The sequence below is a fragment of the Pseudoduganella guangdongensis genome (genome assembly GCF_009857475.1).
GTDB classification, from domain to species: Bacteria; Pseudomonadota; Gammaproteobacteria; order Burkholderiales; family Burkholderiaceae_D; genus Rugamonas; species Rugamonas guangdongensis.
In genome coordinates this window covers 282,881-338,430 of the sequence record NZ_WWCJ01000004.1, presented here as the reverse complement: position 1 = coordinate 338,430, position 55,550 = coordinate 282,881, and the positions used below count along the sequence as shown (strand labels likewise).

Annotated in this window: 52 protein-coding genes (2 of these 52 running past the window's edge); 22 read left to right on the top strand and 30 right to left on the bottom strand. The window is 65.5% G+C overall.

Translation table 11 applies throughout. The features are described from left to right. Positions 1 to 467, bottom strand: partial view of a CTP synthase gene (pyrG, locus tag GTP41_RS07620; protein ID WP_161024959.1) — the 5' end (the start) only. Its footprint begins 1,195 nt before the window's first position; 467 of the gene's 1,662 nt are visible here — the first part of the coding sequence; the start codon lies at positions 465 to 467; its stop codon lies beyond the left edge, outside the window. A 139-nt stretch (positions 468 to 606) separates the two neighbouring features. Between pyrG and GTP41_RS07615 the strand changes: the two genes are divergently transcribed. Beyond that, entirely contained in the window at positions 607 to 1,041 is a 435-nt protein-coding gene (locus GTP41_RS07615) for a PRC-barrel domain-containing protein (protein ID WP_161024958.1), read from the top strand. 7 nt (positions 1,042 to 1,048) lie between these two features. On the opposite strand, the gene GTP41_RS07610 is transcribed toward GTP41_RS07615, so the two are convergent. Genes GTP41_RS07610 through GTP41_RS07595 form a run of 4 tightly spaced genes read right to left on the bottom strand, consistent with a single transcriptional unit; the run spans position 1,049 to position 5,961 of the window. After that, positions 1,049 to 1,519, bottom strand: a complete 471-nt coding sequence (locus GTP41_RS07610; protein ID WP_161024957.1) for a GNAT family N-acetyltransferase — start codon at positions 1,517 to 1,519, stop codon at positions 1,049 to 1,051. Next, positions 1,519 to 2,409, bottom strand: a complete 891-nt coding sequence (locus GTP41_RS07605; RefSeq protein WP_161024956.1) for a hypothetical protein — start codon at positions 2,407 to 2,409, stop codon at positions 1,519 to 1,521. Before GTP41_RS07605 ends, GTP41_RS07610 begins: the two co-directional genes overlap by 1 nt. Beyond that, entirely contained in the window at positions 2,402 to 2,680 is a 279-nt protein-coding gene (locus tag GTP41_RS07600; protein WP_161024955.1) for a hypothetical protein, read from the bottom strand. The genes GTP41_RS07605 and GTP41_RS07600 overlap by 8 nt, the downstream gene beginning before the upstream one ends. Before the next feature lie 41 nt (positions 2,681 to 2,721). Next, positions 2,722 to 5,961 carry an error-prone DNA polymerase gene (locus GTP41_RS07595; RefSeq protein WP_161024954.1) on the bottom strand — a complete coding sequence of 1,080 codons (3,240 nt, stop codon included), beginning with the start codon at positions 5,959 to 5,961 and terminating at the stop codon, positions 2,722 to 2,724. 55 nt (positions 5,962 to 6,016) lie between these two features. Between GTP41_RS07595 and GTP41_RS07590 the strand changes: the two genes are divergently transcribed. From GTP41_RS07590 to GTP41_RS07580, 3 genes are all read left to right on the top strand, one after another. Continuing rightward, positions 6,017 to 6,841 (top strand): PhzF family phenazine biosynthesis protein, encoded by an 825-nt coding sequence (locus GTP41_RS07590; protein WP_161024953.1) that lies wholly within the window; start codon positions 6,017 to 6,019, stop codon positions 6,839 to 6,841. A 114-nt stretch (positions 6,842 to 6,955) separates the two neighbouring features. After that, positions 6,956 to 9,346 carry a TonB-dependent receptor plug domain-containing protein gene (locus GTP41_RS07585; protein WP_161024952.1) on the top strand — a complete coding sequence of 797 codons (2,391 nt, stop codon included), beginning with the start codon at positions 6,956 to 6,958 and terminating at the stop codon, positions 9,344 to 9,346. A gap of 150 nt (positions 9,347 to 9,496) precedes the next feature. Beyond that, positions 9,497 to 9,688 carry a hypothetical protein gene (locus GTP41_RS07580; protein ID WP_161024951.1) on the top strand — a complete coding sequence of 64 codons (192 nt, stop codon included), beginning with the start codon at positions 9,497 to 9,499 and terminating at the stop codon, positions 9,686 to 9,688. Here the strand turns inward: GTP41_RS07580 and coaD are convergent. The 5 genes from coaD to GTP41_RS07555 form a co-directional block, all read right to left on the bottom strand. Further along, positions 9,685 to 10,812, bottom strand: a complete 1,128-nt coding sequence (coaD, locus tag GTP41_RS07575; protein WP_161024950.1) for a pantetheine-phosphate adenylyltransferase — start codon at positions 10,810 to 10,812, stop codon at positions 9,685 to 9,687. The genes GTP41_RS07580 and coaD overlap by 4 nt on opposite strands. A gap of 30 nt (positions 10,813 to 10,842) precedes the next feature. Continuing rightward, positions 10,843 to 12,177: an ATP-binding protein gene (locus GTP41_RS07570; RefSeq protein ID WP_161025010.1), complete on the bottom strand. Its 1,335-nt coding sequence runs from the start codon at positions 12,175 to 12,177 to the stop codon at positions 10,843 to 10,845. Then, the gene (locus tag GTP41_RS07565; RefSeq protein ID WP_161024949.1) at positions 12,177 to 12,836 is read right to left on the bottom strand and encodes a response regulator; all 660 of its coding nucleotides are present in this window, start codon (positions 12,834 to 12,836) and stop codon (positions 12,177 to 12,179) included. Before GTP41_RS07565 ends, GTP41_RS07570 begins: the two co-directional genes overlap by 1 nt. Positions 12,837 to 12,858: 22 nt before the next feature. Further along, positions 12,859 to 14,343, bottom strand: coding sequence for a DegQ family serine endoprotease (locus GTP41_RS07560; RefSeq protein WP_202419655.1), 1,485 nt, complete (start codon positions 14,341 to 14,343; stop codon positions 12,859 to 12,861). A gap of 119 nt (positions 14,344 to 14,462) precedes the next feature. Further along, complete coding sequence (locus GTP41_RS07555; protein WP_161024948.1) at positions 14,463 to 14,918, bottom strand: Hsp20 family protein; 456 nt, start codon at positions 14,916 to 14,918, stop codon at positions 14,463 to 14,465. 235 nt (positions 14,919 to 15,153) lie between these two features. Here GTP41_RS07555 and GTP41_RS07550 point away from each other — a divergent pair, with 235 nt between their 5' ends. Then, entirely contained in the window at positions 15,154 to 17,046 is a 1,893-nt protein-coding gene (locus GTP41_RS07550; RefSeq protein WP_161024947.1) for a M61 family metallopeptidase, read from the top strand. Between the two features lie 21 nt (positions 17,047 to 17,067). On the opposite strand, the gene GTP41_RS07545 is transcribed toward GTP41_RS07550, so the two are convergent. The 4 genes from GTP41_RS07545 to imuA form a co-directional block, all read right to left on the bottom strand. Continuing rightward, on the bottom strand, positions 17,068 to 17,823 hold the full coding sequence (locus GTP41_RS07545) for an alpha/beta hydrolase family protein (RefSeq protein WP_161024946.1): 756 nt from the start codon (positions 17,821 to 17,823) through the stop codon (positions 17,068 to 17,070). 49 nt (positions 17,824 to 17,872) lie between these two features. Beyond that, on the bottom strand, positions 17,873 to 20,317 hold the full coding sequence (locus GTP41_RS07540) for an EAL domain-containing protein (RefSeq protein ID WP_161024945.1): 2,445 nt from the start codon (positions 20,315 to 20,317) through the stop codon (positions 17,873 to 17,875). A gap of 63 nt (positions 20,318 to 20,380) precedes the next feature. Then, complete coding sequence (locus GTP41_RS07535; RefSeq protein WP_161024944.1) at positions 20,381 to 21,847, bottom strand: Y-family DNA polymerase; 1,467 nt, start codon at positions 21,845 to 21,847, stop codon at positions 20,381 to 20,383. Beyond that, on the bottom strand, positions 21,777 to 22,463 hold the full coding sequence (gene imuA / locus GTP41_RS07530) for a translesion DNA synthesis-associated protein ImuA (RefSeq protein ID WP_161024943.1): 687 nt from the start codon (positions 22,461 to 22,463) through the stop codon (positions 21,777 to 21,779). The genes GTP41_RS07535 and imuA overlap by 71 nt, the downstream gene beginning before the upstream one ends. 94 nt (positions 22,464 to 22,557) lie before the next feature. Between imuA and GTP41_RS07525 the strand changes: the two genes are divergently transcribed. From GTP41_RS07525 to GTP41_RS07515, 3 genes are all read left to right on the top strand, one after another. Beyond that, complete coding sequence (locus GTP41_RS07525; protein WP_161024942.1) at positions 22,558 to 22,746, top strand: hypothetical protein; 189 nt, start codon at positions 22,558 to 22,560, stop codon at positions 22,744 to 22,746. Positions 22,747 to 22,978: 232 nt separating this feature from the next. Continuing rightward, positions 22,979 to 24,214: a putative Na+/H+ antiporter gene (locus tag GTP41_RS07520; protein WP_371867301.1), complete on the top strand. Its 1,236-nt coding sequence runs from the start codon at positions 22,979 to 22,981 to the stop codon at positions 24,212 to 24,214. Positions 24,215 to 24,282: 68 nt separating this feature from the next. Beyond that, a complete protein-coding gene (locus tag GTP41_RS07515) occupies positions 24,283 to 24,813 on the top strand; it encodes a PRC-barrel domain-containing protein (protein ID WP_161024941.1) in 531 nt (176 codons plus the stop codon). Positions 24,814 to 24,999: 186 nt separating this feature from the next. On the opposite strand, the gene hrpA is transcribed toward GTP41_RS07515, so the two are convergent. Then, positions 25,000 to 29,160 (bottom strand): ATP-dependent RNA helicase HrpA, encoded by a 4,161-nt coding sequence (gene hrpA / locus GTP41_RS07510; RefSeq protein WP_161024940.1) that lies wholly within the window; start codon positions 29,158 to 29,160, stop codon positions 25,000 to 25,002. A 57-nt stretch (positions 29,161 to 29,217) separates the two neighbouring features. Between hrpA and argA the strand changes: the two genes are divergently transcribed. Beyond that, positions 29,218 to 30,528, top strand: a complete 1,311-nt coding sequence (gene argA, locus GTP41_RS07505; protein ID WP_161024939.1) for an amino-acid N-acetyltransferase — start codon at positions 29,218 to 29,220, stop codon at positions 30,526 to 30,528. A gap of 24 nt (positions 30,529 to 30,552) precedes the next feature. Beyond that, positions 30,553 to 30,825 (top strand): oxidative damage protection protein, encoded by a 273-nt coding sequence (locus GTP41_RS07500; protein WP_161024938.1) that lies wholly within the window; start codon positions 30,553 to 30,555, stop codon positions 30,823 to 30,825. A 22-nt stretch (positions 30,826 to 30,847) separates the two neighbouring features. On the opposite strand, the gene GTP41_RS07495 is transcribed toward GTP41_RS07500, so the two are convergent. Beyond that, positions 30,848 to 31,240, bottom strand: a complete 393-nt coding sequence (locus GTP41_RS07495) for a hypothetical protein (RefSeq protein ID WP_161024937.1) — start codon at positions 31,238 to 31,240, stop codon at positions 30,848 to 30,850. Positions 31,241 to 31,264: 24 nt separating this feature from the next. Then, entirely contained in the window at positions 31,265 to 31,942 is a 678-nt protein-coding gene (gene rpiA / locus GTP41_RS07490) for a ribose-5-phosphate isomerase RpiA (RefSeq protein WP_161024936.1), read from the bottom strand. An 80-nt stretch (positions 31,943 to 32,022) separates the two neighbouring features. On the opposite strand from rpiA, the gene GTP41_RS07485 reads away from it, so the two are divergent. From GTP41_RS07485 to GTP41_RS07470, 4 genes are read left to right on the top strand one after another with little or no spacing between them, the layout of a single operon-like run. Next, positions 32,023 to 32,388 carry a response regulator gene (locus GTP41_RS07485; protein WP_161024935.1) on the top strand — a complete coding sequence of 122 codons (366 nt, stop codon included), beginning with the start codon at positions 32,023 to 32,025 and terminating at the stop codon, positions 32,386 to 32,388. Position 32,389: 1 nt separating this feature from the next. Continuing rightward, the gene (locus GTP41_RS07480) at positions 32,390 to 33,019 is read left to right on the top strand and encodes a chemotaxis protein CheC (protein ID WP_161024934.1); all 630 of its coding nucleotides are present in this window, start codon (positions 32,390 to 32,392) and stop codon (positions 33,017 to 33,019) included. After that, positions 33,016 to 33,972: a GGDEF domain-containing protein gene (locus GTP41_RS07475; RefSeq protein WP_161024933.1), complete on the top strand. Its 957-nt coding sequence runs from the start codon at positions 33,016 to 33,018 to the stop codon at positions 33,970 to 33,972. The genes GTP41_RS07480 and GTP41_RS07475 overlap by 4 nt, the downstream gene beginning before the upstream one ends. Then, positions 33,969 to 34,505 (top strand): dihydrofolate reductase family protein, encoded by a 537-nt coding sequence (locus GTP41_RS07470; protein ID WP_161024932.1) that lies wholly within the window; start codon positions 33,969 to 33,971, stop codon positions 34,503 to 34,505. Before GTP41_RS07475 ends, GTP41_RS07470 begins: the two co-directional genes overlap by 4 nt. On the opposite strand, the gene GTP41_RS07465 is transcribed toward GTP41_RS07470, so the two are convergent. From GTP41_RS07465 to edd, 9 genes are all read right to left on the bottom strand, one after another. Continuing rightward, a complete protein-coding gene (locus GTP41_RS07465; protein ID WP_161024931.1) occupies positions 34,502 to 34,852 on the bottom strand; it encodes a DUF3147 family protein in 351 nt (116 codons plus the stop codon). The two genes, GTP41_RS07470 and GTP41_RS07465, sit on opposite strands and share 4 nt — an antisense overlap. 12 nt (positions 34,853 to 34,864) lie before the next feature. Further along, positions 34,865 to 35,245, bottom strand: coding sequence for a hypothetical protein (locus GTP41_RS07460; RefSeq protein WP_161024930.1), 381 nt, complete (start codon positions 35,243 to 35,245; stop codon positions 34,865 to 34,867). Then, the gene (locus GTP41_RS07455) at positions 35,242 to 36,309 is read right to left on the bottom strand and encodes an acyl-CoA dehydrogenase family protein (protein WP_161024929.1); all 1,068 of its coding nucleotides are present in this window, start codon (positions 36,307 to 36,309) and stop codon (positions 35,242 to 35,244) included. The genes GTP41_RS07460 and GTP41_RS07455 overlap by 4 nt, the downstream gene beginning before the upstream one ends. A gap of 1 nt (position 36,310) precedes the next feature. Beyond that, complete coding sequence (locus GTP41_RS07450; RefSeq protein WP_161024928.1) at positions 36,311 to 37,609, bottom strand: hypothetical protein; 1,299 nt, start codon at positions 37,607 to 37,609, stop codon at positions 36,311 to 36,313. A 132-nt stretch (positions 37,610 to 37,741) separates the two neighbouring features. After that, a complete protein-coding gene (locus tag GTP41_RS07445) occupies positions 37,742 to 38,992 on the bottom strand; it encodes a DUF3667 domain-containing protein (RefSeq protein ID WP_161024927.1) in 1,251 nt (416 codons plus the stop codon). Between the two features lie 57 nt (positions 38,993 to 39,049). Next, entirely contained in the window at positions 39,050 to 39,652 is a 603-nt protein-coding gene (locus GTP41_RS07440) for an RDD family protein (RefSeq protein WP_161024926.1), read from the bottom strand. Between the two features lie 68 nt (positions 39,653 to 39,720). Further along, positions 39,721 to 40,212, bottom strand: coding sequence for a Rhs element Vgr protein (locus GTP41_RS07435; RefSeq protein WP_161024925.1), 492 nt, complete (start codon positions 40,210 to 40,212; stop codon positions 39,721 to 39,723). Further along, positions 40,212 to 40,832 (bottom strand): bifunctional 4-hydroxy-2-oxoglutarate aldolase/2-dehydro-3-deoxy-phosphogluconate aldolase, encoded by a 621-nt coding sequence (gene eda, locus GTP41_RS07430; RefSeq protein WP_202419654.1) that lies wholly within the window; start codon positions 40,830 to 40,832, stop codon positions 40,212 to 40,214. The genes GTP41_RS07435 and eda overlap by 1 nt, the downstream gene beginning before the upstream one ends. Before the next feature lie 2 nt (positions 40,833 to 40,834). Further along, positions 40,835 to 42,757 (bottom strand): phosphogluconate dehydratase, encoded by a 1,923-nt coding sequence (gene edd, locus GTP41_RS07425; RefSeq protein WP_161024924.1) that lies wholly within the window; start codon positions 42,755 to 42,757, stop codon positions 40,835 to 40,837. A 180-nt stretch (positions 42,758 to 42,937) separates the two neighbouring features. Here edd and pgi point away from each other — a divergent pair, with 180 nt between their 5' ends. Together pgi and GTP41_RS07415 are read left to right on the top strand one after the other, a co-directional pair. Next, complete coding sequence (gene pgi, locus GTP41_RS07420) at positions 42,938 to 44,587, top strand: glucose-6-phosphate isomerase (RefSeq protein WP_161024923.1); 1,650 nt, start codon at positions 42,938 to 42,940, stop codon at positions 44,585 to 44,587. After that, positions 44,584 to 45,477, top strand: a complete 894-nt coding sequence (locus GTP41_RS07415) for an SMP-30/gluconolactonase/LRE family protein (RefSeq protein ID WP_161024922.1) — start codon at positions 44,584 to 44,586, stop codon at positions 45,475 to 45,477. The genes pgi and GTP41_RS07415 overlap by 4 nt, the downstream gene beginning before the upstream one ends. On the opposite strand, the gene GTP41_RS27785 is transcribed toward GTP41_RS07415, so the two are convergent. After that, positions 45,474 to 46,904, bottom strand: a complete 1,431-nt coding sequence (locus GTP41_RS27785; protein WP_161024921.1) for a methyl-accepting chemotaxis protein — start codon at positions 46,902 to 46,904, stop codon at positions 45,474 to 45,476. The two genes, GTP41_RS07415 and GTP41_RS27785, sit on opposite strands and share 4 nt — an antisense overlap. Positions 46,905 to 47,193: 289 nt before the next feature. Between GTP41_RS27785 and zwf the strand changes: the two genes are divergently transcribed. Together zwf and GTP41_RS07400 are read left to right on the top strand one after the other, a co-directional pair. After that, entirely contained in the window at positions 47,194 to 48,666 is a 1,473-nt protein-coding gene (gene zwf, locus GTP41_RS07405; protein WP_161024920.1) for a glucose-6-phosphate dehydrogenase, read from the top strand. Next, positions 48,666 to 49,520: an SIS domain-containing protein gene (locus tag GTP41_RS07400; protein WP_161024919.1), complete on the top strand. Its 855-nt coding sequence runs from the start codon at positions 48,666 to 48,668 to the stop codon at positions 49,518 to 49,520. Before zwf ends, GTP41_RS07400 begins: the two co-directional genes overlap by 1 nt. On the opposite strand, the gene GTP41_RS07395 is transcribed toward GTP41_RS07400, so the two are convergent. Further along, positions 49,517 to 49,957 (bottom strand): hypothetical protein, encoded by a 441-nt coding sequence (locus tag GTP41_RS07395; protein ID WP_161024918.1) that lies wholly within the window; start codon positions 49,955 to 49,957, stop codon positions 49,517 to 49,519. The genes GTP41_RS07400 and GTP41_RS07395 overlap by 4 nt on opposite strands. A gap of 81 nt (positions 49,958 to 50,038) precedes the next feature. Between GTP41_RS07395 and GTP41_RS07390 the strand changes: the two genes are divergently transcribed. Further along, a complete protein-coding gene (locus tag GTP41_RS07390; protein WP_229502775.1) occupies positions 50,039 to 50,977 on the top strand; it encodes a GGDEF domain-containing protein in 939 nt (312 codons plus the stop codon). 6 nt (positions 50,978 to 50,983) lie between these two features. Here the strand turns inward: GTP41_RS07390 and GTP41_RS07385 are convergent, their stop codons facing one another. Continuing rightward, complete coding sequence (locus GTP41_RS07385; RefSeq protein ID WP_161024917.1) at positions 50,984 to 52,246, bottom strand: D-amino acid dehydrogenase; 1,263 nt, start codon at positions 52,244 to 52,246, stop codon at positions 50,984 to 50,986. A gap of 4 nt (positions 52,247 to 52,250) precedes the next feature. Then, positions 52,251 to 52,625, bottom strand: coding sequence for a hypothetical protein (locus tag GTP41_RS07380; RefSeq protein WP_161024916.1), 375 nt, complete (start codon positions 52,623 to 52,625; stop codon positions 52,251 to 52,253). Between the two features lie 122 nt (positions 52,626 to 52,747). Here GTP41_RS07380 and tal point away from each other — a divergent pair, with 122 nt between their 5' ends. The 3 genes from tal to GTP41_RS07365 form a co-directional block, all read left to right on the top strand. Then, positions 52,748 to 53,677: a transaldolase gene (gene tal / locus GTP41_RS07375; protein ID WP_161024915.1), complete on the top strand. Its 930-nt coding sequence runs from the start codon at positions 52,748 to 52,750 to the stop codon at positions 53,675 to 53,677. A 119-nt stretch (positions 53,678 to 53,796) separates the two neighbouring features. Next, positions 53,797 to 54,975, top strand: coding sequence for an efflux RND transporter periplasmic adaptor subunit (locus GTP41_RS07370; protein WP_161024914.1), 1,179 nt, complete (start codon positions 53,797 to 53,799; stop codon positions 54,973 to 54,975). 12 nt (positions 54,976 to 54,987) lie between these two features. Then, positions 54,988 to 55,550: the 5' end (the start) of an efflux RND transporter permease subunit gene (locus GTP41_RS07365; RefSeq protein ID WP_161024913.1), read on the top strand. It continues 2,584 nt past the right edge of the window; the window shows 563 of its 3,147 coding nt (coding positions 1-563); the start codon lies at positions 54,988 to 54,990; its stop codon lies off the right edge, out of view.

The following is a 55,550-nucleotide window of genomic DNA, read 5'->3' as shown; positions in this document are numbered from 1 at the left end:
GCGGCTTCCAGGAATGGCAGGGACTCGATGTCGCCCACGGTGCCGCCGATTTCGCACAGGGCGACGTCGTAGCCTTCCGCGCCACGGCGGATGTAATCCTGGATTTCATTGGTGATGTGCGGGATGACCTGGACCGTCTTGCCCAGGTATTCGCCACGGCGTTCTTTACGGATCACGGATTCGTAAATCTGGCCGGTGGTGAAGTTGTTCACCTTGCGCATGCGGGTGGAGATGAAACGCTCGTAGTGACCCAGGTCCAGGTCGGTTTCGGCGCCATCGTCGGTAACGAAGACTTCACCGTGCTGCATGGGGCTCATGGTGCCTGGGTCCACGTTGATATACGGGTCCAGTTTCAGCATGGTGACTTTGAGACCGCGCGATTCGAGGATCGCGGCGAGGGAGGCGGCGGCAATCCCTTTACCGAGGGACGACACAACGCCACCAGTGACGAAGACAAATTTGGTCATTGCGAGATCGGCGCCGGAGAGGCGCGCAGCGGGAAATTGAAATTATAGCTTATTTTGGAGGCGAATGCGTGCGGCACCGAACAGACCCGGCTCCTCGGCCAATACAACAATGCCATTATTTCAACAGGAGGAGGCCACCATGAGTCACGACCGCGACGAATTTGGCAACTATGTGGACACCGGCCACGACGGCCCGGGCCCACGCTTGATGGGTGCGGACACCCTGATCGGCGACCATGTCCACAACCTGCAGAACGAACACCTGGGCACGGTCAAGGAAATCATGCTCGATATGCAGACCGGCCATATCGCCTACGTGGTGATGGCGTCCGGCGGCCTGCTGGGCATCGGCGAGAAATTGTTTGCAGTGCCGTTCGAGGCACTGTCGCTCGATACCGCCAACCACCGCATGACCTTGAATATCGGGAAGGAGCGTATCGAACAGGCGCCCGGCTTTGACAAGGACCATTGGCCGGACATGGCCAACCAGACCTGGGCCACGGAACTGCACAACTACTACGGCACCAGCAGCGCCACCAGCGGCCTGAGCCACCTGGACCAGAGCTCGCGCTGATGCGGCGCTAACGCGGCGCCAGCTCGAGCCGCATCGGGATGAAGCGCAGCCCGTGCATTTCCGCCATCGGGCCGGTCGGCACGAAGCCCAGGTGGCTGTACATGTCCTGCGCGAAGTCGGACGCGTTGACCGTGAAAGCGCCTGGGTTGCCGCGCGCCAGCGCCGCGTCCCGGGCCATGTGCCATAAGCGCTTGCCGAGACCCTGCCCGTGCCAGGGCGCGCCCACGTAAAGGCTGAACAGGTGCGTGTGATCGCGCACCGCCGCCACGCCGGCCAATAGCGCGCCATCGTACGCCACATGGTAGGTGTAATTGTCCGCCTGCAGGTTGCGGCGGATGATGTCCGGCTGCAGCGTGACCAGGAATTCCTCCGCGCCCGCGCCGTCCGGCGCGATGGTCAGGTAAGGCTGCAGCGACAGGATCAGTGCACTGATCGCCGCCGCATCCCCGGCTACTCCTTGCCGCAGTTTCAACGCCATCAAAATCCTCGTACGATATTTTCGCCTTCGACCAGCACATACTTTCGCCCATCGAACTTATAGCGCGCCAGGCCGGAGTGCTCCTTGCGCTCGCGCGCCGCGTCTTCCGGTGCATCGTCCGGCCGGATATCCTCATAGCCGTTGAAGCGCAGCACCAGGTCATCATATCGGGCGCCAGGGCGTTTTTCAAACTGCCATTTGCCTGCAGTCGTCCAGCACATCGCCTTATCTCCGCCGCAGGCGCCTTCATCGCTGGAGAAGACCGCTACGCCACCAGTCAGGTCATGCATGGCGCGGTCGCTCAAATCGAATACCGACAGGTGGCTGATGGTATAGCCCTGCCAGGTACCGCCGTGCTGCACGGTGAAGCCCGGCCGGCCCGCGCCCAGCATCACCCACTCCACCTCGCCGAACTGACCGAAGGAACCCAGCTCGGCGACGTTTTCGTGGCGTGCCTCGACCCGCCACCGGCCATCCGCCTGGCGCAGCAAATAAGCGCTCAGCAGGCCCGGCATGGCGTGCGACGCCATGCCCTCCTCCTTGTCATCGGCCATCTGCGCATTGGCCACCACGGCGACCCGCCCATCCGCCAGTGCATGCATGGCAACCGGCTCCAGGCGATAGATGCCGACCGCGTCGCGCTGGTCCGGGCTGGGCATCTCCACCAGCAAGTAGTTGTCGCGCGCCGCCTCGGCGCCGTACACGGCGCGCAGCAGTTCCATCATGCGCGCCTGCTCTTCCTTGGCCGACATGGCCTTGGGTGCGGCTGCGACCGGTGCCGCCGCCACGGCTGGCGCGGCCGCCAGCGTCGCCACCTGCCCCGCCGGTTCTTTGCCACAGCCCGCCAGCGCGCACGCCGCCAACAGCGCGCCAATCGTCCATTTAGCCATCGACGCCCTCCGCAATATTCTCACCACTCAGCAAACGCAAGCCCTTCTCGTGCAGGGCGTAGCGCACAGTCGCCATGACCTGGCACGGCGCTTGCGCGCTGGCGCGCACGGCCGCGCCGAACACGACGCGCATGACATCGAGTTCCAGTCTTTGTTGGGCATCCAGGCTGGCGGCGGGAGCGGCTGCGGTGGCGGGCGGTGCGGGCGGGGTATCCGGGGTGCGCTGGCAGGCGGCGAGCAGGCCGAGGGCCAGCACGGGGATTAATTTCATTTTCATACTAAAATTTTAACATCGCGACTGGGCGCGCATTCTCAATGAAAATCACGGCTCGGCGTCGGCAGGCGGCCCAGCATATGCGACAGGTCGACCAGGCGCCGCGCCACCAGATGGCGCACGATGCCCTCCGTCTGCCACACGCCGTACACGCCCAGCAGGCGCGCCCCCAGCACCTCGCGCCGGTACTTGTCCACCAGGTCGGGCCACACGATCACGTTGACGTTGCCCGTCTCGTCTTCCAGCGTGACAAACAGCACCCCCTTCGCGGTGCCGGGACGCTGGCGGCCGGCGACAATGCCGGCGCCGCGCGCCAGCTGGCCGTTGCTGAAGGTGTTCAGCACCTCGGCCGGGAAGAAGCGCTTGGCCAGCAAGGCCTGGCGCAGCAGCGCCAGCGGATGCCGGCCCAGGGTCAGTCCCTGCGCGCGGTAGTCGCTGAGGATTTCCTCGCCTTCGCTCGGCGGCACCAGTTGCGGCGCCTCCTCCTCCACCTGGGTGGGCCGCAGCAAGTCCTTGTCCGGCACCGCGCCCGCCGCGTCCCACAAAGCCTGGCGGCGGTTGCCGGCCAGCGCCTGCAAGGCGTTCCCGCCCGCCAGCACCTGCAGGCAATGGCGATCCAGCCCGGCGCGCCGCGCCAGCTCGCCCACGTTGGCGAATGGCCGCACTTGGCGTTCGGCCTCGATCCGCTTCGCCGCCTCCTCGCGCATGCCGCTCAACACCGACATGCCCAGCCGCACCGCCGGCTGGCGGCGCCCGCCCCGCGCGCGCAGCGCGGCAAGGAACTCCCCTGCCGTCACATCGCGCTCAAACCGCGCCGCTTCCTGCGCAGGCGCTGGCGCCTCCTCCAGCTCCTCCAGCGACGATTCCCAGCCGCTGACCGTCACATCCACCGGCCGCACTTCAATCCCGTGGCACTTGGCATCCTGCACCAGTTGCGAGGCGCTATAGAAGCCCATCGGCAGGCTATTCAGCAAAGCGCACAGGAAGGCCGCCGGCTCATGGCATTTGAGCCAGGAGCTGGCATATGTCAGCAAGGCGAAGCTGGCCGCATGCGATTCCGGAAAACCGTACTCGCCAAAACCCTGGATCTGCTGACAGATCTGCAGCGCAAAGGCCTCGTCATAGCCGTTCCTGAGCATGCCGCCGACAATGCGCTCCTGGTATTTCTCCAGCCCGCCCTTGCGCTTCCAGGCCGCCATGGAGCGCCGCAGCTGGTCCGCCTCGCCCGGCGTGAAATCGGCGGCATCGATCACCACCTGCATCACCTGCTCCTGGAAGATCGGCACGCCCAAGGTGCGCGCCAGGGCCTTCTCCAGCCCGCGCGGGATGTGCGGCTTCACCTTGCCCATGCGCCGCTGCAAATACGGGTGCACCATGCCGCCCTGGATCGGCCCCGGACGCACGATCGCCACTTCGATCACCAGGTCGTAGAACACGCGCGGCTGCAGGCGCGGCAGCATGCTCATTTGCGCCCGCGACTCGATCTGAAACACGCCGATGGTATCGGCGCGGCAGATCATGTCGTAGGTCGCCTGGTCCTCCGGCGGCACGCTATTCAGGCCAAACGGCAGCCGGTGGCGCTGCGAGATCAGGTCGAAGGCGCGGCGCATGGCCGTCAGCATGCCCAGCGCCAGCACGTCCACCTTCAGCAAGCCCAGTTCCTCCAGGTCGTCCTTGTCCCATTGGATCACGCTGCGATCCTCCATGGCCGCATTCTCGATGGGCACCAGGCGCGACAGCTTGTCCTGCGAAATGACAAAACCGCCCACGTGCTGCGACAGGTGGCGCGGGAAGCCGAGCAATTGCAGCGCCAGGTAGGCCCACTGGTGCGCCAGCGCCGAATCGGGGTCCATGCCGCATTCGGCAAAGCGCTCCAGCACTTCGCTCTTGCGGTCGAACCAGCGGTGCGACTTGGCCACCTTCTCCACGATCGCCAGGTCCACGCCCAGCGCCTTGCCGCTGTCGCGCAGCGCGCTCTTGGTGCGGTAGCAGATCACGGTGGCCGCCAGTGCCGTGCGGTGGCGGCCGTACTTGTTGTAGATGTACTGGATCACCTCTTCGCGCCGCTGGTGCTCGAAATCGACGTCGATATCGGGCGGCTCGTTGCGCTCGACCGAGATGAAGCGCCCCACCACGCTATTGCCGCGCACCGGATCGACCGAGGTCACGCCAAGGCAGAAGCAGACCGCCGAATTGGCCGCCGAACCGCGCCCCTGGCACAGGATGCCGATCGAACGCGCGTAACGCACGATGTCGTACACGGTGAGGAAAAAATACTCGTAGCGCAGCTGCGCCACCAGGTCCAGCTCCATTTCGATCTGGGCCCGCACGGTCGGCGGAATGCCGTGCGGGTAGCGCCATTCCGCGCCAAGGTAGGTTTCCTGGCGCAGGAAGCTGGCCGGCGTGTAGCCCGGCGGGATCAGCTCGTGCGGGTACTCGTAGCGCAACTCCTCCAGCGAGAAGGTGCACAGCTGCGCAATGCGCAGCGTTTCCTCCAGCGCCGGCGCCGGGTAGACATTGGCCAGGCGCAGGCGCGAACGCAAATGCTGCTCGGCGTTCTGCGCCAGGTCGTAACCGCATTCCGACACCGGCTTGCCAAGGCGCACCGCGCTCAGGGTATCGTGCAGCGGCTTGCGCGAACGGACATGCATGCAGACGTGGCCGGCGGCAGTCACGCGCAGGCCGTGCTGCAGCGCGACTTCCGCGATGGCCGCCTGGTGCGCCTCGTCGAAGGCGCGCCCCAGCAGGGTCAGGCCGACCCAGCTGCGGCCGGCGAAGGTGGACGCCATCCAGGCCGCCTGCCGGTGCAGCCGCTCCACGCTGGCCGGATACTCCGGCAGCAGGACCAGCAGGCAATCGGGCATGCCGCGCAAATGGGCGCGCTCGGGCGGCGGGTCGGCGAAATCGTCCGGGTGCAGCCGGTAACTGCCCTTGTCGGCGCGCATGCGGCCCAGGGTGATCATTTCCGACAGGTTGCCGTAGCCGTTGCGGTTGGTGGCCAGCGCCAGCAGCGAGAGCGCCGCGCTGCCATCGGCATGGGTCAGGTGGAAATGGGCGCCGATCAGCAGCTGCAGGCCGCTCTCCCTGGCCGCCGCATGCGCGCGTACCACCCCGGCCAGCGAGCACTCGTCGGTGATGGCCAGCGCGCTATAGCCGAGCTTGAGCGCGCGCGCCACCAGTTCTTCCGAGTGCGAGGCGCCGTGCAGGAATGAAAAATTCGTCAGGCAGAACAGCTCCGCGTAATCGGGCAAGCCTGGACGAGGTAACTGTATATCCATACAGTATTTTACACCGCCGCCAGCAGCCGGCGCCACCCTCCTGTATCCTGTGCCGATGGATATTTATGAACTGAAATGTTTCGGGATCGACAAGCTGGGCGGCAATCCGGCGCTGGTCATCGTCGACGGCCCGCCGGACGCGCAAGCGCGGCAAGCATTCGCTCAAGACGCCAAGCTAAGCGCCTGCGTCTTCGTCGACCCCGGCAGCGCGGGCGCGGCGTGGACGCTGGACTACTTCTACCCGCATATGCGTTCCCCGCTCTGCCTGCACGCCACCCTGGCGGCCGGCAAAATCCTGCTGGCGGGCGGCAATGGCCCGCTGGCCGTGCGCACCGCCCTGCGCGGCCAGGCCTTGCAACTGACGCGCAGCGGCAACCAGGTCTTCGCCGCCCTCGCGCCGCAGACGGCGCCTGAGGTGGTGCCCGGGCCGGGCGAAGCCGGCCTGGGCGGGCTGGCCCGCCGCCTGCTGGCCCCGCCGGGCCAGGGGCACGGGCCGGCTCTGGCCTCGGCGCCCGCCCTCGCCTCGGTGGGCAGCCCCAAACTGCTGGCCGAGGTGGCGGACAGCGCCACCCTGCAAGCGCTGGCGCCCGACCTGGCCGCCATCCACGACTGGGGTAAAGCGCAGGGGGTGAGCGGCGTGTACGCCTGGTGCCGCCGCCCTGACGGCGCCTTCGAAGGCCGCAACTTCAACCACCTCGACCCGGCCCTGGAAGACAGCGCCACCGGGGTGGCCGCCGGCGCGCTCACGCTCCACCTCGGGCACGGCATCCGGCTGTACCAGGGCGCCAACCGCGGCCAACCCTGCCTGCTGCAGACCGCGCTGGCCGCCGGCCAGGTCCTGGTCGGCGGCAACGCAATGCCGGTGCCGGGCGCGCCCTAGCATTTAGGCCATGTTGCAAAAATAAAACACAGGGGCGTGACGATTCAAGCATCGCATACCGATAGTTGGCGGCGTTCTATAGAATGACCTGCAACTTTTTGTCGGAGAAACCGCATGACCCGTCACTCGATGCTGCACAAAGCCGTCCTGTCCGCGCTGTATGGCGCCGGCGCCCTGTCCACCCTGGCCGCCTTGCCGGCCATTGCACAAACGCAAACCGCCAGCGGCGACATGACCGTCGTCAACGTGGTCGGTTCGCGCCGCGCCACCAGCTCCACCACCGACACGGTGGCGCCGATCGACGTGATCCCGCTGTCGAAAGCCAGCGAGCAAGGCGCCCAGTTCGACCTGGCGCAAACCCTGACCTATATCTCGCCCTCGTTCAACTCGACGCGCCAGACCGGCGCCGACGGCGCCGACCTGGTGGACTCCGCCGCCCTGCGCGGCCTGAGCTCGGACCAGACCCTGGTGCTGGTGAACGGCAAGCGGCGCCACACCACCGCCCTGGTCAATATCTTCGGCGCGCGCAACCGCGGCTCCACCGGCACCGACATGAACGCCATTCCCGTGATGGCGATCAAGGACGTGCAGGTGCTGCGCGACGGCGCCGCCGCGCAATACGGCTCCGACGCGATTGCCGGCGTGATGGATATCGGCCTGAAAAAGAATGTCGGCTGCGAATCGGCGGTCGGCTTCGGCCAGTATGGCGCCGGCGACGGCAAGAACTGGCTGGCCTCGGCCTACTGCGGCTTTGCGGTGGCGGGCGGCACGGTCGGCATCACCGGCGAATACCTCGACCGCGGCCGCTCCAACCGCGCCGAAGAGGGCAACCCACGCACCATCGGCGACTCCAAGACCGAGAACCAGACCGTGTACCTGAATGGTGAACTCCCGGCCGGCCCGGGCCGCGTCTACTTCACCGGCGGCGTGCAGCAGCGCGACGCTTCGAGCGGCGCCTGGGCGCGCGACGGCGTCGACGACGTGCCGACCCGCAACTCCGCCGCCATGTACCCGAACGGCTTCGTGCCTTTCATCAACGGCGACCTGGACGACCGCTACGCCATCGTCGGCTTCAAGCAGAAGTTCGGCGACTGGAATGCCGACCTGTCGCAAACCTACGGCTACAACCGCCTGATGTACAACATCAGCAACACCCTGAACGCCTCGATCGCCAACCTCGACCGCCTGAACGGCGGCAAGGGCGTCAGCAAGAGCGAATTCGACGCCGGCGGCTTCTCCTTCCAGCAGTCGACCACCAACTTCGACATGAACCGCTACTTCCAGGGCCTGGTGGGCGACGGCGTGAACGTGGCCTTCGGCGCCGAATACCGCGCCGAGAAATACAAGATCTTCGCCGGCGAGCCGGGCTCCTACATCGACGCCGACGGCGCGGCGGAAGACAGCGGCCGCGCCGGCAGCCAGGGCTTCCCCGGCTTCCGTCCGAGCGACGAGACCAGCGCCAAACGCCACAGCAGCGCCGCCTACCTCGACCTGGAATTCGACCTGAGCAAGGACGCCAAGCTGCAGGGCGCCCTGCGCTGGGAGAAATTCAGCGACTTCGGCTCCACCGTGACCGGCAAGATTGCCGGCAGCTACCGCCTGGCGGACCCGGTCCTGCTGCGCGGCTCGGCCTCCACCGGCTTCCGCGCGCCATCGCTGCAGCAGGCTTACTTCTCCTCCACCTACACCGACTTCGTGGGCGGCGTGCCGACCGATATTTCGATCACCCCGGCCGTTGGCGCGGTCGGCAAGATCGCCGGCCTCGACCCGCTGAAGGAAGAGAAGTCGCGCAGCTTCACCCTGGGCGCGACCTGGACCCCGAACGACACGCTGTCGGTCACGGCCGACCTGTACCGCATCAACATCAAGGACCGCATCGTGCTGTCCGGCCTGTTCAGCGAAGACAACTACCCGGCCCTGGCCGCCAAGCTGGCGACCCTGGGCGTGGGCGGCGCGCAGTTCTTCGTCAACTCGGTCGACACCAAGACCCAGGGCCTGGACCTGACCGCCTCGCACAAGGGCAGCCTGTTCGGCAACAAACTGACCAGCTTCCTGGCCATGAACTTCAGCAAGACCGAAGTGACCGACATCCACGCCCCGGCCGCGCTGAACGGCTTTGAAGACGTGCTGCTGTCCGAGCGCGAACGCCTGTACCTGGAGCAAGGCGGCCCGCGCCGCAAAGCCACGCTGGGCTTCGACTACGTCACCGGCGCGCTGGAAACCAGCTTCAAGGTGATCCACTTCGGCCCGCAGACACTGGGCACCTGGAGCGGCACGGCAGCCGGCGTGCCGAACCAGAAGTACGAAGCGAAAACCTCGGCCGACCTCGGCTTCACTTACAGCTTCCTGAAGAACGCCAAGTTCAGCTTCGGCGCCGCCAACATCTTTGACGTGCACCCAAGCAAGCAGAACCCGGACGAAACCGACAACGGCTTCAAGTACGAAAGCGTCCAGTTCGGCCTGAACGGCGTCTCCTACTTCGCCCGCCTGCACGTCAAGTTCTAAACCAAAATTCGGGGTCAGGTCTGACAATCGGACAATTTGCTACGCAAATTGTCCGATTGTCAGACCTGACCCCGAATCTTTGATGTAACGCAAAACTTCCCCCGGTTAATTGATGCATCGTGGATTTACTTTCCACTCGGAGGAGGTGCTATGGCTGCAATGACTATCCACCTGGCAGGCGAAGTGATTTCCGCTATCGCGAAATGGGCGCCGCTGGAGCACATGTCGGCGGAGGAGTTCATCCTCTGCGCCGTGTCGGAGAAGTGCGAGAAGGCGCATGCGCTGGAGGAGGTGGAGCGCTTCTGGCAGCAGCTGGCAGCGCCCCTCCCCGGCCGGAATTAAGCCTGCAGCAGCGCCAGCTCGGCGCTCATATTGGCGATCGCCATGGCCGTGTAGTTGTCGGTGAAGAAGGGGTCGGCGAACAGGGTGCCGGCTTCGGCCTTGCCGCGCAGGTGGGCCAGGATGGCGGCGCGCTGGCTGTTGTAGCGCTGTTCCGGCACGTGGGCGTATTCGGCGCGGATGCCGCGCGCGTAGGCCTGGTACACCACGGCTTCCTGGCCGAGGATGGCCAGGTCCACCGACAGCATGGTGTCTTTCAGCGGGTGCACGATGGCGCCGCCCTGGAAGTGGTCGGTGGCGCGGATCAGCGTCGCCACGTCCTCCGCGCGCAAGACGTCCGGCTCCAGGCCGCTGCCCAGCCACAGGCGCGCGCTGGCTTCCTCGTTCGAGACCTCGCCGGCGCCATGGGCGTAGACCGCGTCGTGGAACCAGAAGGCGGCCTTCACCAGCGCCACATCGGCCGGCGCGGCGCCGGTATTGGCGGCCCAGGCGCGGATCTCGGCCAGGCCGTGCACCAAGTGGTCCAGGTTGTGGTAGTGGCGCTCGGCGCCGCCGTAGGCCGCGGCTCCCGTCAGGCGCTCGAACCACTCGGCGCAGTGCGGGCGTTCGCGCCACAGGCTGTCCCACTCCTTGCGCAGCCAGGCCAGGATCCAGGCCTGGTAGGCCGGCGCGGGCACGAATTTCTTCATGGTCCAGTTCCAGCCGACCGGGCCTTCCAGCGCTTTCACGAAGCTGGAGCTGACCGAACCGAGGTCGCGCGGCGGCATCACGAACAGGGTCTTGGCGCCGCCGATCACTTCCACATTGGTTTGCTGGATCAGGTTTTCATAATCGAAATCGGCGGTGCTGCGGATGCCGCGGATCAGGTAGTCGACCCCGTTGCGCTTGGCCACGCGCGCCGTGTATTCGCTTTTCACGATCTGCACCGAGACGTTGCCCCAGCCTAGCTCGGCGCAGCTGGCCAGCACGATGGCCTTGCGCTCCTCGGCGCTGAACTTGGGCGCCTTGCTGGAATTCTCGGACAGGAAGACCACCACTTCCTCGGCGATGGAACGCGCTTCGCCAATGACCCACATATGGCCGTTGGTGATGGGGTCCAAGGTCCCCGAGAAACCGATCTTCTGCATTGCCCTGCTCCGGATGTCGAAAACGCCATTCTAGCGCGGGGCAAACTCCACCGTCACTTTCAATCCGCCCAGGCGTTCCGAGACGTCCAGCGCCAGCGTCGCGCCATGCCGTTCGGCGATGGCGCGGATGATGGCCAGCCCCAGCCCGCTGCCCTGGGCTTCGCTGCCCGGCACGCGGTAAAAGCGGTGGAACACGCGCTCGCGCTCCTCGGGCGCGATGCCGGGGCCGCTGTCCTCGACCACCAGGCGCGCGCCGGCGCCGGCATTGGCGGCCAGCACCGAGACGTCCACCATGCCGCCGGCAGGCGTGTATTTGACAGCGTTGTCGACCAGGTTGCGCAGCAAAATCAGCAGCGCGTCGCCCTGCCCTTCCACCGTGGACTCGTCGGCCTGCTCCAGCCCCAGGTCGATCTCGCGCGCCTGCGCCGCGCCGGCCATATCGCCCACGGCGCGCTTGGCCAGGTCGGTCAGGCTGACCGGCTCCAGCTTGGCGTCGGCCGCTTCGGTGCGCGCCAGCACCAGCAGCTGCTCCACCAGGCGCGAGGCGCGTTCCACGCCGGCCGCCAGGCGGCTGATCGCCAGCTCGCGCGCCTCGCTGCAGTCGGCGCGCGCCAGGCTGAGGATTTGCAGCTTGAGCGCGGCCAGCGGCGTGCGCAGCTCGTGCGCGGCATCGGCCACGAAATTCTGCTGCGCTTCAAACGCGGTACCGACGCGCTTGAACAGCAGGTTCAGTTCCTGCACCAGCGGCCGTACCTCGTCCGGCAGTTCGGCGTCCGACACCTCGGACAGATCATCGGCCTTGCGCGAGGCCAGCTGCCGCTGCACGCGCGCCACCGGGCCTAGCGAGCCGGAGACCACCCACCACACCACCAGCATCAGCACCGGCGCCATCAGGGCAATCGGGCCGACGGTGCGCAGCGCCAGCGTGCCCGCCATGCGCTTGCGCACCGCCAGGTCCTGCGCGATCTGGATGGTCTGGGTTGCGGTCTGCGCCGAGAACACGCGGTAAGTGGTGCCGTTGGCGCGCACATTGGAAAAGCCCAGCACCGCGCGCTGCGGCAGCTCGGCGCGCGACAGCGAGCGGAAGACCTGGATGCCGTCCGGCGTCCACACCTGCACCACCATCTCGTCATTGCCGGGATCATTGGGGTCGGTGTTGCCGGTGGCGGCCATGGGCGCGTTGGAACGCAGCGACATGGCCATCTGCTGCATGTGGTAGTCGAAGATCTGGTCGGCGTCGTTCAGGGCCGAACTGTAGGCGATCATGGCCTGCGCCACGGCGGCCATGGTGATCGCCGCCAGCAAAAACCATAGCAGGCGCCCACGCAGCGAGTGCGTGACGTTGACCTTCGGGACCGCCATCATCATGCTTTAGGCACCATGTAGCCGAGGCCGCGCACGTTCTGGATCAGCTCCGCCCCCAGCTTCTTGCGCAGGCCGTGGATATACACTTCGACCGCGTTGGAATTGACCTCGTCCTTCCAGCTATAGAGTTTTTCCTCAAGCTGGGCGCGCGACAGCACGATGCCGGGGCGCGCGATCAGCGCCTCCAGCACCGCCCATTCGCGCGCCGACAGGTTGACCGGCTGCCCGTTGGCGATCACTTCGCGCGTTTGCGGGTTGATCGACACGCCCTTGTGCTCGAACACCGGTTCGGCGCGGCCGGCGGCGCGCCGCAGCAAGGCGCGGATGCGCGCCAGCAGCTCGTCCAGGTCGTAGGGCTTCAGCACGTAGTCGTCGGCGCCGGCGTCCAGGCCGGCGATGCGCTGCTCCACCGCGTCGCGCGCGGTGGCCACCAGCACCGGGGTCAGCTCCTTGCGCAGGCGCATGGAACGCAGGACTTCCAGCCCGTCCTTCTTGGGCAGGCCCAGGTCCAGCAGCACCAGGTCGTAAGTCTGGGTTTGCAGGGCCGTGTCGGCCATGGCGCCATCCTTGACCCAATCGACCGCGTAGTGCTCGGCCCTGAGCAGGTCGAGCACTACCTCGCCGATCATCGTGTCATCTTCTACCAGCAGGAGGCGCATTACATTCTTTCCTTATTGTTTTTTAACCGAGGCGCACCGGGATAAAGATGCGGTCCTCGCCGCGCTGAATCAGCAGCGCTACCGATTTAGTGGATTTTGCCACGAGGTCGCGCACTTCGTTCACGGAATTGACGGCGCGCCCGTTCACGGACAACAAAACGTCGCCCGGCTGCACCCCGGCGCTGGCGGCGGCGCCGCCGGCATCCTCGATCAGCAGGCCCGAAGCCAGGCCGGCTTCGCGCCGTTCCATCGGATCCAGCTGGCGCAGCGCCAGGCCGAGGCGCAGCTTGCTGGCCGCCTCGTCGTTCTGCACCGCCGCCACATTGCGCTCGGCGGCGTTGCCCAGCTTGCCCTCCAGGGTCACGTTCTTGCCCTGGCGCCAAACCTCGAGCGTGACTTTATCACCCGGCATGGCCTGGCCCACCATGGCCGGCAGGTCGCCCGATGCCACGATCTTCTGGCCGTTCATCTTGCGGATCACGTCGCCCGCCTTCAGGCCGATCTTATCGGCCGGGCCGCCGCGCTCCACGTTCGACACCAGCGCGCCTTCCGGCGACTCCAGGTCGAAGGAATCGGCGAAGCCCTGGTTCACCTCCTGCACCAGCACGCCCAGGCGCGCGTGCACCACCTTGCCGGTGGCGACGATCTGGTCGCGGATGCGGGTCGCCACATCGATCGGGATCGAGAACGACAGGCCCTGGTAGCCGCCGCTCTGGCTGTAGATCTGCGAGTTAATGCCGATCACTTCGCCGCGCGTATTGAACAGCGGGCCGCCCGAGTTGCCGGGGTTGATCGCCACGTCGGTCTGGATGAAGGGCACGTTGGAGTCGTCCGGCAGCGAACGGCCTTTGGCGCTGACCACGCCGGCGGTGACGGTGTTTTCCAGCCCGAACGGGGAGCCGATGGCCAGCACCCACTCGCCCACTTTGACGTCGCCCGAGCGGCCCAGCGGCACCACCGGCAGGTTCTTGGCGTCGATCTTCAGCACGGCGACGTCGGTCTTCGGGTCGGAGCCAAGCACCTTGGCGCGGAATTCGCGGCGGTCGGTCAGCTTGACCGTTACTTCGCTGGCGTCGCGCACCACGTGGGCATTGGTCAGGATGATGCCGTCGGCGCTGACGATAAAGCCGGAACCGACGCCGTGCGAGGGCACCGGCGCGCCGCCGCGGCCACGCTGGCCGGGCGCCTGGAAGCGGCGGAAGAATTCGTAGAACGGGTCATTTTCGGCATCCTGCTCGCCGCGGTACTGGGCCTTGGTGCTGCCGGTGGTGCTGATGTTCACCACGGCCGGGCCGTTGCGCGAAGCAATCACGCTGAAGTCGGGCAGGGAAATCATCGGCGCGGGCACAGGGGCCGGCGCGCCCTGGGCGGCATTGGCGGGGGCGGCGACAGCGACGGTTGCCTGCGGGGCGGCGAAGGCCTGGCTCTGCTGGACAGCGATGGCTGCACCGGCACCGACGACGCCGGCAGTGGCCAGGGCCAGGAACATGGTGGTGGTGTTGCGCATGATGTGAACTCCTGATGAAAACGACTTTCTCAACGGCTCCAATATGCGGGATGAAACTTAGACGCGTCTTAATGCAGAAAAGGCCGGAAATCCGGCCTTTTCAGGGGAGCGCAGCGCGCTTACGCGGCGGCTTTTTCTTCCAGCGCGGTGTGGTTCACAACGCCGTCGATGGCGATCTTGCGCGCTTTGAGCGCTTCAGGGATCTCGCGCACCAGTTCAATGGTGAGCATGCCGTTGTCGAAGGAGGCGCCGGTCACTTTCACGTGGTTGGCCAGCTGGAAGCGCTGCTCGAAGTCGCGGAACGCAATGCCACGGTGCAGGAAGGTCTTTTCCTGGCCGTCTTTCTGCTTGCGGCCGACCACGACGAGGGAGTCGCGCTCGGAAGTAATGTCGATTTCGCTGCGGTCGAAGCCGGCCAACGCCATCACGATACGGTACTGGTCTTCGGAAACCAGTTCGATATTGTACGGAGGGTAGCTGGGCTGGTCGCTGCGGTGCGAGTCGTTCAGCATCTGGGCCAGGCGGTCGAAGCCGATGGCGGAACGATACAGTGGAGTCAGGTCAAAAGTACGCATGGTTATATCCTTTTCAAGTTAAGCGATATGCAGGTCCTGCGGTCCCCGGCTGGGCAACCGCTGATTCGGATATAGGTGCCTCAAGACGGATTTCAAGGGATTTTTTTGGGAACCGCGGGGAACGGCAAACCAGGGGCGGCCCCAGGTTTTCCGGTTTCGCCAGTTTTACGTTTTGAAACAATTCGCTCCACCCTGCGTGCTACACTCGCCCGTCGCACTTTCCACATTGAAATAAATGAAACTGTTTAAGCAAACCGCCCTCGCCCTGTTGCTGGGTACCGCCTTCACCGCCCACGCCGGCCAGCTGATTCCGGCGCCGCAGGACCATGCCTACCCGGGCACGATCCTGATGAAGGTCGATGCCTCGAATACGGCCCAGAACATCTACCGCATCCAGCAGACCATCCCCGCCAAGCCGGGCAAGATGACGCTGCTGTTCCCGCAGTGGGTGACGGCGCAGCACGGCCCGACCGGCGCGTTGAACCAGTTCGCCGGCTTCAAGGCCAGCGCCAACGGCAAGCCCCTGTCCTGGCGCCGCGACAATGTGAACGTGTACGCCTTCCACCTCGAGGTACCGTCCGGCGCCAAGTCGATCGAGGTGGAATACCAGCACCTGGCGCCGACCGAAGCGGCGCAGGGCCGCACTTCGATCACGCCGGACATCCTGGGCATCCAGTGGCAGTCGATGACCATGTACCCGGCCGGCTATGCCACCCGCCGCATCCCGATCCAGACCACCCTGACCCTGCCGGCCGGCTGGCAGTACGGCTCCGCGCTGGAAGAAGCCGAGCGCAAAGGCGACGTGGTGACCTTCAAGACCACCGACGTGGAAACCTTTGTCGACTCGCCGCTGTTCGCCGGCCGCCACTTCAAGCGTTTCGACCTCGACCCGGGCGCCAAGCGTTCGGTGCACCTGAACGTGGTGGCCGATACCGCCGAGGCGCTGGAAGCCAAACCGGAGCACATCGAGCTGCACCGCAACCTGGTCAAGCAAGCCTATAAGCTGTTCGGCTCGCAGCATTTCAAGCACTACAATTTCCTGTTCGCGCTGAGCGATGAATTCGGCCGCGTGGGGCGCGAGCACCACCAGTCGAGCGAGAACGCGCTGAAGACCGACTACTTCACCGACTGGGCCAAGACCGAATCCGACCGCGGCCTGCTGCCGCATGAATTCACCCACTCCTGGAACGGCAAGTTCCGCCGCCCGAAAGGCCAGGATGTGCTGAACTTCAACCAGCCGCTGCAAAACGACCTGCTGTGGGTGTACGAAGGCCAGACCACCTACCACGGCCAGGTGCTGGCCGCGCGCTCGGGCCTGATGAAAGCGTCCAGCATCAAGGACAGCATCGCCGCCGCCGCCGCGCGCTACAGCATCATGAAGGGCCGCGAATGGCGCTCGGTGCAGGACACCACCTACGACCCGATCATCAATGCGCGCCGCGCCATCCCATGGTCGAACTACCAGCGCAGCGAGGACTACTACACCGAAGGCTCGCTGATCTGGCTGGACGTGGACACCAAGATCCGCGAACTGTCGGGCGACAAGCGTTCGCTGGACGACTTCGCGCTCAAGTTCTACGGCGTGGAAGACGGCCGCGTGGACGCGCTGCATTACACCTTCGACGACGTGGTGAAGACGCTCAACGCGGTGCAGGCGCACGACTGGGCCACCTACCTGCGCACCCGCATCGAGGAACTGGGCCCGGCGCCGCTGGACGGCATCACGCGCGCCGGCTACAAGCTGGTGTTCACCGAGAAGCAGACCGACTACCTGAAGGCGGCCGAGGACCGCAACAAGTCGGCCGACTTCACCTACTCGCTCGGCTTCAACGTGGGCAGCGAAGGCAAGATCGAAGGCATCCAGTGGGAAGGCCTGGGCTTCCAAGCCGGCCTGTCGGGCAATACCACCCTGCTGGCCGTGAACGGCCGCGCCTACAAGGCCGAAGCGCTGCGCAAGGCCATCACGGAGGCGAAAACCAGCAAGAAGCCGATCGAGCTGCTGGTGAAACGCGGCCAGCAATACCGCACCATCGCGCTGGAGTACTACGAAGGCCTGAAGTACCCGCGCCTGGAACGCATCGAAGGCACGCCGGACCGCCTGGAAGCGATCCTCGCACCGCGCCAGTAAGCCCCTCCCCGCCCGCGCGCGCTAGAGATAGCGCGCGCTCCATGCGGCGATCAGGTTCGCCGCATACACCGCATCCTCGCGCCGCGCCAGCAAATGGTCCGCCGTATCGAGCGAGACAAAACTCTTCGGATGCTTGGCCGCCGTAAAAATCTCCAGCGCATTATTGATGCCGACCGTGGTATCGCCCGGCGCGTGCATGACCAGCAGCGCCTTGCGCATGCCGGCGATCTTGTTGCGCAGGCTGTGTTCGGCCACGTCCTCCAGGAACTGGCGCTTGATGCGGAACGGCCGCCCGGCCAGCTGCACCATGGCTTCGCCGCGCGCGGTGATCTCGTCGATCTGCTCGCCGAACAGGTGGGCCACGTGCACCGGGTCGCTGGGTGCGGCGATGGTCACCACCGCCTGCGCTTCCGGCACGGTGCCGGCCAGGGCCAGCGTGGCGGCCCCGCCCAGGCTATGCCCGATCAGCAGGCGCGGCGCCTGGAATTCGCGCCGCAGGAAGCCGGCGGCAGCCTGCAGGTCCGTCACATTGGATGAGAAATTGGTGTTGGCGAAATCGCCTTCGCTGGCCCCGAGGCCGGTGAAGTCGAACCGCAACACGGCGATGCCGTGCTCGGTCAGCGCCTGCGCGATGCGGCTGGCCGCAATCACGTCCTTGCCGCAGGTGAAACAGTGCGCGAACAAGGCATAGGCGCGCGCCGTGCCCTCCGGCGCATCAAGGCGCGCTGCCAGCATCTGGCCGTCGGCGCCGGGGAAATCGAGTCGTTGTGCAAACATAGGCCGTCTCCTCTGTTTTGCGCCCCATCATACGCTGCTTTGGCCCGGCCTACCCGCCCTCCACCAAACGGTTCAGCGCCACCTGCAATTGCTCGCCGATGCGCTCCAGGTCGGCGGCCGCGTCGTACAGGGCCGACATTTCGCCATGTTCGAGGTGGCCCAGGATCTGGCGCGCCAGTTCGTGCTGCGCCTCGTGCAGGCGGTAGGCCATCTGCACCAGCTCGCCCGCTTGCGGGCTGTGCACCGCCTCCTCCAGCCACATATCGAGCCGGCACTGCTCATCGATAAAGGATGGCGCGGGCTGCTCGCGGCGCCGGATAAAGTCCAGCAGGGTGCGGATCCAGGCCTGGTGCTCGACCGTCGCCACCAGCAGCTGGGCGCTGTTGCGGCCCAGCACGCGGCACCCGGCCAGGCCTTCCGGCAGGCGCCAGCCGGCGGCCCACGCCAGCACCTGGCTGGCCGGCATGGGCCGCGCAATGCCGTAGCCCTGCCCCATCAGGCACCCCATTTGCACCAGCATGCGCGCATGTTCGATGCTTTCCACGCCTTCCGCGATCACTTCACGCTTGAAGGCGGCCGCCATGCCCAGCACGCCCTCCAGGATCGCCAGGTCGTCCGAGTCGACCAGCATATCGCGCACAAAGCTCTGGTCGATCTTGATGCGCTTGGCCGGCAACTGCTTCAGGTACAGCAAGGAGGAGTAGCCGGTGCCGAAATCGTCCAGCGCGAACGGCACGCCCAGCGTCGCGCACTCGGCGATCGTTTGCGACACGTGGCCGATGTCTTCCAGCGCGCTGGTCTCCAGCACTTCCAGCTTGATGCGGCCGGTGCCCACGCGCGGGTTGGCCTGCAGCTTGGCGCGCAGGCGCTCGACGAAATCGTGCTCCTGCAGCTTGGGGCTGCTCATATTCACGCTGACGGAAATATCCAGGCCCTCGTCCAGCCAGCGCTGGTGCTGGCGCAAGGCTTCGTCCAGCACCCAGTTGTCGAGCGAAGCGGCCACCGGGTGGCCCTCGATCAGCGGCAGGAACTCGGCCGGCGGCAGCAGCCCGCGCGCCGGGTGCTGCCAGCGGATCAGCGCCTCCACCGAATTCAGCTCGCCGCTCTGCAGGTTGACGATGGGCTGGTAGTACAGCACGAATTCATGGTTGGAGATGGCGCGCGCGATTTCATCGACCGGGCCGCTCAGACGGGCTTCGCTCGGCTGCAGGTCCTCGCCGAACAGGGCGTAGCGGTTTTTCCCCAGCGTCTTGGCGCGGTACATGGCCTGGTCGGCCTGGCGCATCAGTTGGTCGGCGTCGATGTCCACCGCTTGCGGGTATACCGCGACCCCGATACTGCCGGTCACGCGCAGCACCTTGCGGTCGACCACCACCGGCGCCGCCACCGCCTCCAGCAGGCGTACCACCATGGGCATAAAGTCGGCCACATTGTGCAGGTCGTCCAGCACCACCACGAACTCGTCGCCGCCCAGGCGGCACACGGTGTCGCATTCGCGCGTGGCGTGCGTCATGCGCGAGCCCAGCGCCACCAGCAGCTGGTCGCCGTACTCGTGCCCCATTTCGTCGTTGATGGCCTTGAAGCCGTCCAGGTCCAGGTAGGCCACCACCAGGCGGCTGCCGCGGCGGCGCGCCTGCGCCATGCCATGCTGCAGGCGGTCCGCCAGCAGGCGCCGGTTGGGCAGGCCGGTCAGCGGGTCGTAATGGGCGATGCGGTCCAGGTGCTGCGCCTGCAAGGTCTGTTTGGTGATGTCGGAAAAAATGCCGACATAGTTGACCGCCTTGCCGCGCGCATTGCGGATGCCGGTGATGGTCAGGCGCTCCACATACAGCTCGCCCGATTTGCGCCGGTTCCAGACTTCGCCCTGCCAGAAATTATCCTTGTGCAGGCGCTCCCACATGCCGTCGTAGAACTCGGCGTTTTGCCGCCCGGAACTGAGCATGCTGGGGTTGCGGCCGACGGCTTCGGCGCGCGTGTAGCCGGTGATCTTCTCGAAGGCGTCGTTGACGTCGATGATGGTGGCGTCGGCCGCCGTGATCATGATGCCCTCGCCCGCGTGCAGGAACACGCTGGCGGCAAAGCGCAGCTTTTCCTCGTTGCGCTTGCGTTCCGTGATATCGCTCAAGGTGCCGGACGCGCCGCTGGCCGCGCCGTCCGGGCCCAGAGTCAGGCGCACGAACACTTCCACCCAGCGAAAGCTGTGGTCGCGGTGCAGGTAGCGGATTTCGTGGCGGCAGTACTCGATTTCGCGCTTGAGCAGGGGCAGGAAACGCTGCTGGTTCAGCTTGCGGTCTTCCGGCCACAGGAAATTGAGGAAGGGCTTGCCCAGGCTGTCCTGCACCGGATGGCCAGTCAACTCTTCCCAGGCGGGATTGAGGAACGTCCAGCGGCCGGCAGCATCGGTCTGGAACACCACCTCTTTGAGGTTGTCCAGCACGGACTCCGCCAGCCTGGCACGCTCACCTGCGGTGGGTAGGGAAAGTTGATTTAGCATCAGGAAATTATAGTTGGAGGCCTTCCTCTAAAAATTGCCCTAGATCAAATTTGGCGCGGATAATCAGGCGAACAGCCCGTGCAAAAACCAGCGTATATCCTCGCTGCCCGGGCTGCGCTCGCGGTACACCCAGTAGTAGGCGTGGTCCTCGCCCTCGGCGATGAAATAGTCGCGGCTCTGGGTCTGGCTCCACCAACCGGCTTCGATGCGCTCGGCCGTGGAAACCATGCGCAGCCGCGAGCCATAGTAGGGCCGGTGGTCGCGCAGCAGCAGCGCGATCGGCTTGGGCAGCAGGAAGGCCGGGCGCGGCAAGTTGCGCGGCGGCAACTGGGCAGCAACATCGGCTGGGCGCACTTTCTCATGCAGCGGGACCCAGCGGTTGGCCACTTCCGGCCGGTGGTCGGCCTTGGGGAAGGCTTGCAGCACATTCTCCGCGCCCAGGCGCGCCACCAGCACTTCAAACAGGCGCTGGCGCTCCTGCGGGCTACCGCCGGGCTCGGGGAACAGGGAGTCGCTGAGCGGGGCCATGGGCTCGACTTCGGGCGCTTCCAGCACCAGCCCGATGGCCGGCGCGGGCAATTCCAGCTTGGCCAGGCGCTCCTTCAGCAGGCGCACGATATGGTCTTCACGCCAGGTGGCTTCCGCCAGCACGATGTCGAGCGGCGTGGGCGGGCAGGCTGCGCGGCCGCGTTCATGCTCGAGCAGCAGGCGGATGCGCAGCACGGCAAACTGGTGGGCGCACAGCCAGCCCGTCATCTGCTGCAGCAGGCGGCAGGCGCCGGCCAGCAGCAAGTCGGTGTTGTCGATGCGGCCAAACAGTTCCAGCCGGGCCCGGAAGCTGGGCGGCGCGGCCAGCCATTGGTGCATTTCCGGCGCCAGGCCCTGGGCCGCATCCAGCATTTCCAGCACTTCGCCGCCGCAGCGGCGCTGCAGGCCCGGACGCGGCAGGCGCAGCAGGTCGCCGATGCTGAGGCAGCCGATGCCATCCAGCCAGCGCTGGTGACGCTGCAGGGGCGGCAACAGGGCGACCGGCAGCCGCTGCAAGGCGCGCTGCAGGCTTTCCAGCTTGAGCGCGCGGCCGCCGCCGGCGCACGCCAGCAGCCAGGCGCCGCGCGCGGTCGGCGCCACGCCCAGCACGCCCGTGAAGCCGAGCTTGCGCAAGCTCTCCTGCACCAGGCGGCACAAGCGGCGGATGCCGCCGAACAGGCGCAGGCTGGCGCCCACGTCCAGCAGCAGGCTGGCGCCGTCGCCTGGCGCCACTTGCGGCGTGTACTGCAGCATGGCCATCGCCACCGCATGCAGGGCTTCCTGCTCCTGCTGCGGGGCGCGCTCGTGCATGCGGGCCTCGGGGGCCAGCATCAAGGCGCCGCTGCGGCGCATGCCGGGGCGCACGCCCATCTGGTGGGCGCGGCGCGAGACGGCCAGCACGCCCTCCTGCTCCAGCACCACGCTGCACTGGTCAGCCGACCAGTTCGGACAGAATACTTCGAGCGGTAACCGGGTCAGGTACAGGCCAATCCACAGACGCATGGCGTTGCAATAAGGTTGGGGTTAATGGGAGGAACAGCGGCGTGTCGCGCTGCGGTCCCCGGCGTTTGATGAATTCGATCTCGAGGCCCCCGGGCGCCGGCCGCAAAGCCAGGCGCAGCGGCGCGGGGGAAGAATCCCGGGCCGCTGCCAGCGGACGCAGCAGGAAGAACAGGGTTGCGCCGCATTGCGCCGCCAGGTGCAGGCGGCGCAGCGCTTCGGTACGGATGTGCTGCTGCCACAACAGCACGGCGCCGCAACTGCCGCTGCGCAGGATTTGCTCAGCCGCCCACAGGCTGTCGGCCGGCTTGCCGGTGTTGCGGATCCATAGCAGTTGCTCAGGCGGCAACTCCAGCCCCAGGGGTTGCGGCGACAGGGGCGGCTGCACCAGCGCCACCGGCAGCTTCTGGGCGGCCAGCGGGGATTGCAATAAGCGCAACTCCCCGATGCCGGGTTGCGGCAGCAACAGCTCGATCAGCTGGCCCTGGGGCCAGCCGCCGCCGGGCAACTGGCGCGAGAAAACGGGGATGCCGGTATCCACGCACGGCGTCGTACCGCGCGTCAGTTGCGCGGCGAGCCAAAGGGCGGGGTGCAGGGGTTGGGGGTCGAGGAGCGCCATGGTGGAGAATACTGTATATGCATACAGTATAATCCTACGGGCGCGGGGAGAAAACCTGTTTTAGCGTGCGCGCATCCAACACCGCCTCGCTCCATTGCGCCAACTGCTCAACACTGGCGCGCTGCAAGCGCTTGCGGCTGCGGTGATCAAGGCGAACACATTGCGTTCCACCAGCAACTCGTACCCGCTGCGCCAGCGCAGGGTCGCGCTGGGATTGGACTTCGATATGCAGCACCTCGCGGCCATCGCGCAAGACCGCGCCGGCCAGCATGTCGGCGATTAAAGTATGCGGGCGTCCGCCCGCTCCCAGCCGGGCCGTCTCTTTGTCGCGAAACGGACGTGAGCGCAGCCGCGCAATCTCCTGCAGGGCGTATCGTAGCGGTCGCGGGAACGGGTCGGCATGAGGCGACTCTAGCGCCGGCCGCGCCCCGCCGCGGGCGAATTAAGCAAGGATAAGGCAGATAGGCAGCACACTGATAGAATCAGCAATATTGCCAACTTACATCCTGCCAGCCATGCAACAAATCGGCGCCATCCTGTTTGCCCTCGCCCTGCTCCACACTTTCAGCGCCAAAACGTTCGAACGCTTATCACACCGCTTCCCGCGCCACGCCGGCCTGCTGCACTTGCTGGGCGAGGTCGAGGTGGTATTCGGCTTCTGGGCCATGGTGCTGCTGGTGGTGATGGCGTTCGTGGCGGGGCCGCAGAACGCCATCGCTTACGCGGAGACGCAGCAATACACCGAGCCGCTGTTCGTGTTCGTGGTGATGGTGGTGGCGGCCTCGCGCCCGGTGCTCGATTTCGTGCAGCGCCTGGTGGACCTGCTGTCGGGCGGGCGTCCGGTGCTGCAAGCCTGGCTCGGCCTGGCGCTGGTGCCGCTGGCCGGTTCGCTGATCACCGAGCCGGCCGCCATGACGCTGGCGGCGCTGATGCTGGCGCCGCAAATCTTCCGCAACGGCGTACCGGAATGGCAGAAATATGCCGCGCTCGGCGTGCTGTTCGTTAACATCTCGATCGGCGGCACCCTGACCGCCTATGCCGCACCGCCGGTGCTGATGGTGGCCGCCACCTGGCAATGGGACAGCGCCTTCATGGCCGCCAACTTCGGCTGGAAAGCCACGCTCGCGGTGCTGGTCAACGCCAGCGCCGTCACCTGGCTGCTGCGCGAGCCGCTGCGCAAGGGCGCCGACAGCGATGCGGCCGCACCGGCAGCGCGCGCCCGCACGCCGCTGGGCACCAGCCTGATCCACCTGGCCTTCCTCGCCGCGGTGGTGCTGCTGGCGCACCATCCGGTACTGTTCCTCGGCCTGTTCCTGTTCTTCCTCGGCTTCACCAGCGCCTATCCGCAGCACCAGTCGCCGCTGATCCTGAAAGAAGCCTTGCTGGTCGGCTTCTTCCTGGCCGGTCTGGTGGTGCTGGGCAGCATGCAGCAATGGTGGCTGCAACCGATAGTCGAAGGCCTGCAGCCACTGGCGCTCTTCTTTGGCGCACTGGGCCTGACCGCCATCACCGACAACGCCGCCCTCACCTACCTCGGTTCGCTGATCGACGGCATCTCGCCGCAAGCGCAATACATGCTGGTGGCCGGCGCCGTGGCCGGCGGCGGCCTGACGGTGATCGCCAACGCGCCCAATCCGGCCGGTATCGCCTTGCTGCGCAAGGGTTTCCGCGATGAGTCGATCGGCGCGCTCGGTCTGCTGGCCGGCGCGCTGGCGCCCACCGCAGTCGCGGCGCTGGCGTTCTTCTTGTAGCGCGCGCCTCGCGTTTGCGGCTTGGGCTATCCTGCTTCTCACCCGTTCACACAATGAGGAGACGCAGAATGAGCTACTTAGACCGCGACAAATTCGGCATCTATCGCGACCGTGACGATAACGACGGCCCAGGCCCGCGCCTGATGGGCGCCGACACCCTGATGGGCGAAGACGTCTACAACCGCCAGGAAGAAGACCTGGGCGACATCAAGGAAATCATGCTCGACATGCAGACCGGCCAGATCGCCTATGCCGTGCTGTCCTTCGGCGGTGTACTGGGCCTGGGCGACAAGCTGTTTGCCGTGCCATGGCAAGCCTTGCAGCTGGACACTGTCAACAAGCGCTTCGTGCTGGACTGCAGCAAAGAGAAACTGGAAAATGCGCCGGGCTTCGACAAGGACCGCTGGCCCGACATGGCCGACCCGGAATTCGGCACCCAGGTGCACAGCTTCTACGGCACCACGCAATCGGGCATGCGCACCTCGACCGGCAGCGTGATGGGCTCGGGCACCAGCACCATGCAAAGCGGCTCGACCTCCGGCAGCAGCTATAGCGGCGGCTCCAGCGGCAGCATCAGCGGCGACAAGGGCAACTATTGATGGGCAGGCTTTGACGCTTTCCTGTCAAGCCCGCAGCGCGCATAAGGCAGACCATCGGCTGGTTTTCGAACCAGCCGCACTGCCATGCAAACAAGCGCCCAAGCAGGCGAAGGCCCCGGCCTGCGACCGGCCATGGCCGCAAGCAGAACCTGCGCCGCGTGTTCCAGGGGCGCCACTGCAAACGCTTTAGCGCTGCATCGATTCCCACACCTTGGTCAGGCGTTTGACCGAGACCGGCATCGGCGTGCGCAGCTCCTGCGCAAACAGGGAGACGCGCAACTCTTCCAGCATCCAGCGGTATTCGACCAGTTTCGGGTCGGTGTTCTTGCCGGCGGATTTGTCGCGCATCAGGCGCTGGAAAGGCGCGGCGGCCACGTTCCATTCCGCCATCGACTTGGCGTCGCGCGCAGGGTCGGCGCGCAGCTTCTCCAGCCGCACATTCATCGCCTTCAGGTAGCGCGGGAAGTGCGACAGCTGCGAGAACTCGTTCTCGATCAGGAAGCGTTTGTGCACCAGGCCTTGCAGCTGTTGCTGCATGTCCTGCGCCACCTGCTGGTTGATGCCCTGCAGCCGCTTGGGCAGGCCGTGGTACTCGGTCAGCACTTGCGACACCAGGCGTGCGATCTCGTTCACCAGCAGCACAATGCGCGACTTGCCTTCATCCTTGCGCTTGATGAAGCTCGCCTCGTCCAGCGGCAGCGGGTCTTGCAGGCAGGCGATGTCGATCGCCTTGGCGATGATCTGGTCGCGCAGCTCTTCCTGCGTGCCCATGGCCATGAACTGCATGCCCATCTGCTGCAGGTTGGGGATTGATTTCTCAACGAACTTGATCTGGTCGCGCATCTGCAGCATGAACAGGCGGCGTAGGCCGATGCGATGGGTGCGGGCGGCCACATTCGGGTCGTCGAACACTTCCAGGTCGCAGTGGGTGCCTTTGTCCACCAGCGCGGGAAAGCCGATCAGGCTTAGCTTGCCCTGCGTGATTTCCAGCAGCTCGGGCAGTTCGCCAAAGCTCCAGGTGCTGATGTTGGTGTGCTGCGCGGCGCTGGCGCCGCCCGCTGCTGCCGGGGTGGCCGCAGGGGTAGGCGCCTTGCCGGCGCCACGCGCGGCGTCGGCGGCAATGCCGCCGTGCTTGGGCTTGGCGCTGCCGGCGCCGCCGCCCGCGAGCTGCGCCAGCTGCGCGGCGGAGGCAGGCGTGTTGCCGCCTTCGGCCATGCGCTGGAAGCTCTGGCGCGCCTGCAGGCCGTATTCCGCCTGCAAGGTGGCCAGGTTGCGGCCCATGTCAAGCTGGCGGCCATGCTCGTCCACCACCTTGAAGTTCATGAAGTGGTGCGCTGGCAGCTGTTCCGGCTTGAAGTCGGAGGTCAGCACGCTGATCGTGATCTGCTTGCGGATGTCGGCAATGATCGCGTCGACCAGGTCGCCGCGCCCGAATTCGGTGCGCTCGCAGAACTTGGCCGCGTAGTCCGGCAGCGGGACCATATGGCGGCGCTGCTTTTGCGGCAGCGTCTTGAGCAGCAGGTGCACCTTCTCCTTCAGCATGCCCGGCACCAGCCATTCGCAGCGCTCGCGCGAGAGCTGGTTCAGCGCGTACAGCGGCACCGTCAGGGTGACGCCGTCGCGCGGCGTGCCCGGTTCGAAGTGGTAGGACAGCTGCATCTCCATGCCGGCCGCCATCATCTTCTTCGGGAACAGGTCGGTGGTGATGCCGGCCGCCTCGTGGCGCATCAGGTCGTCGCGGATCAGGAACAGCAGCTTGGGATTGTCGTGCGAGGCGTCCTTGTACCACTTTTCAAAACCGGCGCCGTTCACCACCTCGGCCGGAATCTCCTTGTCGTAGAAGGCTTCGATCAACTGGTCGTCCACCAGCACGTCCTGGCGGCGCGACTTGTGCTCGAGGTTCTCGATCTCGCGCACCAGCTTGTGGTTGTGCGCGAAGAATGGCGCGCGCGTGTCGTAGTCGCCGCCCACCAGGGCGTCGCGGATGAAGATCTCGCGCGCTTCAACCGGATTTTTCAGGCCGTAGTTGATGCGGCGCTGGCTATACACGACCAGGCCGTACAAGGTGGCGCGTTCGGACGCAGTCACCTGTGCCGGGCGTTTCTCCCAGCGCGGCTCGCCCCAGGATTTTTTCAGCAGGTGGCCGCCGATCTTCTCGATCCATTCCGGCTCGATACGGGCCACGCAGCGCGCATACAGGCGCGTGGTTTCCACCAGCTCGGCGGAGACGATCCACTTGCCCGGCTTCTTCGACAGGTGCGAGCCTGGCCAGATATGGAACTTGATGCCGCGCGCGCCCAGGTAGGCGCCGCCCGGTTCATCCTCGCCCTTGAAGCCGATATTGCCCAACAGTCCGGTCAGCAGCGCCATGTGCAGCTGGTCGTAGGTGGCCGGCAGCGCGTTGGTGCGCCAGCCTTGCTCTTTGACGATGGTGAGCAGTTGCGAGTGCACGTCGCGCCACTCGCGCAGGCGCAGCTGGTTCAGGAAGCTGGCGCGGCAGGTGTCCATCAACTGGCGGTTGGACTTCTTGTGTTCGATGGCGTTCTCGAACCACTGCCAGATTTTCAGGTAGCTGAGGAACTCGGACTTCTCGTCGGCGAACTTTTTGTGCGCCTCGTCGGCGGCCTGCTGGTGCTCCACCGGGCGGTCGCGCGGATCCTGCACCGACAGTGCGGCGGCGACGATCAGCACTTCGTTCAGGCAGTCGAATTCCTGCGCGCCCAGGATCATGCGGCCCACGCGCGGGTCGAGCGGCAGCTTGGCCAGCTTGCGGCCCAGCGGGGTCAGCGCGTTGTCGTCGTCGACCGCGCCCAGTTCCTGCAGCAGCTGGTAGCCGTCGGCGATGGCGCGGCCGAGCGGCGGCTCGATGAAGGGGAAGCTCTCCACGTCCGTCAGGTGCAGGGACTTCATGCGCAGGATGACGGAGGCCAGCGAGGAGCGCAGGATCTCCGGATCGGTGAACTTGGGCCGCTGCAGGAAATCCTGCTCGTCATACAGGCGGATACAGACGCCGTCGGCCACACGGCCGCAACGGCCGGCGCGCTGGTTGGCAGCCGATTGCGCCACCGGCTCGATCTGCAGCTGCTCCACCTTGTTGCGGTAGCTGTAGCGCTTGACGCGCGCCAGGCCGGCGTCCACCACGTAGCGGATGCCAGGCACGGTCAGCGAGGTTTCCGCCACGTTGGTGGCCAGCACGATGCGGCGCGCGTTGGTGGTGCGGAACACGCGGTCCTGTTCCTCCACCGAGAGGCGCGCGAACAGGGGCAGGATTTCAACGTGCGGCGGGTGGTGCTTGCGCAGGGCCTCGGCGGCGTCGCGGATTTCGCGTTCGCCGGGCAGGAACACCAGCACGTCGCCGCTGCCGATGCGGCAAACCTCATCGACGCCGTCGATGATGGCGTCCATCAGGTCGCGCTTGTCGCGCGCGGCGGCGGTGCGGGCGCCTTTGGCGTCCGGGCCTTGCTGCGCGCCCGGCACCACGACCTGGTCGCGTTCCACCGGGCGATAGCGCACTTCCACCGCGTACAGGCGACCGGAAACTTCGATCACCGGCACCGGCGGCTTGCCCTCCTGGCTGAAATGGCGGGCGAAGCGTTCGGCGTCGATGGTGGCGGAGGTGATGATCACCTTCAAGTCCGGGCGGCGCGGCAGGATCTGCTTCAGGTAGCCAAGCAGGAAGTCGATGTTCAGGCTACGTTCGTGCGCTTCGTCGATGATGATCGTGTCATAGCCCTTGAGCAGCGGGTCGGTCTGGGTTTCGGCCAGCAGGATACCGTCGGTCATCAGCTTGACCGAGGCGCCCTTGCTCAGGGTGTCGTTGAAGCGCACCTTGTAGCCGACGGTTTCCCCCAGCGGCGTGCCCAGCTCCACCGCGATGCGTTTGGCGGTGGACGAGGCGGCGATCCGGCGCGGCTGGGTGTGGCCGATCAGGCCTTTCTGGCCGCGCCCCAGTTCCAGGCAGATTTTCGGCAGCTGGGTGGTTTTACCGGAGCCGGTTTCACCCGAGACGATCACCACCTGGTGCTGGCTCAGGGCCGCGGCGATCTCCGCGCGGCGGCCGGAGACCGGCAAGTCTTCCGGGAAGGTGATCGGCGGCAGCGGATTGCGGAACGCTTGCACGGCTTCGCGGGCAGCGCGCTGTTCCGGCGTCTCGCGTTCACGGCGGCCCTCCCCCCGTTCGCCGGCGCGGCGCGGCGCGGCGCCAGGCGTGCGAGCGACGGCATCGGCGCCGGCGGGAGCACGCCCGCCACCTGGCGCGGGAGCGCGGCGCGCTTGCGGACGCGGCTCGCCTTGCGGGCGCTGGGAGCCTGGTTGCTGGGGTGGATTCTTCTTGCTTGCTTCTGACATCGTTTTTTACACTAGATTGGGCGCGAAAACCGCGCAGCGCATTATAATGCGCGGATAATGGAAAACCCTATCCAATTCGTCTCCTGGCTGCGCTCCGTAGCGCCCTATGTCCACGCCTTCCGCGGCAAGACCTTCGTGGTGGCATTCCCCGGTGAACTGGTCTCCGCCGGCGCCCTGCCGGTGCTGGCGCACGACCTGTCCTTGCTGCACGCCTTGGACATCAACGTCACCGTGGTCTACGGCTCGCGTCCCCAGGTCGCCGAGCAGCTGGCCCTGCGTAACGTGGCGGGCCGTTTCCATAATGGCATCCGCGTCACCGACACTGCCGCCATGGAATGCGCCAAGGAAGCCGCCGGCGAACTGCGCCTCGACATCGAGGCCGCGTTCAGCCAGGGTTTGCCGAACACCCCGATGTCGCACGCCGCAGTCCGTATCATTTCCGGCAATTTCATCACGGCCCGCCCGCTGGGCGTGATCGACGGCGTCGATTTCGAGCTGACCGGCGTCACCCGCAAGGTCGATGCCGAGACCCTGCATTCCATCATGGGCTCGGACGGCGTGGTGCTGCTGTCGCCGCTGGGCTTCTCGCCGACCGGCGAAACCTTCAACCTGACGATGGAGGACGTGGCCTGCACCGCCGCCATCGCCCTGCACGCCGACAAACTGGTCTTCATCACCGAAACCGAGATGATGACCGACGCCGGCGGCACCGAAATCCGTGAACTGTCCTCGCACCAGGCGGAAGCCGTGCTGCAAGCGGGCTTCCTGCCCGATAACACCGCCTACTACCTGAAGCACTGCGTCAAGGCCTGCAACAACGGCGTCGAGCGTTCCCACATCGTGCCCTTCGCCATGGACGGCTCGGCCCTGCTGGAACTGTTCACCCACGATGGCGTGGGCACCATGATCTCGCACGAGAACCTGGAATCGCTGCGCCCCGCCACCATTGAAGACGTGGGCGGCATCATCAAGCTGATCGAACCGCTGGAGGCCGACGGCACCCTGGTCAAGCGCGGCCGCGAACTGATCGAACGCGAGATCGAAATGTTCTCCGTCATCGAGCACGATGGCGTGATCTTCGGCTGCGCCGCGCTGTACGCCTTCCCGGAAGAAAAAATGGCCGAAATGGCATGCCTGACCGTCAACCCGGATGTGCAAGCCCAGGGCGACGGCGAGCGCATCCTGAAGCATATGGAAAACCGCGCCCGGGCGCAGGGCATCAGCAAGCTGTTCGTGCTGACCACCCGCACCGCGCACTGGTTCATCAAACGCGGCTTCGTGCCCGCCACTGTCGACGCCCTGCCGAAAGACCGCCAGCGCCTCTACAACTGGCAGCGCAAGTCGCAGGTGTTGATCAAGACCTTATAATTGTTTTTTTGAGGAGTACTGAAGATGGCCCGTACCGTCCACTGCATTAAACTGAACAAGGAAGCCGAAGGCCTCGACTTCCCGCCGTACCCGGGCGAGCTGGGCAAGCGTATTTATCAATCCGTGTCGAAAGAAGCGTGGGCCGCCTGGATCAAGCACCAGACCATGCTGGTCAACGAGAACCGCCTGAACCTGGCCGACGTGCGCGCGCGCAAATACCTGGCCGCGCAGATGGAGAAGCACTTCTTCGGCGAAGGCGCCGACCAGGCGGCCGGCTACGTGCCGCCCGCCGAGTAATTTAAATGGGGGCGCACCCCATTTACTGATTCACCAAATGGGGGACGCCCCCATTTAGTTTCATCGGTTTGCACTGGCGCAGCTCACAGCGCGCCAGGAACACCTTCCCGTTATCGCACGCCATCCGGTACACCTCCACCGGACCCGGCTCCGTCATCAGCCCTGCCCCCTGCCCGCCGCGGCACTGTTCGGCCTTCGCCAGTTGCTCCACCGTTGCCGATGAAATACCAGGGCGGAAATCCACCTTCTGCACTTCCACGCCGTTCACCATGACCCGTTTGGCGCTGGCATCCGCCTGCGCGGATTTGCGCGGCAGCGGCGCTTGGGCGAGCTCGGCGTCTTTCTTCAGGAAGGGAATGTAGGAACAGGCACTCAACAAACCAGCGGCCAGCAACAGCAGGGACAGTCGTTTCATGGGCTCTTTCTAAGCGAAGAAAAATCAGTACTTGACGGTGCGCACGCCATCCGGCGTGCCCAGCAGGCAGACGTTGGCGCCACGGGCCGCGAACAGGCCGACCGCCACCACGCCAACCATCTGGTTGATGCGCGATTCCAGCGCCACCGGGTCGGTGATCGCGAGGCCGGCCACGTCGATGATATTGCCGCCATTGTCGGTCACGAAGATCTCGTCGGAACCGGCCTTGGTGCGTACTTTCGGCTGGCCGCCCAGGGCCGCCAGCTGGCGCATGACGGCATTGCGCGCCATCGGCAGCACTTCCACCGGCAGCGGGAATTTGCCCAGGGTTTCCACCAGTTTGGAACCATCGGCGATGCAGACGAACTGCTTCGAGACCGACGCCACGATCTTCTCGCGCGTCAGCGCCGCGCCGCCGCCCTTGATCATGTGGCCAGCCGCGTTGATCTCGTCGGCGCCATCAATGTATACCGCAATCTCCGAAACCTCGTTAAGATCGAAGACAGGGATGCCGTGGCCCGCCAGGCGCGCTGCCGTGGCTTCCGACGAGGCAACAGCGCCCTTGATACGGTGCTTGATCTTGCCTAATTCATCAATGAAGAAGTTCGCGGTGGAACCGGTACCAACGCCGATGATTTCGCCGTCGATCACATACTCGATAGCGGAAATAGCAACAGCCTGTTTCAATTTGTCTTGCGTCATAGTTACAATGGATTCAAGGAAGCGGATAAAAAGGATGGCGTATTTTATCCGAACTGCCACACTCACCCGGGAAAACTGCGATGAAGCCAAGTACCGTACTAATTGTGGACGACAGCCGCGTGTCGCGCATGCTGACCCGCCAGCACATCGAGGTGCGCCATGCCGACTGGGTGGTGGAAGAAGCCGCCAACGGCGACGAAGCCCTGGCCAAGGCCGAAGGCTTGCAGCCCGACCTGGTGTTGTTGGACGTGAATATGCCCGGCATGAGCGGGGTCGACGCCGCCGCCCGCCTGCGCGTCATGCTGCCCAAGGCCCATATCTCCCTGCTGACCGCCAATGTGCAAGCCGCCACCCGCCAGCGCGCCGCGGCGATCGGGGTCGGCTTCATGGAGAAGCCGATCACCGCCGAGCGTATCGCCCAGCTGATTGCCCCGCTGGAAGCCTGACATGGTCCGGCTGACTGACCTGGAGCACGACGCCCTCGTCGAGCTGTTCAATATCGGCGTGGGCCAGGCCGCCGCCGCCATGAGCGAAATCGTCAGCGAAACAGTCGCCATGTCGGTGCCGGCGATCAGCTTCCTGACCCGCGCCGCCGCCGCCCGGCTGCTGGCCAGCCGCAGCACCGGCAACGGGCGCCTGTGCGGCATCAGCCAGCACTACAGCGGCGCCTTCGAGACCGAAGCCATCCTCATGTTCCCGGAAGAAAAAAGCCAGGAAATCGTGCGCCTGATGGTGGGCGACACCATGCCCCTGGCCGAACTGTCGGCCATGGAGCAGGAAGCCATGAGCGAGATCGGCAATATCCTGCTCAACAGCTGCGTCGGCGCGCTGGCCAACCTGCTCGGGCGCGAGCTGCAAGGCTCCCTGCCCGACTACCATGTCGGCTACAGCGAGGACATCCTGGTGCGGGCCGGCAGCGCCGAAACCGCCGTGCTGATGCTGCACATCGAGTTCATGATCGAGCGGCGCCAGATCACCGGCGACGTCGCCTTCATCATGGATATGACGGCGCTGCAGGACCTGAAACAGCACGTGGCCGCCTTCCTGGAACGCACCGTGGGCGGAGTCCAGCCATGAGGTGCTCGGTCGAGTCCCTGCCCTTGCTGCAGGGCGTGATCGACTGCATCGACGTCGGTGCGCTGGTGCTGGACGCCAACCATTGCATCGTGCTGTGGAACCGCTGGATGAGCCAGCACACGGGCGTGCTGAGCGCGGAAACGCTGGAGCGCAATTTCTTCGACCTCTTTCCCGAGCAGCGCGACAAGCGCCTGGACACGGCCATCCGCCAGGCCCTGAACAACAATATGCCGGCGCTGCTGTCGCAAACCCTGAACCGCTGGCCGCTGCCGCTGTACAGCAGCAAGAGCGCGGCGGAAAAGGGCGAACGCATGCAGCAGCAAATCACCGTCAGCCCGCTCAACATCGCCAACAACGAGCGTTACTGCCTGCTGCAGGTCACCGATGTCAGCGCCGCCGTGCAGCGCGAAAGCCTGCTGCGCGAGCAAGCCATGGCGCTGCGCTCGCAAACCCTGCTGGACGACCTGACCGGCGTCGCCAACCGCCGCCACTTCGACATGGCGATCGACCGCGAAACGCGGCGCGCGCGGCGCATGGGCACCTCGCTCTCGCTGATGATGCTCGACATCGACTTCTTCAAGGCCTATAACGACCACTACGGCCACCAGCAAGGCGACGCCTGCCTGGAGGCGGTGGCCTCGGCCCTGTCGACCATGCAGCAGCGCCCTGCCGACCTGTTTGCGCGCTACGGCGGCGAGGAGTTCGCCGTGATCCTGCCCGACACCCCGGGCGACGCGGCGGTGATGATGGCCAACGCCATGTGCCGCAAAGTGCGCGACCTGCGCATCCCGCACCAGGCGGCGCGCGCCGACGAGCGCATCATCACCATCAGCATCGGCGTCGCCAGCACGGATAGCGGCCATGCCGGCGAAGTGTATGACCTGATCAACGCCGCCGACCGCGCCCTCTACCAGGCCAAAGCATGCGGCCGCAACCGGGTTGAATCCTTATGAAAACGTCGGTCTTTATCGCCAGCAGCCTGGATGGATTCATCGCGCGCGAGGACGGCAACCTCGATTGGCTGATGGCGCGCACGCCAACCGAGGGCGACACCGGCTACGACGCCTTCATGGCCGGCATCGACGTGATCGTGATGGGTCGCTACACGTTCGAGACCGTGCTGGGTTTCGAGGACTGGCCGTATGAGGGCAAACGCGTGGTGGTGCTGAGCCGCATGCTGGATGACCTGCCGGCTTCGCTGGCGGGCAAGGTGGCGCTGCATCCGGGCCCGGTGCGTGCGCTGTACGATGCGCTGGCGGCAAGCGGCTGCCAGGGCTTGTATGTCGACGGCGGCCAGACGGTGCAAAGCTTCATCCGCGAAGACCTGGTGGACGAACTGACCATCACCACCATCCCCGTTTTACTGGGGCGCGGCATTCCCCTCTTCGGCCATACCGGCCACGACATCCCCTTGCGCCACACCGGCACGCGCCAGCTGCCCGGCGGCCTGGTGCAGGATACCTACGCCACGCGGCTGATCGGTTAAAGCAGTTCGATCCCGAAGCGGCGCACGCCCACCGCAAACGCGGCGAAGCAGGCAACCGTCAGCAGCACGCAAGCGCCCAGCGTCAGCCAGAATCCCAGGCGCGGCAGCAGCCAGGGGAAAACCAGGAACATCGGCAGCGTCGGTACCACATACCAGAAGGTGTACCAGGCGTGGTTGGCGATCTTTTCCTGCGGCTGCTGCTCGACATAGAGCCAGATCAGGGCCAGCACCGTGACCAGCGGCAGCGCCGCAATCAGGCCGCCGATCCTGTCGCTGCGCTTGGCGAATTCCGATACCGCCACCACCACGCCCGCCGTCACCAGGTACTTAAAAACCAGCCATGCCATCACTGGCCTCCTTCAATGTGCAAATGCAAAACGGACCAGCGCCAGCGACAGCGCAAACACATAGCCGTAAGCAAAACGGTCAATGCGCAGCAGCGTATCGCCGCGCCGCGCGCGCCAGGCGCCCATCAGGCACATCATGCCGCCCGCCGCCAAAGGCGTCAGCAGCAGGTTGATCTTGCGCAGGACTTCGCTGTGCACCATGTGCTCCGGCAGCAGCCAGAGCGAAATGCCGCCGGCAATGGCGCCGAAGATGGCGTAGCCGAAGCCCGCCATCCATGGATTGGGACGCTTGCGGAACGGCTCGCCCACCGAATGCAGGCCAAGCTCGGCCAGCGCCTCCAGCACGATCTGCAGCAGGAACTCGCCGACCACTTCAAACAGGAATTCGATCATGGCGCGAACAGGGCATGCTGGCTGGCGGTATGGAAATCGCGCCAGACACGGTTGATGTCAGAGTCCTCCTGCGCCGCGCGCAGGCCGCAGTAGGGATAAATGTCAGCTACCGCGCGCCGCGCCGCCGCCACCAGCGCCTGGCAAGCCTCGCGCAGGCGCGCATCGAGCGCGGCGTCCACCGCGCAGCCCGCGCCAGCCGCAGCCGGTAAAGACGCCGCCTGCGCCCACGCCTGGTCAAGTAGCGCGTACATCCGCTCGCGCGAGCCTTCCAGTGCCATGCCAGCCCGCGCCAATGCATCCTGTGCACTGGCCGGCGGCTGGCGGCGCGCCGCGACGATCTCGCCTGCCAGCGTGAGGAAATGCCGCGCCATGCCCGACAAATTCGCCGCCAGCGTCACCCACGCCAGCAACATGAACGGAAAGCGATATAGCGCCCCTGGCGCCGTAGTGCAAGCCGGATCGATAGCAAATCCATGGCTGGCCGGCACCCAGGCAGCGTCGATGCGGTAGCTATGGGACGCCGTTCCCCGCATGCCGAAACTGCGCCAGGTCGGCACCACCACCACCTGCGCCGCCGGCACGACAAACGCCCGCACGCACGGCTGCCCATCCGCCCCCGCAAGCGGCACCCCGCCCTCGCGCAAGACCGCATTCAAGGTGAAATGCGTCGCCATCGGCGCCCCGCTGGCGATATCCCAGCGGCCGGTGATACGGAAACCATCGCCTTCGCGGTCGGCGAAACCTGTTGGCGCCCCACTACCCGCCAGGCAAACATCAGGCGTAGCGATGATCGCGCGCGCCGCGTCCGGCGCCAGGAAGCCGGCAAACCAGCCCGCACCAGCGCACAGCGTCACCACCCAGCCCATGCTGCCATCGGCTTCCGCAATCGCCTCCTCCAACCGCACCGCCTCCGGCAAAGGCAACTCCGCGCCGCCAGCTGCGCGTGGCGCCAGCATTTTCAACCATCCGCATTCATGAATCAGCGCCTGCTGCGTAGGCAGCAGGAAACCTGCCAGTTCAGCACCGGCTGCGCCAGCGCGTATCGTGTGTACGTCAATGTCCATATTATGTCTTTGCCATGGCCTCGATCTGCGCCCGCAATAGGGTAATTTGATCGCTATCGGCAGCGATCAAGCTCTCAAGCGCCGCAAGCGTTGCAGCGCCCGCCAGATCCTGCGCCTGGCTTCCCATCGGGCGATGACGGGCCCACTTCGCGTCATAGATCCAGCTACGCAGCTCTCCAGCGAGCCGCTCACGCAGCGGCGAATCGGGCGGCAATCCGCGCGCCACGGCCGCTATAGCCTCCAGCCAGTTCCATTTGTGGGCGCGCGTGATGAACATCAGATCGAGCGTATCGGTACTCTTGCCAAACAGGCGGTAGATATCCGAAAAGGCGATATATGCGCCGTGGCGCTCCATGACCATACGCGCGAACTTCCGCACCGAGACCGCGCTATCGGCGAAGGCCTGCAGGACTAAAGCGTCCTTCTCGCCAGCCGCCAGCCTTAGCCAGGCCGCATAAGCCGCAGTCCGTATGCTGACGAATTCGCTGTGCGCCAACCCCTTCACCAGCGGCAGGTCCTCCTTGCTGTCCAATACAGCCAGCGACAATAGCGCAGTCCGCCTGCTTGCCGGGCGAACCTCTTCATCAAGCAGGACGCCGCGATAGAAGCCTGACAGGTCAAATCCGGTTCCGCGCAGGCAGGCAATTGCGAGGTTCCTCACCGTCGCGTGCTGATCAAGCAAGTAGTTTGGGGCAAGAAGCAGCCCATCATGGCCTTGCAACAGCTTTTGCAGGGCCACGCGGCGAACTGCTCCGAAGTGCGAGTCCATGGCGGACTTCAGCACGGCAATCGAATCTTCGGCATCCAGCCGACAAGCCATCTCCGCGCCGCGCAAGGCAAGCATGATGTCGTCGCGTGATGCCACGCAGAGCGTTAGCAATCGCGCCAGCGGAATATCTGGCAGTTTGCGCAGTAGCTCAAAACAGGCGCGCGCTTGCTTGCGCGATCCACTGGCCAAGCCTTCCCAAAGCGCCTGCTCTCCCACTACGGAAAGCAGGTGCTTTTCGAACTCCGCAATCCACACGTCATGATTTGTCCGGCCGGCATTCCGTAATTCACAGACCAGGTGCAAGGTTGTGAGTTGCTCATCCCGGCTTGCCTCGGGCAACAATTCCAGGATCGCTTTCCGGGCAGCGTGCCGCACCTGTGGCACCCAGTCATTTAAACGGGTCGCGATCATTACCAAGGAATTCGATAGGCGCAACTCTGCGCAGCGTAAGATCGCCTCCTGGCGAACGTAGCCCGAATAGTCACGCAACGCCTGTTCCAACGCCAGCATATCGGTCCAGGTGCGCGCCATCCGCGCCGCCTCGTCGGATAGCGCAGTGCCCTTCGACTTAACAGCTGGCACAGCTGCAGGTGCGGCCCTACCCGAAGGCGTCTCCTCGCTGGCAAACAGCCTTCTCAAGAACTCCAACACTACCAGGGCCCCTTAGGTCGCGGACAGCGCCAGTACCACCAGCGCGTACATGGTCAGCACGATAACGGTGATGATCAACAGCATGCAAGTGCGCCAGAAGGCGCCGAAGCGCGACAGCATATAGGTGCCGCGCAGTTGCAGGAACATGTGCACCGGCGGCACAAAGGCAAACAGGCTGCCGGCCCAACCGCCGAATTCAAAGTAGCTCAGGGTCGCCACGACAGTAAACAGCAGCGACATGAAGGACAGCGAATACAGCGAGAACACCGCGTGGTCGTACATACTGATGCCGCGGCGCCAGAAGAACATTAGCCAGAGGAAGGGCATCGAAATCGGCACCAGCAGGAAGGAGTACTTATACGCTGCGTTTTTCAGCTTGTACTTCGCCAGCTCGGGATTCTCGACCGCGTGCTTGATGCCTTTGTTGATCCAGGCGATGTCGGAATACGTGGTGCCCTTTTCCCCGACCCTGCCGGATTCTGGAGTGATTTCAATCGGTGCATCGCGCAGGATCTCTTCGACCAGGCCCGGCGTCCCGGCGGCCTTGACCGCATTGGCCGCCAGCTCTGCTTCTTCCGCCTTGTCCTGCGGCCCCTTCTTTGCGTCGGGCTTCAGGCTCTCGGTGAACTTTGTGGTGCCGGTCATGGCGACCTTGCCCGCAGCAAGTGCGCTGTGCAGGCCGTCAAGCTTCTTCTGCGCCTCGGCCAGCTTGCGCTTGAATTTCGCTTCCTGTGGCGTGCCGGGGGCGGCCTCCTTCAGTTCCCCCTCGAATTCGGCCACCAACGCTTTCTGGTCGGCGATCTTGTCGTTCATCTTCTGCTCGAAGGACGCCTTGCCGTCATTGCCGTCGGTGACGGTGGTCGGGCCCGAGCTGGTGCCCATGGTCAGCGAGAAGATAAAGAACATGAAGAACATCATGAACAGGAACAGCGCCAGCGGCGAGACGAAACGCGTGCGCTGGCCGTCGATGTAGCGACGGGTCAGCTCGCCCGGGCGCGCCACCAGCAGCGGCAAGGTGCGCCAGCCCTTGGTATCGAAGTGCAGCAGGCCGTGGATCAATTCTTCGCCCAGGTGCAGCACGGACTTGTGCAGGTGACCTTTCTGGCCGCAATGCCCGCAGTAATTGCCCGCGACAGGCGTGCCGCAATTGGCGCATGCGGCGCCATGGCCATGGGCGGCGGCCTGGCCCGCGTCGCCCTCCACTTCTTTGGCAACCAGGCCTGCGGTGAGCAGGTCACCCGCTGCTTCGACTTCGATTCCCATGCTTTGCTACTCCCCTCTAATTATTCTTTCGGCACCTATGGTAGCGCAGGCCGTCTTTTATTGCGCGGCACTGACCAGCACGGTGCCGGCGATATAGTCATGCGGAGCACGGCGGCGCTTATTGACCAGTAACACCACCAGGCTGCCCCAGATCCAGACCTGTAACGCGATCGACAAGGCAAACTGCCACGCCGGCCCGCTGGAGCTCAGCGCCTCCGAACGCTGCATAAAGCCCATCGCCAGGTAAGTCGCATCGTCCATGGCGAGCGCGGACAGCGCCAGGCCAAGCGAGGTGGCCAAGCCGAGCGCCTGCAGCACGCCCGCGCGCAGCAAGGCCGCCTTGGTGGAGACCGCCGAACCGTCAGCCATCTCGACGCGCAGTTTCATCAAGAGCTTGCCTGGCGTGCCGCCATAGCGCCGCACCAGGTAGCACGAGTAGAACAAGCCAATCAGCACCCCGGGCACCAGCCACCATGCGTAAAAATTGCGCGACAGCGAGCTGCCCCAGTAAGTCAGCCCGACCACCGGCAACATGAAGAGCGTATCAAGCAAATGGGCACCGACACGGCGCCAGAAGCCGGCAGGCTGCACGCCCTCGTCGGCGGCTGCGTTGGGAGCGCTGTTCAAGTCGGCGGCGGGAGCTTGGTAAGGATTTTGCATGGAGTGGAAAGATTCGTTCTGAAAAGCAAGAACGATATCACAACGTTAGCAAAAAGACAGCCGCAGCTTCAGGCCAGGCGCGGCAGGTTGGCCGGCGAGGCGGGATCGCGCAGGAAGTCGCGCAACATGTCGGCATGGACGCCGGCATCCACTTTCTGCAGGTAGGCCAGCGCAAAATAGTCGGCCAGCACCTCGGCCTGCGCTTCCATATTGAAGTCGCGCAGGCGCAGCGCGGGTGACGGCTCATAGTCATACGACAAGCCAAGCCGGATGGCGCCGCGCCACAGCACGGGGTAGCCCAGCTGGTGCTGCCAGACGTGCGCCATTTCGTGCATGAACCAGTGCTGCTCCTGCCCGCTGGCGGCGGCAAAGTCGTCGCGATAGCGCGAGGCGTGGAAATACAGTTCGCCGTTGGGCGTGATGCAAACGTCTTTACGCTGCAGGAAGGGAATGAAGCGGGTGTTGTGGACACGCACCCGCTTGTAGTCGATCGCGCTGCCGAACACTTGCCGGGCCAGCGCGATCTCGCCCGACGTGAGCGGCCGGGCGATGATTGCCATCAGGTGCGCAGGGCGCTGGCCGCCTTGGCGATGGCGGTGATACGGTCCCAGTCGCCGGCCTGCAGGGCGTCTTTCGGGGTGAGCCAGGAGCCGCCCACGCAAGCCACGTTTTTCAGCGACAGGAAGGCCGGCGCCGTGTCCTGCGAAATGCCGCCGGTGGGGCAGAACACCACGTCCGACAGCGGGCCGGCAAGCGCGTTCAGCATGCCGACGCCGCCCGCAGGCACCGCCGGGAACAGCTTGAGCTGCTTGAAGCCCTGCTCGCGCGCCTTCATCACTTCCGACGGCGTCATCACGCCCGGCAGCAGCGGCAGGCCGCTCGACTTGGCGGCGCCGATCAGCGCATCGGTCAGGCCCGGCGAGACGCCGAACACCGCGCCCGCGTCGCGCGCGGCGGCGAATTCCTCGGGCTGGGTCAAGGTGCCGACGCCGACGATGGCGCCTTCCACCTCGCTCATGGCGCGGATCGCGCCCAGGCCGTGCTTGGTGCGCAGGGTTACTTCCAGCACCCGGATGCCGCCTGCCACCAGGGCTTTCGCCAGCGGCACGGCATGGTCAGGATCATCGATCGCGATCACCGGGATCACGGCGGAAGTACGCATAATGTCGAGCAAGTTCATATTCAGGCTTTCTTAGCGAGGAAATCTTCGTCGGAACCGGGCACGGTGTTGCCCACATTGTCTACGCCGTGCAGCGGCACGGTGGTCTGGATCGGCGATGGCAGCGGGAACATGGTGGCGCCCTGCTCCGCCGCGCACACGCTGCTGCGGAAGCTGGAGAACAGTTCACGGCCCATGCCGATCTGGTTCGGCGACAGGTCGGCCTGCGCCATCGAGCGGCTATGCCATACGTCGGACGAGACCAGCGCTTCCAGCGTGCCGCTGGCAGCGTCCAGGCGAATGATGTCGCCGTCGCGCACCAGGCCCAGCGGACCGCCGGCCAGGATTTCCGGCGAGACGTGGATCGCCGCCGGCACCTTGCCCGAGGCGCCGGACATGCGGCCGTCGGTCACCAGCGCCACTTTGCGGCCGGCGTCCTGCAGGTTGGCCAGGGCCGGGGTCAGCGCGTGCAGCTCCGGCATGCCGTTGGCTTTCGGGCCCTGGAAGCGGATCACGGCGACAAAGTCGCGATCCAGCTTGCCGGTCTTGTAGGCTGCCATGAAGGCTTCCTGCGAATCGAAGACCAGGGCCGGCGCTTCCACGCTGCGGTGCTCTTCCTTGACGGCGGAGACCTTCATGATTGCGCGCCCCAGGTTGCCCTGCACCAGCACCATGCCGCCATCTTTCGAGAACGGCTCGGCGACGCCGCGCAGCACCTTCTCGTCGGCGCTCTTGCGCGGCGCTTCCCTGAACACCACGCCGCTGGCGTCGTCGTTCAGGAACGGCTCGGCGCAGTGCTGACGCAGGCCCTTGCCCAGGATGGTGTTCACGTCGTCGTGCAGCAAGCCCGCGTCCAGCAGCTCGCGGATCACAAAGCCGGTGCCGCCCGCCGCATGGAAGTGGTTCACGTCCGCGTCCCCGTTCGGGTAGATGCGGCACAGCAGCGGCACCACGGCCGACAGCTCGTTGAAATCGTCCCAGTCGATCACGATGCCGGCCGCCTTGGCGATCGCCACCAGGTGCAGGGTGTGGTTGGTGGAGCCGCCGGTGGTCAGCAGGCCCACCAGGGCGTTGATGATGGACTTCTCGTCGACGATATGGCCGACCGGGATGTACTCGCCACCCAATTCGGTGATCTGCGCCGCGCGCTGCGCAGCAGCCGCAGTCAGCGCGTCGCGCAGCGGCGTGCCCGGGTTGATGAAGGCGGCGCCCGGCAGGTGCAGGCCCATGACTTCCATCAGCAGCTGGTTGGAATTGGCGGTGCCGTAGAAGGTGCAGGTGCCGGCGCCGTGATAGGACTGCGATTCGCCTTCCAGCAGCTCTTCGCGGGTGGCCTTGCCTTGCGCGTAGCGCTGGCGGATGGCCGCCTTGTCCTTATTCGACAGGCCGGACGTCATTGGCCCGGCCGGCACGAACACCGCCGGCAGGTGGCCGAAGTGCAGCGCGCCGATCAGCAGGCCGGGTACGATCTTGTCGCACACGCCCAGGTACAGCACGGAATCGAACATATTGTGCGACAGGCCGATCGCGGTCGACATGGCAATCGCATCGCGCGAAAACAGCGACAGCTCCATGCCCGGCTGGCCCTGGGTCACGCCGTCGCACATGGCTGGCGTGCCGCCCGCGTACTGCGCCACCGCGCCCACTTTGCGCACGGCCTCCTTGATGATGGCCGGGAAAGTCTCGAAAGGCTGGTGCGCCGACAGCATGTCGTTGTAGGCCGAGATGATGGCGACCGAAGGCTGCTTCACTTCTTTCAGGATCAGCTTATCGTTGGCCGGGAACGCTGCAAAGCCGTGCGCCAGGTTGGTACAGGACAGCGTGCCGCGCTGGGTGCGGCCTTTGACGCGGGCCGCCTCGAGGTGCGCCAGGTAGGCGCCACGGGAGACGCGGCTGCGCTGGGTGACGCGCGCGGTGACTTTTTCCAGGACTGGATGCAACGGCATGATCGTTCCTTTTCAATGAATTTCAGAAATTTTACTACAAAATGTCCATGTGCGAGCGCTTTCAAGGCGCCGAGTCGCCCCCAAACACCCCGCAACGGGTCCATGCAGCAGAAGTTTTGTAGTGAATTTACCTGATTTTATTGTATAGTTAAGCATTACGATTTAACTTGACTGGACATTATGCGCCTGCCCGCCCTAACCTCCACCGCCGCCTACCAAGCCCTTGCCACCCACGCCCACGACGCCCGCGACTGGCAAATGCGCCAGCTGTTCCAGAAGGACGCCGGCCGCTTCCCGCGCATGACGGTCGATGCGGCAGGCCTGTTCCTGGACTATTCCAAGAACCGCGCCGACGCGGAAACCATGCAACTGCTGGTACACCTGGCGCGCACGCGCGGCGTGGCAGAGCAGCGCGACGCCATGTTCGCCGGCGAGAAAATCAATGTAACCGAACGCCGCAGCGTACTGCACACCGCCCTGCGTATGCCGCGCGGCAAGGAACTGAAGGTGGATGGACAGGACGTGAACGCCGACGTGCACGCGGTGCTGGACCGTATCAAGGTCTTCACCGACAAGGTGCGCAACGGCGGCTGGCTGGGCCACACCGGCAAGCCGATCACCGATGTGGTGAATATCGGCATTGGCGGCTCCGACCTGGGCCCGAAGATGGCCGTGCTGGCCCTGCGCTCCTTCTGCCACCCGCGCCTGAAAATGCACTTCGTCTCCAATGTGGACGGCCATGATATGGACGCGGTGCTGGGCCAGGTCAATCCCGAGACCACCCTGTTCATCGTCGCCTCCAAGACCTTCACCACGGCCGAAACCATGCTCAACGCGCAGACCGCGCGCAGCTGGTTCCTGGGCCGCGCGCGCGAAGCCGACCTGCCGCGCCACTTCGTCGCCGTGTCCACCAATACCGACGCGGTGCGTTCGTTCGGCATCGATCCGGAAAACATGTTCCCGTTCTGGGACTGGGTTGGCGGCCGCTACTCCGTGTGGTCGGCGATCGGCCTGTCGGTCGCGCTGGCAGTCGGCTTCGGCTACTTCCAGGCCATGCTGGAAGGCGCGCATGCCATGGATGAACACTTCCGTGAAGCGCCGCTGGAAGCGAATATGCCGGTGCTGCTGGCACTGGTCGGCTTCTGGAACCGCGAATTCCTGGGCGCCAGCTCACTCTCCATCGCGCCTTATCACCAGGACCTGAGCCGCTTCCCGGCCTACCTGCAGCAGCTCGATATGGAAAGTAACGGCAAGCGCGTGACCAAGACCGGCCAGCCGGTCGATACCGCCACCTGCCCGGTGGTCTGGGGCGAGTGCGGCACCAATGCGCAGCATGCCTACTTCCAGCTGCTGCACCAGGGCACCGACCCGACCCCGATCGACTTTATCGCCGCGCTGCGCGCCACGCACGACCTGCCGGGCCACCACGACGCCCTGCTGGCGAACTGCTTCGCCCAGTCGGAAGCCTTCATGAAGGGCAAGACCGAAGAGGAAGTGCGCGCCGAACTGAAAGGCGCCGGCCTGTCGGCAGCGGAAATCGAAGAAATGGTGCCGCACAAGACCTTCCCCGGCAACCGCCCGTCCAATATGATCCTGATGGACCAGCTGACGCCGGCCACCCTGGGCGCCCTGATCGCGTTGTACGAGCATAAGACCTTCGTGCAAGGCGTGATCTGGAATATCGCCAGCTTCGACCAATGGGGCGTGGAACTGGGCAAGGTGCTGGCCAAGAAAATCCAGTCCGAACTGGTTGGCAAAGTCGATCCTGAATCGCACGACAGCTCGACCAATGGCCTGATCGTCATGGCGAAAGCGGCGCAGATCGAATGAGCAATTACGACATCAAGGTCGCCTGCGATGCGACCATGACCGTGGGCGAAAGCCCGCTGTGGGCGCCGGACGAAAAAGCCCTGTACTGGGTCGACATCGAAGGCTTCGCCATCCACCGCCTGTGCACCGCCAGCGGCCAGCACGAACAGTGGAAGGTGGACAGCGAAGCATCGTCGCTGGCGCGCGCCGCCCAGGGCGGCCTGATGGTGGCCCAGCGCCGCGGATTCTCCCACTTCAATCCGGACACCGGCGAACTGAAACTGGTGGCGGAAGCGCCGTTCGACCAGTCCACCACCCGCTTCAACGATGGTAAGTGCGACGCGGCCGGCCGCTTCTGGTGCGGCACCATTTACGAACCGCGCGACAAACCGGCGGCGGAAATGTTCGTGCTGGAGCGCGGCCAGGTACGCAAAGTCTGGTCGGGCGGCATGACCAATTCGAATGGCCTGGGCTTCAGCCCGGATGGCAAGACCATGTTCCACGCCGAGACCGCGAGCCACCGCGTGACGCGCTTCGCGTTCGACCTGCTGTCCGGCACCGTCAGCGATGAACGCGACGTGCGCCGCTTCAGCACCGACAAATCGGCAGCCGACTACGGCGGCCGCCCGGATGGCGCGGCGGTCGACAGCGAGGGCAACTACTGGGTCGCCATGTTCGAAGGCGGCCGCATCCTCAAGCTCTCGCCGCAGGGCGACCAGTTGGACGAGATCCGCCTGCCGGTGCGCTGCCCGACCATGGTGGCCTTCGGCGGCGCCGACCTGCGCACGCTATACATCACCACCGCCGGCAAGCGCCCGCCAGAGGAACTGGCGGCCATGCCGCTGAGCGGCAAAGTACTGTCCGTGCGCCTGCCCGTCGCGGGCCGCATCGAGCCGGCTTACCAGCCCTAAGGCCGGGAACCCGCCTCCAGGCGGAACGCAGCCACCAGCATGGTCAGGTGCTGCGCTTCCCGCGCCAGCGCGTCGGACGCCGCAGCATCTTCCTGCACCAGGGCTGCGTTCTGCTGGGTCGTCTGGTCGAATTCCACGATGGCCTGGTTGATGCGCTCAATGCCCTCGTTCTGGTCCTGGCTGGCGTTGCTCATATCGCCCATGATGGCGGTGACGCGCTGCACGCTGTCCACCACTTCCAGCATGGTGGATCCGGCCTGCTCCACCAGCTGGCTGCCGCCCTCCACCGTCTGCACGGTATCGCCGATCAATTCCTTGATTTCCTTCGCCGCCGACGCCGCACGGTGCGCCAGGTTGCGCACTTCGGACGCCACCACGGCAAAGCCGCGCCCCTGTTCACCGGCGCGCGCCGCCTCCACTGCCGCATTCAAGGCCAGGATATTGGTCTGGAACGCAATGCCGTCGATCACGCTGATGATGTCGACAATCTTGCGCGAGGAAGCGTTAATGGCACTCATGGTATCGACCACCTCACGCACGGCCGCACCGCCCTTGAGCGCGATTTGGGAAGCATCCTGCGCCAGCGCATTGGCTTGGCGCGCGCTCTCATTATTTTGCCGCACCGTGTCGGCCAGGCGCGCCATGGACGCCGCCGTCAGCTCGATGCTGCCAGCTTGGCGCTCCGTGCGGCGCGACAGCTCCGCATTGCCAACCGCGATTTCGCTGCACGCGCCGGCAATCGTATGCGCGCCATCGCGCACCCCGGCCACCGTCTCGCGCACCGCTTGCAGCGTGGCCGCCAGCGAACGTCCCAGGCGGCTGACGAGCGCGCGTTCCTGCGGCGTCAGGTCGATGAAACCCTCGGTCGAAGCCATGGACGACACCAGGCCTTCCAGCTCGCTCGCCTGCACCGCAGCACGGCGCAGGATGGTCGCCATATAGATCAGCACCGCCGACTCCACCACCACGTAGGCCGCATGCACAAACACGGTCGAGAGGACCGGGCGCGAGAAGCACATCACGCCATAGTTCCAGATCTGCAGGTAATAGAAGCCCAGGTGGTGCAGTGCCGCGACGCCAGCCGCCACGACGATGGGCCGCCAGTCGCGGTACGCCAGCAGGAATGCCAGGTAGACGAAAATGCCGAAGTGCAGCTCGGTCTGCCCATTCCCTTGATGGATATTCAGCGCGGCAAACACCATCAGGCTGGCAGCGGCGGCACAGCGGGTCAGCAAGGCGCCCGGCATCATCCAGTACAGTAAAGTCGGCACGCCGGCGGCGGCCAGGCCGACCAGCAAGGCCAGCCCCCAGGTTTGATTCAGGCTGGCCAGCGCCAGCGAGAACAATTGAAGCGCCCACAGGACCAACAGCATGAGTTTGTCGGCCTGCACAGCCACCACTTGCAAGGGATCTCGATTTTCAGACATGATTAAACTCCGCGCCCGCAGGCGACGTGAGAAGAACAGAGGAATCAGGCGGCAGGGATAGGGCCGGAAGGACGCGCCGGAGAAGTTGACTGGTGCAGGGTCAGGCGGCAGCGCAACCATTATAACCTTTTTGCCGCATGGAACTAATACCGGCAGTCACGGCCGCCCCCAGGGCCGATTTTTGTAGTAAATTTTCTTGCCAAACGCGGCGCTTTCGTAGTAAATTTACATTCAAACAGCGCGCCGTCCGGCGCAGCCCTCCCATGCACTTTTATCGATGAATCTCAACATGGCTCTTTCAGATTTCGACCTGGTTTTGTTTGGCGGCAGCGGCGACCTCGCAATGCGCAAATTGCTGCCCGCGATGTTCAGCCGCGACGTGTGCGGCGACCTGCCGCCGACCGCGCGCATCGTCTGCGTCGGCCGCCAGGAAAGCACCCAGGAAGAGTTCATCAATATGGTGACGAGCACGGCGCGCCCGCACATCAAGTCCGCCAAGGCTACCGACGACAACTGGAACCGCTTCATCGCCCGCATCACCTACGTCGCGCTGGACGCCACCGACGTTGCGACCTACCACGGTCTGGTCGATGCGCTGCGCAATGATGCAGGCGTGACCCGCGTCTACTACCTGGCCACCCCGCCGGCCCTGTTCTCGCGCATCTGCGACAACCTGAAAGACAAGGGCCTGGCCACGGCCAACTCGCGCGTGGTGCTGGAAAAGCCGCTCGGCCGCGACCTGGCTTCGGCCAAGCAAATCAACAAGGAAGTAGGCAAGGTCTTCGAAGAACACCAGATCTACCGTATCGACCACTACCTGGGCAAGGAGACCGTGCAGAACCTGCTGGCCCTGCGCTTCGGCAATATCCTGTTCGAACCGCTGTGGCGCCGCGAATGGATCTCCGACGTGCAGATCACCATCGCCGAAAAGCTCGGCGTGGGCAACCGCATCGGCTACTACGACACTTCCGGCGCGCTGCGCGATATGCTGCAGAACCACCTGCTGCAGCTGCTGTGTATCGTCGCCATGGAGCCGCCGACTTCGACCTCGCCGGACGCAGTGCGCGACTCCAAACTGCAGGTGCTGCGTTCGCTGAAGCGCTTCACCCCGACCACGCTGGCGCAAAACATCGTGCGCGGCCAGTACCGCGCCGGCCACGTGGACGGCAAGGCCGTGCCGAGCTACCGCGACGAGCCGGAAGCGCCGCAGAACTCGCGCACCGAGACCTTTGTTGCGATGAAGGCGGAAATCGACACCTGGCGCTGGGCCGGCGTGCCGTTCTACCTGCGCACCGGCAAGCGCATGGCCGACGGCCTGGCGGAAATCGTGGTGCGCTTCAAGCAGATTCCGCACTCGATCTTCAACCAGCCGACGTCCAGCTTCCAGCCGAACTCCCTGGTGATCCGCCTGCAGCCGGACGAAGGCCTGCGCATGAACCTGATGGCCAAGACCCCGGGCGAAGGCATGCGCCTGAAACCGGCCGAGCTGGAACTGGACTTCCGCGAAACCTTCAAGGCGCCGCGCATGGACGCCTACGAGCGCCTGCTGCTCGACGTGCTGCGCGGCCAACTGACCCTGTTCATGCGCGGCGACGAGCTGGAAGCGGCGTGGGAATGGGTGGAGCCGATCCTGACCAACTGGGAACAGGACGATACGGCGCCGCTGCCGTACGCTTCCGGCACCTGGGGTCCGGCCGCCGCCAGTGCCCTGATCGGCCGCGATGGCCTACAATGGCGCGAAGAAGCCTTACCAGAAGACTAATGCTGCTCGACTCCATCCGCACCCAGCTCGACTCGCTCTCCAAATCGGAGCGCAAGGTCGCGCTGGCGGTGCTTGAAAATCCGGCCCGCACCGTGGGCGCCAACATCACCGCACTGGCCAAAAGCGCACAGGTGTCCGAACCGACCGTGGTGCGCTTCTGCCGCACGCTCGGCTACGACGGCTGGCACGAATTCAAACTGAAGCTCGCGCAGGGCCTGGCACTGGCCCTGCCCGGCCTGAACGACCAGCCGGCGCAGGACGACCTGGCGGCCGACCTGGTGAACAAGATCTGCAGCCGCTCCATCAACACCCTGCTCGACCTGCGCAACAACCTGAACGCCGAGCCGGTGCAAAAGGCGCTCGATATCTTGTCGCGCGCGCGCAAGATCGAGTTCTACGGCCACGGCACCTCCGGCATCGTCGCCGCCGACGCCCAGCACAAATTCTTCCGCTCCGGCGTTCCGACGGTCGCGTATGCCGATCCCGCCATCCACAGCATTTCCGCCGCCCTGCTGCATGAAGGCGACGCTGTGGTGGCGATTTCCCAGCGCGGCAACAGCCCCGCCCTGGTGCGCTCCGCCAAGCTGGCCAAGGAAGGCGGCGCCGACGTGATCGTGCTCGCCCCTTCCGGCACCCCGCTGGCCGAGGCGGCCACCGTGCTGATCCCGATCGACCTGATTTTCAACACCGACCCCTACACGCCGATCTCGGCCCGCCTGGCTTACCTGGTGGTCATCGACGTGCTGGCAGTCGGCCTGGCGCTCAAGCGCGGCCCCGAATTCCGCAGGAAGATGCAAAACGCCCAGAAGGCGCTGCAGGAATTCGACATGCAGTTCGACTCCTTTATCGGTTAAAGGCCGTCCTTCAGCATCTTTTCCATCGTCGCGCGCGCGATGCGCGGCGCGCCGTTGCTGCTTTCCAGCAGCCACTGGCCGCCCCGTTCGACAGCGACGTATTCCACTTGCTCCGTGCCGCCGCCCGGATGCGGGATCACCTGCTCCGCGCCGAGCTTTTCCGTCGCCGTATAGCTGAAACTGACCGTCACTTTGCAGCGGCCCGCCTCGCAGCGCGCCGGGCCGGCCTTCCAGCTTTCCACCACGTGCACCTGGTCCCAGCCCGGCTCGTCATAGCCCGGCGCGACCGCCAGGTAGTGCTGGAAAGGCCAGGACTGCAGGCGTCCGCCTTCCAATTCGAATTTCAGGAATTGTTCAACCGCTGCCTGCGGCGTGGGGGCTGCCGCCTGGGCGGACAGGGCCGCGCCAAGCGCAGCCAGGAAAATGAGCTTCTTCATCCGCGCATTTTATTTTTCCAAAAGGCAACTTCGCAACGCAAAAATCCGACGTCGCGCTCTAAATTCCATATAATTCCTTGCATGCAAGAATCAACAATGTATGGCCGCGTGCTCGGCCTGGCCAATCTTGGCTTGATGGTGCTGGATTCGGACCAGCGTATCGTTTTCTGGAACCAGTGGCTGGCCAGCCGTTCCGGCATGGCGGCGTCGCGCGTGCAGGGCCTGCTCTTCTTGGAGGCTTTCCCTGAGCTGTCCGGGCAGCGCATGGAGCAGGCGGTGCATACGGCGCTGGCCAACAACCTGCCGACCGTGCTGCCGCAGAACCAAAACCGTTCGCCTTTCCCGCTGTTCGCGGCGGGCACCTGGGGCGGCGAGCGCGTCGAGCAGGCGGTGACACTGACGCCTTTCAATGAGGGCAAGGAGCGTTTTTGCCTGGTCGAGGTGGCGGACGTCAGCAACACCGTGGGCCGCGAGCGCCTGTTGCGCGGCCAGGCGGAAGCCTTGCGCGCGCAATCCTATGTGGATGGCTTGACCGGCATCGCCAACCGCCGTCATTTCGACGTGGCGCTCGACCGCGAACTGCGCCGCGCCCACCGCCAGGGCGCGCCGCTTTCCCTGCTGCTGATGGATATCGACTCCTTCAAGGCCTATAACGACCATTTCGGCCACCAGCAGGGCGATGCCTGCCTGACCCTGGTGGCGGAAGCCTTCGCTTCTCGCCTGCAGCGCCCGGCCGACCTGGCGGCGCGCTACGGCGGCGAAGAGTTTGCCGCCGTGCTGCCGGACACCTCGGCGGAACAGGCGGCCCAGCACGCGGAAGTGATCCGCGCCTATGTGGAATCGCTGAAAATGGCGCACGCGCCCAAGGCCGTGCATTCGCACGTCACCCTCAGCATCGGCGTGGCCAGCTTCGACAAGGAGCGCCTGAACGATGCCAAAGCCCTGCTGGAAGCGGCCGACCGCGCCCTCTACACCGCCAAGCGCGAAGGCCGCAACTGCGTGATCGTGGCGCGCGACTAACCGGCTTCAGGCCGCCAGCGTAACGCGGCGGCGCAGCCCTGCCGGCTCCAGCGCGGCCTGCACTTGCGCGGCGACCATGTCCGCCGTTGCCGCCGACAAGGTCCAGCCCAGATGGCCGTGCCCCGTGTTGTAGAACACGCCCGGCCGCTTGCCGGGCCCCACGCGCGGCACCAGGTCCGGCATCATGGGCCGCAAGCCCGCCCACGGCTGCACCTGGCGCGTACTCACGCCGGGGAAGTTGCGCTGCACCCATTGCACCAGCGGCGCGATGCGGTCGGCGCGGATGTCGCGGTTGAAGCCATTGAACTCGGCCGTCCCCGCCACGCGCAAGCGCCCGGCGCCCAGGCGGCTGGTCACCAGCTTGGCGGCATCGTCCACCAGGCTGGCGTTCGGCGCGGCAGCCTGGCTGGCCGCATCGTCCAGCAGTACGGTGATGGAATAGCCTTTCACCGGGTAGACGTTGACGCGGTCGCCCAGCATGGCGGCCAGGGCGCGGCTGGCGGTGCCGGCGCAAATCACCACGGCGTCAAACCCTGCCTCCTGCGCCTCACCGTCGCGCACATAGGCCACCCGCGCGCCGCCCGCGCCCCCGGCCGGCAGCAGGCGCTGCACCTCGGCGCAGCACACCATCCGCGCGCCACGCCGCTCGGCTGCCTGCGCCAGGCCGACGCTGAAGCGATGGATATCGCCGGTGCTGTCGCTCTCGGTGAAGAAGCCGCCGTAGAACCGCCCGGCCAGCGCCGGCTCGATCGCCCGCATCTCCAGCGGCGTTACGGCGCGCCGTTCCAGGCCGCCCTGCGCCAGCAGCTTGCTGACCCGCGCCGCATGCTCGAATCCCGCCTGGTCGCGGCAGATGTGCAGGATGCCCTGCTGCCGCTGGTCGAACGCGATGCCCTCTTCGCGCGCCCAGCCGAACAGGTGCTCGCGCGCGGCGATCGCCAACCGGGTGCAGGCAACTGTATTGGCTTCATAGCGGGGGATGGCGGCCAAAAATTCGGCAAACCAGGACAGCTTGTGCCAGCCCGGCATGGGGTTCACCAGCAGCGGCGCATCGCTGCGCAGCATCCACGCCAGCCCCTTGCGCACCGTGGACCAGCTGTTCCAGGCCTCGGCATTGGAAGCGGACAACTGGCCGCCGTTGGCGAACGAAGTCTCCATCGCAGGATAGCGGTGACGCTCGAACAGAGTTACCTGCAAGCCGCGCCGCGCCAGGGCGTAAGCCGTTGTAACGCCGGTGACGCCGCCGCCGATGACTGCGATGGACGACATGCGCTTATTGCACCGCCACCTTGCCGTGCGAGGCGGCCCCGGTGGCGCCCAGCACACCGGCAATCAGCAGCACATACCACAGCGCGCCGGTGCCGCCCTGCAGCGCCATGAGGGCGGTGGCGTCGGCCACCAGCACCACGGCGCAGCCCAGCGCCAGCAGCAGCAAGGCGATCGACACACCGAACGACAGCGCGCGGAAGTTGGCCACGCGCGCGCCGGTGGCGAACATCAGGTAGCCCGTCACGCTAAACAGCGGGAACATCACCCAGAGCGAGGCGCTGGCGGACAATCCGCCCATGCCCAACTGCGACAACACCAGCGCGGCGCCGGAGAACAAGCCAAGCGCCAGCAGCAGCGCACCCACAATTGCCAATACCATGGCGACCTCCTGAAGACTTGAGATATGAAAATACCAATACCACTCATTCTAAACGCAACATAGACAGGCGCGCCGATTTAGTACAATAGGTTCTTTTCGTCCCCAACGTTTCCCGGACCGCCATGAACCAGCTCGAACAACTCAAGAAATTCACCACCGTTGTTGCCGACACCGGCGACTTCCAGTCGATCAAGGCCTACGCGCCGCAAGACGCCACCACCAACCCGTCCCTGATCCTGAAAGCGGTACAAAAGGATGAGTACAAGCCGCTGCTGGAAAAGGCGGTGCGCGATAATCCAAACGCCACCACCGGCGAAATCATCGACCAGCTGCTGATCGCTTTCGGCACCGAGATCCTGAAGTATGTGCCAGGCCGCGTCTCGACCGAAATCGACGCCGCCCTGTCCTTCGACATCGCCGGCAACGTGGCCAAGGGCCGCGAACTGATTTCGCTGTACGAGAAGGCCGGCATCCCGCGCGAGCGCGTGCTGATCAAGATCGCCTCCACCTGGGAAGGCATCCGCGCCTCCGAGCAGCTGGAGAAGGAAGGCATCCGCACCAATATGACCCTGCTGTTCTCCCTGTGCCAGGCCATCGCCTGCGCGGAAGCCGGTTCGCAGCTGATTTCCCCGTTCGTCGGCCGCATCTACGATTGGTACAAGAAGTCCACCGGCATCGACTACCAGGGCGCGGAAGATCCGGGCGTGCAGTCGGTCAAACGCATCTACAACTACTACCGCAAGTTCGGCTACAAGACCGAAGTAATGGGCGCGTCCTTCCGCAACACCAGCCAGATCCTGGAACTGGCGGGCTGCGACCTGCTGACCATTTCGCCGGACCTGCTGCAAAAGCTGGCCGACACCCAGGCCCCGGTCGAGCGCAAGCTGAATCCGGCCGATTCCGGCACTGCGGTCAAGATCTCGGTCGACGAGAAAACTTTCCGCTTCATGCTGAACGAAGACGCGATGGCGACCGAAAAGCTGGCCGAAGGCATCCGCGCCTTCGTGGCCGACTCCAACAAGCTGAAGCAGATGATCTCGGCCCTGCGCTGATCGCTGCCGGCTCAATTGGTCAAAGGGCGCTCAGGCGCCCTTTTTGCTATACAAAACGTTACAATTGACAGTGTTATACAATTTTCGGCGCAGTCCCACTCCACAAGAAGAGACGCCCAATGAAACCTGTATCGCGCTTCCTGCCCCTGGCGGCAGTCGCCCTGTCGCTCACCCTGGCGGCCTGCGGCAACAAGAAGGACGCCAGCAACGGTCCGCCGCCCCCACCCACCGTTTCCGTTATCACCGCCACCGCCGGCGAAGTCACCGTCACCAATGAGCTGCCCGGGCGCGTTGAAGCGTCGCGCATCGCCCAGGTGCGGGCGCGCACGCCCGGCATCGTGCTGCAGCGGGTCTTCAAGGAGGGCGGCGAGGTGAAGGCGGGCGAGGTGCTGTTCCGCATCGACCCGGCGCAGTTCCAGGCCAGTGTGGAGAGTGCCGACGCGGCGGTGGCGCGCGCGGAAGCGAACCTGGCGCAGGCCGACCTCAAGGCGAAGCGCTACAAGCCGCTGCTGGCGGCGCAGGCGGTCAGCCAGCAGGAATATGACGATGCGCTGACGGCGCAGAAGCAGGCCGGCGCCGAACTGCAGTCGGCGCGCGCGGCGCGCAAGAACGCGGGACTGACCTTGGGCTATGCCACCGTGACGGCGCCGATCGCGGGCCGCGTCGGGCGGGCCCTGGTCACCGAGGGCGCGCTGGTCGGCCAGAACGAGGCGACGCCCATGGCCACCGTGCAGCAGCTCGACCCGATCTACGTCACCATCACCCAGTCTTCCGCCGAGCTGCTGCGCCTGAAACAGGCGCTGGCCAAGGGCACCTTGAAAAGCGCCGGCAAGGACCAGGCGCGCGTCACACTGCTGACCGAGGACGGGCAGGAATATCCGCGCGCGGGCAAGCTGCTGTTCTCCGATGTGGCGGTGGACGAGTCGTCGGGCGCGGTGTCGATGCGCGCCGAATTTCCCAACCCCGAGCGCACCCTGCTGCCGGGCATGTATGTGCGGGCGCGCCTGGAGCAAGGCGTGAACGAGGCGGCCATCACCGTGCCGCAGCAGGCCGTGGTGCGCGGGGCGGAAGGCGCCTCGGTGCTGGTGGTGGGCAGCGACAACAAGGTGTCCTCGGTGCCGGTCAAGGCCGATGCGGCGAGCGGCGGCAAGTGGGTGGTCAGCTCGGGCCTGAAAGGCGGCGAGCGCGTCATCGTGGAAGGATTCCAGAAGACCAAGCCGGGCGGCACGGTGAACCCGGTACCGTGGAAAGGTCCGGCCGGCGCCGCGCCTGCCGCATCCGCCCCGGCGGCCAAATAAAGGGGCCGCCACATGGCAAAATTCTTTATCGACCGCCCCGTCTTTGCGTGGGTGATCGCCCTCTTCATCCTGCTCGGCGGGGCGTTGGCGATTACCGTGCTGCCGGTGGCGCAATACCCGACCATCGCGCCGCCTTCCATTGTCATCAGCGCCGCCTACCCCGGCGCTTCGGCCCAGGTGCTGGACGACGCCGTGACCTCGGTCATCGAGCAGGAGATGAACGGCGCCGACGGCCTGCAATACGTTGAATCGCAAAGCGACTCGAACGGCTCCGTCAGCATCACCGTCACCTTCCAGCCCGGCACCAATCCCGACCTGGCGGCGGTGGACGTGCAGAACCGCATCAAGCGCGTCGAATCGCGCCTGCCGCAAGCGGTGATCCAGCAAGGCGTGCAGGTCAACAAGGCGCGCTCCAATATCCTGATGTTCGTCGGCGCCGCCTCCACCGACGGCAGCATGGACACCACGGCCATTGGCGACTACCTGGCGCGCAACGTGGTCAACGAGATCAAGCGCCTGCCCGGCGTCGGCCAGGCCGAGTTGTTCGGCACCGAGCGCTCGATGCGGGTCTGGGT

What these genes read in the sequence shown, in the direction of transcription:
- GTP41_RS07545 (WP_161024946.1), bottom strand. Translation starts at nt 17,823, where the DNA reads ATGTTTGCACAACGACTCGATTTCCCCGGCGCCGACGGCCAGATGCTG.
- GTP41_RS07480 (WP_161024934.1), top strand. Translation starts at nt 32,390, where the DNA reads ATGGTCCGGCTGACTGACCTGGAGCACGACGCCCTCGTCGAGCTGTTC.
- GTP41_RS07595 (WP_161024954.1), bottom strand. Translation starts at nt 5,961, where the DNA reads ATGGATATACAGTTACCTCGTCCAGGCTTGCCCGATTACGCGGAGCTG.
- GTP41_RS07495 (WP_161024937.1), bottom strand. Translation starts at nt 31,240, where the DNA reads ATGAAACGACTGTCCCTGCTGTTGCTGGCCGCTGGTTTGTTGAGTGCC.
- GTP41_RS07415 (WP_161024922.1), top strand. Translation starts at nt 44,584, where the DNA reads ATGAGCAATTACGACATCAAGGTCGCCTGCGATGCGACCATGACCGTG.
- GTP41_RS07485 (WP_161024935.1), top strand. Translation starts at nt 32,023, where the DNA reads ATGAAGCCAAGTACCGTACTAATTGTGGACGACAGCCGCGTGTCGCGC.
- argA (WP_161024939.1), top strand. Translation starts at nt 29,218, where the DNA reads ATGGAAAACCCTATCCAATTCGTCTCCTGGCTGCGCTCCGTAGCGCCC.
- GTP41_RS07370 (WP_161024914.1), top strand. Translation starts at nt 53,797, where the DNA reads ATGAAACCTGTATCGCGCTTCCTGCCCCTGGCGGCAGTCGCCCTGTCG.
- GTP41_RS07550 (WP_161024947.1), top strand. Translation starts at nt 15,154, where the DNA reads ATGAAACTGTTTAAGCAAACCGCCCTCGCCCTGTTGCTGGGTACCGCC.
- GTP41_RS07600 (WP_161024955.1), bottom strand. Translation starts at nt 2,680, where the DNA reads ATGAAATTAATCCCCGTGCTGGCCCTCGGCCTGCTCGCCGCCTGCCAG.
- GTP41_RS07385 (WP_161024917.1), bottom strand. Translation starts at nt 52,246, where the DNA reads ATGTCGTCCATCGCAGTCATCGGCGGCGGCGTCACCGGCGTTACAACG.
- GTP41_RS07455 (WP_161024929.1), bottom strand. Translation starts at nt 36,309, where the DNA reads ATGGACATTGACGTACACACGATACGCGCTGGCGCAGCCGGTGCTGAA.
- GTP41_RS07465 (WP_161024931.1), bottom strand. Translation starts at nt 34,852, where the DNA reads ATGGCATGGCTGGTTTTTAAGTACCTGGTGACGGCGGGCGTGGTGGTG.
- GTP41_RS07395 (WP_161024918.1), bottom strand. Translation starts at nt 49,957, where the DNA reads ATGAAGAAGCTCATTTTCCTGGCTGCGCTTGGCGCGGCCCTGTCCGCC.
- GTP41_RS07435 (WP_161024925.1), bottom strand. Translation starts at nt 40,212, where the DNA reads ATGGCAATCATCGCCCGGCCGCTCACGTCGGGCGAGATCGCGCTGGCC.
- edd (WP_161024924.1), bottom strand. Translation starts at nt 42,757, where the DNA reads ATGCCGTTGCATCCAGTCCTGGAAAAAGTCACCGCGCGCGTCACCCAG.
- GTP41_RS07390 (WP_229502775.1), top strand. Translation starts at nt 50,039, where the DNA reads ATGCAAGAATCAACAATGTATGGCCGCGTGCTCGGCCTGGCCAATCTT.
- GTP41_RS07475 (WP_161024933.1), top strand. Translation starts at nt 33,016, where the DNA reads ATGAGGTGCTCGGTCGAGTCCCTGCCCTTGCTGCAGGGCGTGATCGAC.
- GTP41_RS07565 (WP_161024949.1), bottom strand. Translation starts at nt 12,836, where the DNA reads ATGCGCCTCCTGCTGGTAGAAGATGACACGATGATCGGCGAGGTAGTG.
- GTP41_RS07500 (WP_161024938.1), top strand. Translation starts at nt 30,553, where the DNA reads ATGGCCCGTACCGTCCACTGCATTAAACTGAACAAGGAAGCCGAAGGC.
- GTP41_RS07615 (WP_161024958.1), top strand. Translation starts at nt 607, where the DNA reads ATGAGTCACGACCGCGACGAATTTGGCAACTATGTGGACACCGGCCAC.
- GTP41_RS07460 (WP_161024930.1), bottom strand. Translation starts at nt 35,245, where the DNA reads ATGATCGAATTCCTGTTTGAAGTGGTCGGCGAGTTCCTGCTGCAGATC.
- GTP41_RS07560 (WP_202419655.1), bottom strand. Translation starts at nt 14,343, where the DNA reads ATGCGCAACACCACCACCATGTTCCTGGCCCTGGCCACTGCCGGCGTC.
- GTP41_RS07520 (WP_371867301.1), top strand. Translation starts at nt 22,979, where the DNA reads ATGCAACAAATCGGCGCCATCCTGTTTGCCCTCGCCCTGCTCCACACT.
- eda (WP_202419654.1), bottom strand. Translation starts at nt 40,832, where the DNA reads ATGAACTTGCTCGACATTATGCGTACTTCCGCCGTGATCCCGGTGATC.
- GTP41_RS07590 (WP_161024953.1), top strand. Translation starts at nt 6,017, where the DNA reads ATGGATATTTATGAACTGAAATGTTTCGGGATCGACAAGCTGGGCGGC.
- GTP41_RS07570 (WP_161025010.1), bottom strand. Translation starts at nt 12,177, where the DNA reads ATGATGGCGGTCCCGAAGGTCAACGTCACGCACTCGCTGCGTGGGCGC.
- coaD (WP_161024950.1), bottom strand. Translation starts at nt 10,812, where the DNA reads ATGCAGAAGATCGGTTTCTCGGGGACCTTGGACCCCATCACCAACGGC.
- GTP41_RS07555 (WP_161024948.1), bottom strand. Translation starts at nt 14,918, where the DNA reads ATGCGTACTTTTGACCTGACTCCACTGTATCGTTCCGCCATCGGCTTC.
- GTP41_RS07445 (WP_161024927.1), bottom strand. Translation starts at nt 38,992, where the DNA reads ATGGGAATCGAAGTCGAAGCAGCGGGTGACCTGCTCACCGCAGGCCTG.
- GTP41_RS07540 (WP_161024945.1), bottom strand. Translation starts at nt 20,317, where the DNA reads ATGCTAAATCAACTTTCCCTACCCACCGCAGGTGAGCGTGCCAGGCTG.
- GTP41_RS07470 (WP_161024932.1), top strand. Translation starts at nt 33,969, where the DNA reads ATGAAAACGTCGGTCTTTATCGCCAGCAGCCTGGATGGATTCATCGCG.
- pgi (WP_161024923.1), top strand. Translation starts at nt 42,938, where the DNA reads ATGCGCCTGCCCGCCCTAACCTCCACCGCCGCCTACCAAGCCCTTGCC.
- GTP41_RS07580 (WP_161024951.1), top strand. Translation starts at nt 9,497, where the DNA reads ATGGCTGCAATGACTATCCACCTGGCAGGCGAAGTGATTTCCGCTATC.
- GTP41_RS07400 (WP_161024919.1), top strand. Translation starts at nt 48,666, where the DNA reads ATGCTGCTCGACTCCATCCGCACCCAGCTCGACTCGCTCTCCAAATCG.
- GTP41_RS07380 (WP_161024916.1), bottom strand. Translation starts at nt 52,625, where the DNA reads ATGGTATTGGCAATTGTGGGTGCGCTGCTGCTGGCGCTTGGCTTGTTC.
- GTP41_RS07440 (WP_161024926.1), bottom strand. Translation starts at nt 39,652, where the DNA reads ATGCAAAATCCTTACCAAGCTCCCGCCGCCGACTTGAACAGCGCTCCC.
- GTP41_RS07535 (WP_161024944.1), bottom strand. Translation starts at nt 21,847, where the DNA reads ATGCGTCTGTGGATTGGCCTGTACCTGACCCGGTTACCGCTCGAAGTA.
- hrpA (WP_161024940.1), bottom strand. Translation starts at nt 29,160, where the DNA reads ATGTCAGAAGCAAGCAAGAAGAATCCACCCCAGCAACCAGGCTCCCAG.
- GTP41_RS07610 (WP_161024957.1), bottom strand. Translation starts at nt 1,519, where the DNA reads ATGGCGTTGAAACTGCGGCAAGGAGTAGCCGGGGATGCGGCGGCGATC.
- tal (WP_161024915.1), top strand. Translation starts at nt 52,748, where the DNA reads ATGAACCAGCTCGAACAACTCAAGAAATTCACCACCGTTGTTGCCGAC.
- GTP41_RS27785 (WP_161024921.1), bottom strand. Translation starts at nt 46,904, where the DNA reads ATGTCTGAAAATCGAGATCCCTTGCAAGTGGTGGCTGTGCAGGCCGAC.
- GTP41_RS07515 (WP_161024941.1), top strand. Translation starts at nt 24,283, where the DNA reads ATGAGCTACTTAGACCGCGACAAATTCGGCATCTATCGCGACCGTGAC.
- rpiA (WP_161024936.1), bottom strand. Translation starts at nt 31,942, where the DNA reads ATGACGCAAGACAAATTGAAACAGGCTGTTGCTATTTCCGCTATCGAG.
- zwf (WP_161024920.1), top strand. Translation starts at nt 47,194, where the DNA reads ATGGCTCTTTCAGATTTCGACCTGGTTTTGTTTGGCGGCAGCGGCGAC.
- GTP41_RS07605 (WP_161024956.1), bottom strand. Translation starts at nt 2,409, where the DNA reads ATGGCTAAATGGACGATTGGCGCGCTGTTGGCGGCGTGCGCGCTGGCG.
- imuA (WP_161024943.1), bottom strand. Translation starts at nt 22,463, where the DNA reads ATGGCGCTCCTCGACCCCCAACCCCTGCACCCCGCCCTTTGGCTCGCC.
- GTP41_RS07585 (WP_161024952.1), top strand. Translation starts at nt 6,956, where the DNA reads ATGACCCGTCACTCGATGCTGCACAAAGCCGTCCTGTCCGCGCTGTAT.
- GTP41_RS07450 (WP_161024928.1), bottom strand. Translation starts at nt 37,609, where the DNA reads ATGGCGCGCACCTGGACCGATATGCTGGCGTTGGAACAGGCGTTGCGT.